This is a genomic window from Rhodococcus marinonascens NBRC 14363, assembly GCF_001894885.1.
Classification (GTDB): Bacteria; Actinomycetota; Actinomycetes; order Mycobacteriales; family Mycobacteriaceae; genus Rhodococcus_F; species Rhodococcus_F marinonascens.
Genome location: NZ_BCXB01000003.1, coordinates 1 through 57,671 on the forward strand (window position 1 = coordinate 1; position 57,671 = coordinate 57,671).

53 protein-coding genes and 2 tRNA genes (1 of these 55 running past the window's edge) are annotated in these 57,671 nt (G+C 64.8%); 38 read left to right on the forward strand and 17 right to left on the reverse strand.

Annotated features, from left to right (window positions below; genetic code table 11):
- Positions 1 to 70 precede the first annotated feature (70 nt).
- Both RM2_RS03655 and RM2_RS23360 read right to left on the reverse strand, forming a co-directional pair.
- Complete coding sequence (locus RM2_RS03655; RefSeq protein ID WP_307718082.1) at positions 71 to 442, reverse strand: DUF6545 domain-containing protein; 372 nt, start codon at positions 440 to 442, stop codon at positions 71 to 73.
- Between the two features lie 29 nt (positions 443 to 471).
- Complete coding sequence (locus RM2_RS23360) at positions 472 to 831, reverse strand: hypothetical protein (protein ID WP_139277661.1); 360 nt, start codon at positions 829 to 831, stop codon at positions 472 to 474.
- Between the two features lie 48 nt (positions 832 to 879).
- Here RM2_RS23360 and RM2_RS03660 point away from each other — a divergent pair, with 48 nt between their 5' ends.
- From RM2_RS03660 to gatB, 4 genes are all read left to right on the forward strand, one after another.
- Positions 880 to 1,362, forward strand: coding sequence for a hypothetical protein (locus RM2_RS03660; RefSeq protein WP_139277662.1), 483 nt, complete (start codon positions 880 to 882; stop codon positions 1,360 to 1,362).
- Positions 1,363 to 1,514: 152 nt separating this feature from the next.
- The gene (locus tag RM2_RS03665; protein WP_072687497.1) at positions 1,515 to 2,177 is read left to right on the forward strand and encodes a response regulator; all 663 of its coding nucleotides are present in this window, start codon (positions 1,515 to 1,517) and stop codon (positions 2,175 to 2,177) included.
- 95 nt (positions 2,178 to 2,272) lie between these two features.
- Positions 2,273 to 3,304 (forward strand): ATP-dependent 6-phosphofructokinase, encoded by a 1,032-nt coding sequence (locus RM2_RS03670; protein WP_072687498.1) that lies wholly within the window; start codon positions 2,273 to 2,275, stop codon positions 3,302 to 3,304.
- Positions 3,305 to 3,346: 42 nt separating this feature from the next.
- A complete protein-coding gene (gene gatB, locus RM2_RS03675; RefSeq protein WP_072687499.1) occupies positions 3,347 to 4,858 on the forward strand; it encodes an Asp-tRNA(Asn)/Glu-tRNA(Gln) amidotransferase subunit GatB in 1,512 nt (503 codons plus the stop codon).
- A 78-nt stretch (positions 4,859 to 4,936) separates the two neighbouring features.
- On the opposite strand, the gene RM2_RS03680 is transcribed toward gatB, so the two are convergent.
- A complete protein-coding gene (locus tag RM2_RS03680) occupies positions 4,937 to 6,088 on the reverse strand; it encodes a PQQ-dependent sugar dehydrogenase (protein ID WP_072687716.1) in 1,152 nt (383 codons plus the stop codon).
- A gap of 98 nt (positions 6,089 to 6,186) precedes the next feature.
- Between RM2_RS03680 and RM2_RS03685 the strand changes: the two genes are divergently transcribed.
- Positions 6,187 to 7,026: a DoxX family protein gene (locus RM2_RS03685; RefSeq protein WP_072687500.1), complete on the forward strand. Its 840-nt coding sequence runs from the start codon at positions 6,187 to 6,189 to the stop codon at positions 7,024 to 7,026.
- Between the two features lie 141 nt (positions 7,027 to 7,167).
- On the opposite strand, the gene RM2_RS03690 is transcribed toward RM2_RS03685, so the two are convergent.
- From RM2_RS03690 to RM2_RS03700, 3 genes are all read right to left on the reverse strand, one after another.
- Positions 7,168 to 8,703 carry an amino acid permease gene (locus RM2_RS03690; protein WP_072687501.1) on the reverse strand — a complete coding sequence of 512 codons (1,536 nt, stop codon included), beginning with the start codon at positions 8,701 to 8,703 and terminating at the stop codon, positions 7,168 to 7,170.
- Between the two features lie 456 nt (positions 8,704 to 9,159).
- The gene (ilvD, locus tag RM2_RS03695; protein WP_072687502.1) at positions 9,160 to 11,004 is read right to left on the reverse strand and encodes a dihydroxy-acid dehydratase; all 1,845 of its coding nucleotides are present in this window, start codon (positions 11,002 to 11,004) and stop codon (positions 9,160 to 9,162) included.
- 52 nt (positions 11,005 to 11,056) lie between these two features.
- Entirely contained in the window at positions 11,057 to 11,548 is a 492-nt protein-coding gene (locus RM2_RS03700) for a PH domain-containing protein (protein ID WP_072687503.1), read from the reverse strand.
- Between the two features lie 268 nt (positions 11,549 to 11,816).
- On the opposite strand from RM2_RS03700, the gene RM2_RS03705 reads away from it, so the two are divergent.
- The 5 genes from RM2_RS03705 to RM2_RS03725 all read left to right on the forward strand — a co-directional run bounded on the left by RM2_RS03705 (position 11,817) and on the right by RM2_RS03725 (position 18,209).
- Positions 11,817 to 13,760: an acetolactate synthase large subunit gene (locus tag RM2_RS03705; RefSeq protein ID WP_072687504.1), complete on the forward strand. Its 1,944-nt coding sequence runs from the start codon at positions 11,817 to 11,819 to the stop codon at positions 13,758 to 13,760.
- The gene (gene ilvN, locus RM2_RS03710; protein ID WP_072687505.1) at positions 13,757 to 14,260 is read left to right on the forward strand and encodes an acetolactate synthase small subunit; all 504 of its coding nucleotides are present in this window, start codon (positions 13,757 to 13,759) and stop codon (positions 14,258 to 14,260) included. Before RM2_RS03705 ends, ilvN begins: the two co-directional genes overlap by 4 nt.
- Before the next feature lie 38 nt (positions 14,261 to 14,298).
- The gene (gene ilvC / locus RM2_RS03715; RefSeq protein WP_072687506.1) at positions 14,299 to 15,312 is read left to right on the forward strand and encodes a ketol-acid reductoisomerase; all 1,014 of its coding nucleotides are present in this window, start codon (positions 14,299 to 14,301) and stop codon (positions 15,310 to 15,312) included.
- 220 nt (positions 15,313 to 15,532) lie between these two features.
- Positions 15,533 to 17,128 carry a phosphoglycerate dehydrogenase gene (gene serA / locus RM2_RS03720; protein ID WP_072687507.1) on the forward strand — a complete coding sequence of 532 codons (1,596 nt, stop codon included), beginning with the start codon at positions 15,533 to 15,535 and terminating at the stop codon, positions 17,126 to 17,128.
- A 70-nt stretch (positions 17,129 to 17,198) separates the two neighbouring features.
- Positions 17,199 to 18,209: a 3-isopropylmalate dehydrogenase gene (locus RM2_RS03725; protein ID WP_072687717.1), complete on the forward strand. Its 1,011-nt coding sequence runs from the start codon at positions 17,199 to 17,201 to the stop codon at positions 18,207 to 18,209.
- A 224-nt stretch (positions 18,210 to 18,433) separates the two neighbouring features.
- On the opposite strand, the gene RM2_RS03730 is transcribed toward RM2_RS03725, so the two are convergent.
- Complete coding sequence (locus tag RM2_RS03730) at positions 18,434 to 19,219, reverse strand: S1 family peptidase (protein WP_072687508.1); 786 nt, start codon at positions 19,217 to 19,219, stop codon at positions 18,434 to 18,436.
- Positions 19,220 to 19,373: 154 nt separating this feature from the next.
- Here RM2_RS03730 and RM2_RS03735 point away from each other — a divergent pair, with 154 nt between their 5' ends.
- From RM2_RS03735 to RM2_RS03750, 4 genes are all read left to right on the forward strand, one after another.
- Positions 19,374 to 20,147: a fumarylacetoacetate hydrolase family protein gene (locus RM2_RS03735; RefSeq protein ID WP_072687509.1), complete on the forward strand. Its 774-nt coding sequence runs from the start codon at positions 19,374 to 19,376 to the stop codon at positions 20,145 to 20,147.
- A gap of 73 nt (positions 20,148 to 20,220) precedes the next feature.
- The gene (gltX, locus tag RM2_RS03740; RefSeq protein ID WP_072687510.1) at positions 20,221 to 21,696 is read left to right on the forward strand and encodes a glutamate--tRNA ligase; all 1,476 of its coding nucleotides are present in this window, start codon (positions 20,221 to 20,223) and stop codon (positions 21,694 to 21,696) included.
- Between the two features lie 142 nt (positions 21,697 to 21,838).
- A tRNA-Gln gene (locus tag RM2_RS03745) sits at positions 21,839 to 21,910 on the forward strand.
- Positions 21,911 to 21,987: 77 nt separating this feature from the next.
- Positions 21,988 to 22,060 (forward strand) — tRNA-Glu (locus RM2_RS03750).
- A gap of 177 nt (positions 22,061 to 22,237) precedes the next feature.
- Here the strand turns inward: RM2_RS03750 and RM2_RS03755 are convergent.
- Together RM2_RS03755 and RM2_RS03760 are read right to left on the reverse strand one after the other, a co-directional pair.
- Positions 22,238 to 22,756, reverse strand: coding sequence for a pyridoxamine 5'-phosphate oxidase family protein (locus RM2_RS03755; RefSeq protein ID WP_072687511.1), 519 nt, complete (start codon positions 22,754 to 22,756; stop codon positions 22,238 to 22,240).
- 34 nt (positions 22,757 to 22,790) lie between these two features.
- Positions 22,791 to 23,492 (reverse strand): IclR family transcriptional regulator, encoded by a 702-nt coding sequence (locus tag RM2_RS03760; protein WP_072687512.1) that lies wholly within the window; start codon positions 23,490 to 23,492, stop codon positions 22,791 to 22,793.
- Between the two features lie 134 nt (positions 23,493 to 23,626).
- Here RM2_RS03760 and leuC point away from each other — a divergent pair, with 134 nt between their 5' ends.
- From leuC to RM2_RS03775, 3 genes are all read left to right on the forward strand, one after another.
- Positions 23,627 to 25,048 (forward strand): 3-isopropylmalate dehydratase large subunit, encoded by a 1,422-nt coding sequence (leuC, locus tag RM2_RS03765; protein WP_072687513.1) that lies wholly within the window; start codon positions 23,627 to 23,629, stop codon positions 25,046 to 25,048.
- A 27-nt stretch (positions 25,049 to 25,075) separates the two neighbouring features.
- Positions 25,076 to 25,684: a 3-isopropylmalate dehydratase small subunit gene (gene leuD / locus RM2_RS03770; protein ID WP_072687514.1), complete on the forward strand. Its 609-nt coding sequence runs from the start codon at positions 25,076 to 25,078 to the stop codon at positions 25,682 to 25,684.
- Positions 25,685 to 25,840: 156 nt separating this feature from the next.
- Complete coding sequence (locus tag RM2_RS03775; protein ID WP_072687515.1) at positions 25,841 to 26,560, forward strand: HU family DNA-binding protein; 720 nt, start codon at positions 25,841 to 25,843, stop codon at positions 26,558 to 26,560.
- A 98-nt stretch (positions 26,561 to 26,658) separates the two neighbouring features.
- On the opposite strand, the gene RM2_RS03780 is transcribed toward RM2_RS03775, so the two are convergent.
- From RM2_RS03780 to cofC, 3 genes are all read right to left on the reverse strand, one after another.
- Entirely contained in the window at positions 26,659 to 27,594 is a 936-nt protein-coding gene (locus RM2_RS03780; RefSeq protein WP_072687516.1) for an NUDIX hydrolase, read from the reverse strand.
- Positions 27,595 to 27,628: 34 nt separating this feature from the next.
- Positions 27,629 to 29,833 (reverse strand): RNA degradosome polyphosphate kinase, encoded by a 2,205-nt coding sequence (locus RM2_RS03785; protein WP_072687718.1) that lies wholly within the window; start codon positions 29,831 to 29,833, stop codon positions 27,629 to 27,631.
- 68 nt (positions 29,834 to 29,901) lie between these two features.
- Positions 29,902 to 30,624, reverse strand: coding sequence for a 2-phospho-L-lactate guanylyltransferase (gene cofC, locus RM2_RS03790; protein ID WP_072687719.1), 723 nt, complete (start codon positions 30,622 to 30,624; stop codon positions 29,902 to 29,904).
- Between the two features lie 156 nt (positions 30,625 to 30,780).
- Here cofC and RM2_RS03795 point away from each other — a divergent pair, with 156 nt between their 5' ends.
- The 3 genes from RM2_RS03795 (at position 30,781) to RM2_RS03805 (ending at position 34,137) form a co-directional block, all read left to right on the forward strand.
- Positions 30,781 to 31,779 carry an NAD(P)H-dependent glycerol-3-phosphate dehydrogenase gene (locus RM2_RS03795; RefSeq protein WP_072687517.1) on the forward strand — a complete coding sequence of 333 codons (999 nt, stop codon included), beginning with the start codon at positions 30,781 to 30,783 and terminating at the stop codon, positions 31,777 to 31,779.
- 4 nt (positions 31,780 to 31,783) lie between these two features.
- Positions 31,784 to 32,908: a cystathionine gamma-lyase gene (locus tag RM2_RS03800; RefSeq protein ID WP_072687518.1), complete on the forward strand. Its 1,125-nt coding sequence runs from the start codon at positions 31,784 to 31,786 to the stop codon at positions 32,906 to 32,908.
- 122 nt (positions 32,909 to 33,030) lie between these two features.
- Complete coding sequence (locus tag RM2_RS03805; protein WP_072687519.1) at positions 33,031 to 34,137, forward strand: D-alanine--D-alanine ligase family protein; 1,107 nt, start codon at positions 33,031 to 33,033, stop codon at positions 34,135 to 34,137.
- Between the two features lie 19 nt (positions 34,138 to 34,156).
- On the opposite strand, the gene RM2_RS03810 is transcribed toward RM2_RS03805, so the two are convergent.
- Positions 34,157 to 34,753 carry a DUF3515 domain-containing protein gene (locus RM2_RS03810; RefSeq protein ID WP_072687520.1) on the reverse strand — a complete coding sequence of 199 codons (597 nt, stop codon included), beginning with the start codon at positions 34,751 to 34,753 and terminating at the stop codon, positions 34,157 to 34,159.
- 2 nt (positions 34,754 to 34,755) lie between these two features.
- Positions 34,756 to 34,992 (reverse strand): AsnC family transcriptional regulator, encoded by a 237-nt coding sequence (locus RM2_RS03815; RefSeq protein ID WP_072687521.1) that lies wholly within the window; start codon positions 34,990 to 34,992, stop codon positions 34,756 to 34,758.
- A 257-nt stretch (positions 34,993 to 35,249) separates the two neighbouring features.
- Here RM2_RS03815 and RM2_RS03820 point away from each other — a divergent pair, with 257 nt between their 5' ends.
- The 3 genes from RM2_RS03820 to RM2_RS03830 are packed head-to-tail and all read left to right on the forward strand — an operon-like array spanning position 35,250 to position 37,366.
- A complete protein-coding gene (locus tag RM2_RS03820; RefSeq protein ID WP_072687522.1) occupies positions 35,250 to 36,161 on the forward strand; it encodes a thiamine-phosphate kinase in 912 nt (303 codons plus the stop codon).
- A 9-nt stretch (positions 36,162 to 36,170) separates the two neighbouring features.
- Positions 36,171 to 36,695, forward strand: coding sequence for a gamma carbonic anhydrase family protein (locus RM2_RS03825; protein ID WP_072687523.1), 525 nt, complete (start codon positions 36,171 to 36,173; stop codon positions 36,693 to 36,695).
- Positions 36,692 to 37,366 (forward strand): uracil-DNA glycosylase, encoded by a 675-nt coding sequence (locus tag RM2_RS03830; protein WP_072687524.1) that lies wholly within the window; start codon positions 36,692 to 36,694, stop codon positions 37,364 to 37,366. The genes RM2_RS03825 and RM2_RS03830 overlap by 4 nt, the downstream gene beginning before the upstream one ends.
- Before the next feature lie 3 nt (positions 37,367 to 37,369).
- Here the strand turns inward: RM2_RS03830 and RM2_RS03835 are convergent, their stop codons facing one another.
- Together RM2_RS03835 and rpmB are read right to left on the reverse strand one after the other, a co-directional pair.
- A complete protein-coding gene (locus tag RM2_RS03835; RefSeq protein WP_072687525.1) occupies positions 37,370 to 38,170 on the reverse strand; it encodes an enoyl-CoA hydratase/isomerase family protein in 801 nt (266 codons plus the stop codon).
- Between the two features lie 143 nt (positions 38,171 to 38,313).
- Positions 38,314 to 38,505, reverse strand: a complete 192-nt coding sequence (rpmB, locus tag RM2_RS03840; protein WP_072687526.1) for a 50S ribosomal protein L28 — start codon at positions 38,503 to 38,505, stop codon at positions 38,314 to 38,316.
- 247 nt (positions 38,506 to 38,752) lie between these two features.
- Between rpmB and fakA the strand changes: the two genes are divergently transcribed.
- The 10 genes from fakA (at position 38,753) to mutM (ending at position 50,874) form a co-directional block, all read left to right on the forward strand.
- Positions 38,753 to 40,438, forward strand: a complete 1,686-nt coding sequence (gene fakA, locus RM2_RS03845) for a DAK2 domain-containing protein (RefSeq protein WP_072687720.1) — start codon at positions 38,753 to 38,755, stop codon at positions 40,436 to 40,438.
- A gap of 8 nt (positions 40,439 to 40,446) precedes the next feature.
- Positions 40,447 to 42,705, forward strand: a complete 2,259-nt coding sequence (gene recG, locus RM2_RS03850; protein ID WP_072687527.1) for an ATP-dependent DNA helicase RecG — start codon at positions 40,447 to 40,449, stop codon at positions 42,703 to 42,705.
- 168 nt (positions 42,706 to 42,873) lie between these two features.
- Positions 42,874 to 46,278, forward strand: a complete 3,405-nt coding sequence (locus RM2_RS03855) for a pyruvate carboxylase (protein ID WP_072687528.1) — start codon at positions 42,874 to 42,876, stop codon at positions 46,276 to 46,278.
- Positions 46,275 to 46,841 carry a 16S rRNA (guanine(966)-N(2))-methyltransferase RsmD gene (gene rsmD, locus RM2_RS03860; protein ID WP_072687529.1) on the forward strand — a complete coding sequence of 189 codons (567 nt, stop codon included), beginning with the start codon at positions 46,275 to 46,277 and terminating at the stop codon, positions 46,839 to 46,841. Before RM2_RS03855 ends, rsmD begins: the two co-directional genes overlap by 4 nt.
- Positions 46,838 to 47,332: a pantetheine-phosphate adenylyltransferase gene (gene coaD / locus RM2_RS03865; RefSeq protein WP_072687530.1), complete on the forward strand. Its 495-nt coding sequence runs from the start codon at positions 46,838 to 46,840 to the stop codon at positions 47,330 to 47,332. Before rsmD ends, coaD begins: the two co-directional genes overlap by 4 nt.
- Before the next feature lie 193 nt (positions 47,333 to 47,525).
- Complete coding sequence (locus tag RM2_RS03870; RefSeq protein ID WP_072687531.1) at positions 47,526 to 48,299, forward strand: DivIVA domain-containing protein; 774 nt, start codon at positions 47,526 to 47,528, stop codon at positions 48,297 to 48,299.
- Between the two features lie 174 nt (positions 48,300 to 48,473).
- Positions 48,474 to 49,049 carry a YceD family protein gene (locus RM2_RS03875; protein ID WP_072687532.1) on the forward strand — a complete coding sequence of 192 codons (576 nt, stop codon included), beginning with the start codon at positions 48,474 to 48,476 and terminating at the stop codon, positions 49,047 to 49,049.
- 2 nt (positions 49,050 to 49,051) lie between these two features.
- Positions 49,052 to 49,234, forward strand: a complete 183-nt coding sequence (rpmF, locus tag RM2_RS03880) for a 50S ribosomal protein L32 (protein WP_072687533.1) — start codon at positions 49,052 to 49,054, stop codon at positions 49,232 to 49,234.
- Positions 49,235 to 49,253: 19 nt separating this feature from the next.
- Positions 49,254 to 50,012, forward strand: coding sequence for a ribonuclease III (gene rnc / locus RM2_RS03885; protein ID WP_072687534.1), 759 nt, complete (start codon positions 49,254 to 49,256; stop codon positions 50,010 to 50,012).
- On the forward strand, positions 50,005 to 50,874 hold the full coding sequence (mutM, locus tag RM2_RS03890; RefSeq protein WP_072687535.1) for a bifunctional DNA-formamidopyrimidine glycosylase/DNA-(apurinic or apyrimidinic site) lyase: 870 nt from the start codon (positions 50,005 to 50,007) through the stop codon (positions 50,872 to 50,874). The genes rnc and mutM overlap by 8 nt, the downstream gene beginning before the upstream one ends.
- On the opposite strand, the gene RM2_RS03895 is transcribed toward mutM, so the two are convergent.
- Positions 50,825 to 51,529 (reverse strand): pyridoxamine 5'-phosphate oxidase family protein, encoded by a 705-nt coding sequence (locus RM2_RS03895; RefSeq protein ID WP_072687536.1) that lies wholly within the window; start codon positions 51,527 to 51,529, stop codon positions 50,825 to 50,827. The two genes, mutM and RM2_RS03895, sit on opposite strands and share 50 nt — an antisense overlap.
- 152 nt (positions 51,530 to 51,681) lie before the next feature.
- On the opposite strand from RM2_RS03895, the gene RM2_RS03900 reads away from it, so the two are divergent.
- The 5 genes from RM2_RS03900 to RM2_RS03920 all read left to right on the forward strand — a co-directional run.
- Positions 51,682 to 52,122: an OsmC family protein gene (locus tag RM2_RS03900; protein WP_072687537.1), complete on the forward strand. Its 441-nt coding sequence runs from the start codon at positions 51,682 to 51,684 to the stop codon at positions 52,120 to 52,122.
- Positions 52,122 to 53,075, forward strand: coding sequence for an NHL repeat-containing protein (locus tag RM2_RS03905; protein ID WP_084721625.1), 954 nt, complete (start codon positions 52,122 to 52,124; stop codon positions 53,073 to 53,075). The genes RM2_RS03900 and RM2_RS03905 overlap by 1 nt, the downstream gene beginning before the upstream one ends.
- 14 nt (positions 53,076 to 53,089) lie before the next feature.
- The gene (locus tag RM2_RS03910; protein ID WP_174553818.1) at positions 53,090 to 53,350 is read left to right on the forward strand and encodes an acylphosphatase; all 261 of its coding nucleotides are present in this window, start codon (positions 53,090 to 53,092) and stop codon (positions 53,348 to 53,350) included.
- A 22-nt stretch (positions 53,351 to 53,372) separates the two neighbouring features.
- Positions 53,373 to 56,978, forward strand: coding sequence for a chromosome segregation protein SMC (gene smc, locus RM2_RS03915; protein ID WP_072687540.1), 3,606 nt, complete (start codon positions 53,373 to 53,375; stop codon positions 56,976 to 56,978).
- 99 nt (positions 56,979 to 57,077) lie between these two features.
- A protein-coding gene (locus tag RM2_RS03920; RefSeq protein WP_072687541.1) for an alanine/glycine:cation symporter family protein crosses the window boundary here: on the forward strand, positions 57,078 to 57,671 show its 5' portion. Its footprint extends 849 nt past the window's final position; the window shows 594 of its 1,443 coding nt (coding positions 1-594); it begins with the start codon at positions 57,078 to 57,080; its stop codon lies off the right edge, out of view.

Consider the following 57,671-nt stretch of genomic DNA (forward strand, 5'->3'; position numbering starts at 1 on the left):
TACGTTTCGGGGGATGCGGGATCGTTGCAGTCGGCACGTTCAGGCTCTCCAATTCAGCTGGCAAGCGGCTTCAGCCGCTGCGGTTCAGGGTTGTCCACGCGTCGGCGACGCGCAGAAATTCGTCCTCATCGGTGAGCCACCGCGGAGGTGCCTGTACCCCACCGTGATTCACCGGGTCAGTGGTCAGCCCGTAGCTTTCCAGGGCATCAGCGATCGCGGCTGCCCTCACGGCAGGTGATTCGTCAGGATCGAGACCGGGGGCCGGCAGCCACGGGAGCAAGCGGAGAAGCGCATCTTCACACTCGATGCGCATCCGATGCTCACGCTCGTTGCCGGCCAGATCCTCTGTCGACCCGAGCATCACGTCGGGAACGGCCGACGTGAGCACTCGCCACATCGGTTGTAGGCGGAGCGTAACACGCGGAATCGATCCGCAACGCACACAATGCAATTCTCCGTGCGGCGTTCGATTCAGGTCGGCTTCCCGACGAACTTGCTGATCCTGCGGGCGAGGGTCCGCTGAACCTGGACGAGATGTCTCGAGACGATCAAGCAGGGGAGGGTTTCGGCGATTTTCTTGTTGAGAATGGTCTCGCGCAGTACGTGACCGACTACGGTCAGTCCTACGCCGTTGATCTCGGCGAGCAAGGTGGTCGGGAGTGAGTTGTCGGCCAGGGATGCTGCGGCGACTGCCGATCTTCCTCCTCGTACTGTCGGCAGCCGTGGCGTGTGGGCAGAATGCGCCTGTCGACTCGGCTTCGCCCACCACGACACCGTTGCCGTCGTTTCCTTACCCGCCGCACCAGGATCGCACCGAGTTGGCAGTTTCACCTCGCGGAGCCGCTTCGGTCCGCGGCCGAGTTCGCATTGGACATGTCGGTGGACAATCTGTTGAAGAATGTTGATGAGAATATCGAGATTCAGAAGCGGTTCCGGTCTCGAATCGCCCGCGAAGAGGACTTCCTCTCCGATCCGGAGATGCCGGCTACCACGGTCGCGACAACGGGCGGATCCCTGTTTCGGGTGGTTGGCGCCGTGCAGCTCGATGACGGTCCGGTCGAGTTTTCGATTTGCACCTATGAGACTCCGGGTCTGTATTCGTTGACCAAGGATGGGCGAACGGTGGGTCCGCAGCCGAGGCAAGTTCCCTACTTTCTCGACAGACCCCGCGTGGAGTGGACGACGCGACCTGCTGCCGATGGGTCGACTCCCGAAGAGCCGCGATGGTTTTGGGTGGATGACGGGATCGATCTGCACCTGACGACGGAGGATGTTCCCTCGGTCTGTGAGCCGTTCAAGCCCGAGCCGTTCATCCAGCAGATTCCTGAGCCGATCACTCCGACTGCCCTACCTCCCAAGTAGGGTCGCTGCCCGCCGATGCGGTGGAACTGTCCTCACCATGCGGATGTTCGACAACCGGATGTTCGACAACCGGATGTTCGACAGCGAGACACGTACGCGGCGGATTCGAGGTACGCACCGAGTTCCCAGCCGCCTCCGCCTAGGCTGGCCGGGTGCCCATCACCGTTTTCATTGCCGACGACCAAGCTATGGTCCGGCAGGGCTTCGGGGCCCTCCTCGCCTCACAGTCCGACATCAGCGTCATCGGTGACGCTTCGAACGGTGCAGTGGCGGTGAGTGAGGTCAAGCGCCTACGCCCTGACGTCGTATTGATGGACGTCCGCATGCCGGAAATGAACGGGCTTGACGCCGCCCGCCTCATTCTGTCCGCGGGATTCGATCCACCGGTGCGTGTGCTGATGCTCACGACCTTCGACGTCGACGACTACGTCTACGAGGCGTTGAGTCTCGGGGCCAGCGGCTTCATGCTCAAGGATGCGCCTGCAGAGGAACTCATTCGCGCGGTTCGAGTGGTCGCGGATGGGGAGGCACTCCTCGCACCGACCGTCACCCGGCGGCTGATTGCCGATGTGACCAGTCGCCGGACTACGGCGCGTCGCAAACCGACCGCGATCTCCGCACTGACGCCACGTGAGCGCGAGGTACTCGAACTCATCGCTCGGGGCATGTCGAACACAGAAATCGCGGAGGCGCTGTTCGTCGCCGAGCAGACCGTCAAGACGCACGTCGGCAAGGTGTTGTCGAAACTGAACCTCCGAGACCGCGCGCAGGCAGTGGTACTTGCCTACGAAAGTGGTCTCGTCACACCCGGCTGACGTGTCGTCTTGCCGCCCAAGGTGCCGGAAACGCTGGGGGGCGGCAAGATGAACAGGACAGCCATCAACATCATCACAAGGCGAGGGGTGTCTGGATGCGGATCGGAATCCTCACTGGCGGCGGCGACTGCCCGGGACTCAACGCGGTTATCAGGGCGGTGGTGCGCACCGCCGAAGGTCGGTATCGCAGCTCGGTGGTGGGATTTCGAGATGGATGGCGGGGTCTGCTCGAAGACCGCAAGGTCGTGCTGTCCAACGACGACCGGATCGACCGAATTCTCACTCGCGGCGGTACCATCCTCGGCACCGCGCGGGTGAACCCGGACAAGCTCCAGGCAGGGCTCGACGACATCCGTCAGACGCTCGACAACAACGGAATCGACGTCCTCATTCCGATCGGGGGCGAGGGCACGCTCACCGCCGCGAGTTGGCTCGCCGAAAGCGGGGTGCCCGTGATCGGCGTACCGAAGACTATAGACAACGACATCGACTGCACCGACGTAACGTTCGGGTTCGACACCGCACTGTCCACCGCCACGGATGCGATAGACCGCCTGCACACCACCGCCGAATCACACCAGCGGGTGATGCTCGTGGAGGTGATGGGCAGGCACGCAGGATGGATTGCACTGAACGCGGGCCTCGCGAGCGGCGCGCATCTCACTCTCGTGCCCGAGGTCCCGTTCGATGTCGCCGAGGTGTGCTCTCTCGTGAAGGCGAGATTCCAGCGGGGCGATGCGCACTTCATCTGCGTCATTGCGGAAGGCGCTACCCCGACCCCCGAATCGATGACGCTACGCGAAGGTGGCATCGACGAGTTCGGTCACAAGCGGTTTACCGGCGTCGCGCAGCAGGTCGGCGATGAGATCGAACGCCGCATCGGCAAGGAGGTGCGGACGACGGTCCTCGGGCATGTCCAGCGCGGTGGCACTCCCACCGCGTTCGACCGAGTACTGGCGACCCGGTTCGGGGTGCATGCCACCGTCGCCGCGCATCGTGGCGACTTCGGTAACATGGTCGCCCTGCACGGCACCTCGGTCGACCTGGTCCCGCTCGCGGACGCCACTCGGCGGCTGAAGACGGTGCCGAGGGAGCGGTACGACGAAGTATCCGCGTTCTTCGGCTGACCGCGTTTTCGGGGTAGAGTCCGGCCGCATAAACTCTCGGGTATGACTGCTGTCGATGCTCCGGACCTCCTCGAGTACAACGATGTGCTGGCCAAGTACGAGCCGGTTCTCGGCATGGAAGTGCACGTGGAACTCGGCACCAGTACCAAGATGTTCTGTCCATGCCCCACGGAGTTCGGCGCTGAGCCGAATTCACAGGTTTGCCCGGTGTGCCTTGGCCTTCCTGGATCGATGCCGGTCGTGAACGTGGCCGCTGTCGAGTCCGCAATCCGCATCGGACTCGCCTTGAACTGCTCGATCACGTCCTGGGGCCGGTTCGCGCGGAAGAACTACTTCTACCCGGATCAGCCCAAGAACTATCAGATCTCCCAGTACGACGAGCCGATCGCCACAAACGGCTACCTCGATGTCGTCCTCGACGACGGCACCACGTGGCGGGTGGAGATCGAGCGCGCGCACATGGAGGAGGACACCGGCAAGTCGCTGCACGTCGGCGGTGCGACCGGACGCATCCACGGCGCCAGCCACTCACTGCTCGACTACAACCGTGCCGGTGTGCCGCTGGTCGAAATCGTGACCAAGACGATCAGCGGTGCCGGTGAGCGCGCTCCCGAGGTGGCTCGCGCCTACGTCACGGCGCTGCGCGATCTGCTGAAGTCGTTGAATGTGTCGGACGTCCGCATGGACCAAGGCTCGATGCGCTGCGACTCCAACGTGTCGCTGATGCCGATCGGTGCCTCCGAACTCGGCACTCGCTCCGAGACCAAGAACGTCAACTCGCTCAAGAGCGTCGAGGTGGCGGTCCGGTATGAGATGCGGCGCCAGGCCGCCGTGCTCGAAGCCGGTGGAGACGTGATTCAGGAGACCCGGCACTTCCAGGAAGCAGACGGCACCACGTCGCCGGGTCGCCGCAAGGAGACCGCCGAGGACTACCGCTACTTCCCCGAGCCCGATCTCGAACCGGTTGCTCCCAGTGCCGAGTGGGTCGAAGAACTACGGGCCACCCTCCCCGAGTTGCCGTGGGTCCGCCGTGCGCGGATTCAGGCCGATTGGGGCGTCTCCGACGAGGCCATGCGTGACCTGGTCAATGCCGGAGCCCTCGACCTGGTGATCGCTACGACCGAGTCCGGCGCCGGCCCCGAGGCCGCACGGTCGTGGTGGGTTTCGTACCTTGCGCAGCAAGCGAACACCCGCGGAGTGGAGTTGGTGGAGCTTCCGATATCGCCTGCTCAGGTTGCACAGGTGATTTCGTTGATCGACAGTGGGAAGCTGAACAACAAGGTTGCTCGACAGGTGGTGGACTACGTCCTCGCCGGAGAGGGTGATCCGCAGCAGGTCGTTGCGAACCGTCCCGAACTGGTCGTCGAGCGCGACGACACGAAGCTCAAAGCGGCCGTCGACGAGGCGCTGGCCGCGAACCCCGACATCGCCGAGAAGATTCGCGGCGGCAAGGTCGCGGCCGCAGGCAAGATCGTCGGCGACGTCATGAAGGCCACCCGAGGCCAGGCCGACCCGGCCCGCGTCAAGGAACTCGTCGTCGAAGCCTGCAGCTAGAAACCCTTCTGGGCCAACGGGGCCGTTCGCTCGGATCAACCCCGGCGAACGGCCCAGTTCGCCAACTTGCCGGTGACGTCAGTCGAATCCGCCGCCACCGGAGGGCAGGGGCATCTTGATGACGCGATCATCGTTGGGTCCAGGCTGGCCGGCGGTCTTGTTGACGGTGCTCACCCAGATGAGGCCGTCGGGTCCGAGAGCGGCGCCCCCGAGTTGGCCGTACCGGTCCTGCGCGATGACGCTGGGTGCGACGGTCACGGCACCCGTGCCCGGATCCGCAGCGAGCACCGACATGGCCTGCCCCGTACTCAAGGACACGGCGACGACGTCGCCTGCAGCCACGCAACCGCCGACGCCGGGGCGTTCGGGCCACGTCCAGGCCGGTGACGGTACCGATCCGTCGGCGCCGACGCGCTGCAACCGGTCTTCGAGTGGGGTGCGGTCGGTGACCCAGACCGCGACACCCGGGTCGACGCACACACCTCCCGCGGTGCCGATGCCCGACAGCATCACCTGCGGTCGCGGTCGCGCCGAGTTCGATGCCGGGGACAGTGCGGTGACCTTCAACAGTTTCCCCGCGAGTGACGCGGGGTCGGCGGCCGCGGCGGGATTGCCCGCGTTGCCGGTGAGGACCATCAAATCGTCTCCCGAGAATTCGAGTGAACCGGCGTTGCCGGTCGCGCCCCGCGGGATCCCGCCGAGTATCTCCTTTGCGGAGTCGCCCGGCGCGACCCGCACGACCCGGTTGTCGGTCGCCGTCGTGACGTAGGCGTAGATCAGGTTATCCTCGATGAAGGTCGGCGACAGCGCGATGTCGAGCAGACCGCCGTCGGAACTGCCGTCGACGTTCACACGCGCGATCTCGATGGGGGTCTGCCCCTCGGCGACCTGCATGATGCGCCCGGTGCGGCGCTCAGCGACCAGTGCGGTGGCCCCGTCGGGGAGGACGACCAGTCCGCCGGTGGTGCCGAGACAGGTGGCAATGACACTGGGGTCCGGATCCTGGCACGGTCCCAGCGGAGTCGGCGGTGGTGTCTGTGTGGTGGACGGCGGCGGGTTCTTCGGTTCGACCTCGCCGCCCACCGTGCCGGTCGGTTCAGGTGTGAACGGAGAGGAAGCGGAGTCGTCGAATGTCGCGCACCCCGCTGCGAGGACCGCGGTGACGCACACAGCGGACATCGCCATCACAGATCTGCCGGAGGTCTTCCGGCGCTGTCCACGCACCATCATGATGGAGACGTTACGGAAGAGTGCCGCCACGCCGCCACGCCGGTTCCGTTTACCCGCGATCTGGTGTTGACCGACCTACGCTGAACGGCGTGACTGACATGCGGAAAGACCCCAAGGAGTCGTCGGACCACGGTGACACGTCCGGCGACGGCAAGGTCGCGAGCCCTTACGACCTTCCCACCGAGCGCATTCCGTCGCCCGCGCCGCCGCACGGGCCTACTGGTCTGGTCATCCCCCGGACTGACGACGAACTCGACCCCGGCGCTTCGTTCGACGCGGACTTCCTCACCGAAGAGATCGCCGCGTACCCACCTGCGGGGACATCCGACCGGTCGGACCAGCCGACGCAGGTGATCGCTGCGCCGCCCGTGGCTGCGACTGATGACACGTCGGCCCGGATCGAACAGGGCGACGTCGAGATAGGGCGCGGCACCCTCGACCTCGGTCTGCTGGCGCTGCGTCTCGCGGTGGGCGGCACGGTTTTGGTACACGGTCTGCAGAAGCTGACAGGGGTGTGGGACGGCCCCGGCCTCGGCGGTTTCGAGGAGATGCTCGCGAACGCGGGTTTCCAACAGGCGAAGCTTCTCTCGATCCTGGGCGCTGTCGGTGAGGTCGCGGGTGGCGCATTGCTGATCCTCGGTTTGGTGACCCCGCTCGCGGCCGCGTCGGTGCTCGCCGTGATGATCAATGCGTGGGCGTTCCGCCAGGTCGGCGACCCGGGGCTCGAGTATTTCGCGCCAGTGGGCACCGAGTACGAGACACTGCTGGGAGTATGTGCCGGCGTGATCATCCTCACCGGTCCGGGCCGCATCTCACTAGACGGCCGGCGGGGTTGGGCGACGCGTCCGTTCATTGGTTCGCTCGTCGCTCTGCTCCTGGGTATCGCGGCCGGAGTGTGCGTATGGATCTTCTTGAACGGTGCCAACCCGCTCATTTGATCGCGTGCAGGCCTCCGCCCACGACTCTGCCCACGACTCCGCCGCACACCTGAAACAGGAGTGCGGCGGAGTCTCATTCTCTTGTGCTCAGTGCTGAACGAGTGCTCAGTGCTGAACGAGTGCTCAGTGCTGAACGAGTGCTCAGTGCTGAGCGAGTTCGGGGACATCCTCCTCTTCGTGCAGTTCGGGCTGAGCGGCCAGCCGCAGGCCGAGGACGGACTTGCGTCGACCGTAGGCGAGGTAGACCACGACACCGAGGGCCATCCAAACCAGGAATCGGATCCACGTCTCGACCGAGAGGTTCAGCATCAGCCATCCGCAGGCCAGCACGGCGAGGATCGGGACCAACGGGACCAGCGGAACCCGGAACCCTCGGGGCAGATCGGGACGCGTGCGGCGGAGAATGACAACGCCGATGCAGACCAGGATGAAGGCGAAGAGCGTGCCGATGTTCACCATCTCCTCCAGCGTCCCCATCGGGAACAGGGCGGCGAGGACGGCAACGACGCCACCGACGATCAGGGTGATGCGGACCGGCGTGCCCTTGTTGCCGGTCTTTGCAAGACCTCGGGGGAGGAGTCCATCTCGGGACATCGCGAACAGGACGCGGGTCTGACCGAGCATCATCACCATGACGACGGTGGTGAGTCCGGCGAGTCCACCGAAGTTGATCGCAGTTTGCGCCCAGGTGATGCCGTGGGCCTCGAAGGCGGTGGCAAGAGTCGCGGTGCTGTCACCCACGAGCGGGCTGCCGGATTTCAGGTCGGTGTACTTCACCATGCCGGTGAGAACGAGCGTCACAGCGACGTACAGAACGGTGACGATGGCAAGTGAGCCGAGAATGCCGCGCGGGAGCGCCTTCTGCGGATTCTTGGTCTCCTCGGCGGTGGTGGCGACGACGTCGAATCCGATGAAGGCGAAGAAGACGAGACTCGCTGCGGCGAGGAGGCCGTACCAGCCGTAGGTGCTGCCCTCGGCGCCGGTCAGGAAGGAGAACAGGCTCTGGTGGATGCCGCTCGCGCTGCTTTCGGAGCCCTCGGCCTGCGGAATGTAGGGGGAGTAGTTCTCCTTGTTGATGTAGAAGGCGCCCACAACGATGACGAGGAGGACGACGGCGATCTTGATGGCTGTGATGACTGCGGACACGCGCGAGGACACCTTGGTTCCGATGGCGAGCACGATGGTAATGCCGCCGACGAGAATCAGTGAGCCCCAGTCGAAGTCGATCGGCCCGAGATGGGCTGTGGTGGATCCGCTGAAGCCGAGCACGTTGCCGAGATAGAGGGACCAGCCCTTCGACACCACGGCCGCGGCGAGCGCGAATTCGAGTATGAGGTCCCAGCCGATGATCCAGGCGATGAACTCGCCAAAGGTGGCGTAGGAGAAAGTGTAAGCACTTCCCGCGACCGGAACGGTGGAGGCGAACTCGGCGTAACAGAGCGCGGCAAGCCCACACGCGATGGCGGCGAGGACGAATGCGAGGGAGATGGCAGGCCCCGCGACGTCGCCGGCGGTTCGGGCGGTGAGCGTGAAGATTCCGGCGCCAATTACGACGGCGACACCGAAGACTGTGAGGTCTTTCGCGGTTAGTTCCCTCCGCAGCCGGGTATCAGGATCGTCGGTGTCCGCTATCGATTGCTCAACGGATTTCGTTCGCCAAATGCCGACTCCGGGCATGTGTCGCTCCTAAGTTGTTTCGCTGTCGGTGGTCTCGCGTGCCGGAGACGCGATTTGTTAACAATGATTGTGATGGGAGTCTCAACGGCATGCTGAGAGAACCACTACCGACCGCCGTGCGCAAGAAGTATTGACTGAACTGATCAATTCGATCAGCTCGACCTGAACGGAAGCGTTGCCACCTGAGCGAGTTGATCAGGCTCCTACGGCTTTTGACACGTCTGACTCCGATCCCAGACGTGGCAGGCATCTGGACGGCAGGCATCTGAACGGCAAGGGTCTGGACGGCAAGGGTCTGGACGCAGAGCGACCACCCAACGGCACATACTCGTGCCTGTACCGCTGGGTGGGAGAAGGGAAACCTGGGTTCCGCGCGCGCGAACCCTCGATCAATCACCGATACGATCTCGATCGATCACACTCGAGGCGGAATCGGTGTGCGTGTGCGGACGCCGGCTACGGGACCTGACGGATCGCGCCCTTGTCGGCGGACGTCGCCAGCGCGGCGTAGGCGCGCAGTGCTGTGGTGACCGTGCGCTCACGATTGTGCGGCTGCCAAGGGCGCTCGGACGCCTCAATCTTGGCCCGGCGCTCGGCGAGTACGGCGTCGTCGACGAGGAGTTCGAGCTTGCGGGTCGCGATGTCGATGAGGATCTGGTCACCGTCCTCCACGAGGCCGATCGCGCCGCCGCTCGCGGCCTCGGGGGAGATATGGCCGATGGACAGGCCTGAGGAACCGCCGGAGAAACGGCCGTCCGTGATCAGTGCGCACTTCTTCCCGAGACCGGAACCCTTCAGGAATGCGGTGGGGTGCAGCATCTCCTGCATGCCGGGGCCGCCGGCGGGGCCCTCGTAGCGCACGACGAGCACGTCGCCGGGCTGAATCTTCTTGCCGAGGATGACGGACACCGCCTCCTCCTGCGACTCCACGACGCGCGCGGGTCCCTGGAAGTGGAACAGTTCCTCGTCGATGCCTGCGGTCTTGATGACCGCGCCGTTGACGGCTATGTTTCCACGGAGCACGGCCAGACCGCCCTCCGCCGTGTGCTTGTGCTCGAAGTCGCGGATGCATCCGTTCGCGGCGTCCGTGTCGAGGGACGACCACCGGTTGTTCGTCGAGAACGGCTCGGTGGTCCGGACACCGCCGGGAGCGGCGTGGAAGAGTTCGACGGCCTCGTCGGATGCCTTGCCGGAGCGAATGTCCCACGTGTCGAGCCACTCGTCCATGCTTTTCGTATGGACGGTGGAGACGTCGCTCTCGAGCAGACCCGCGCGGCGGAGTTCACCGAGGATCGCGGGAATTCCGCCTGCCCGGTGCACGTCCTCCATGTGGTAATCGGAGTTGGGCGAGACCTTCGACAGGCACGGCACCTTTCGGCTGATCTCGTCGATCTTGGCGAGATCGAAGTCGTAGACCTCACCCTCCTGCGCTGCGGCGAGGGTGTGTAGCACCGTATTGGTGGAACCGCCCATCGCGACGTCCAAGGCCATCGCGTTGCGGAACGCGGCAGGGGTGGCGATGTTACGGGGGAGGACCGAGTCGTCGTCGTCCTGGTAATACCGAAGGGCGGCCTCGACGACGGTAGTGCCCGCGCGGGTGAACAGCGCACGCCGGGCCTCGTGGGTGGCGAGCGTGGACCCGTTGCCGGGCAACGCCAGACCGAGCGCCTCGGTGAGGCAGTTCATCGAGTTGGCGGTGAACATGCCCGAGCACGACCCGCACGTCGGGCACGCGCTGCGCTCGACCTCGGAAAGCCCGTCCTCGTCGACCTCATCGTTGGCGCTCGCCGAGATCGCGGTGATGAGGTCGGTCGGTGCCTGCGCGACGCCGCTGACTACGACGGCCTTGCCCGCTTCCATCGGCCCGCCCGAGACGAACACGGTGGGAACATTCAAACGCATTGCAGCATTGAGCATTCCGGGCGTGATCTTGTCGCAGTTCGAGATGCACACGAGGGCGTCAGCGGTGTGCGCGTTGACCATGTACTCGACGGAGTCGGCGATGATCTCGCGGCTGGGAAGGGAATACAGCATGCCCCCGTGTCCCATCGCGATGCCGTCGTCAACCGCGATCGTGTGGAACTCCCGAGGTACACCACCAGCGGCGCTCACGGCGTCGGCGACGATGTCGCCGACGTTCTTGAGATGGACGTGCCCGGGAACGAACTGCGTGTACGAGTTCGCGATCGCGACAATCGGCTTTCCGAAGTCGGAGTCGGTCATTCCGGTGGCGCGCCAAAGTGCGCGGGCGCCTGCGGCATTTCGTCCTACGGTGGTGGTTCGGGACCTCAGCGGGGGCATGAGTGTGTTCCTTAGTCAGCGTTTGGAAGGCCGGACGAACGCTACTCGTGCGCTATTTGCCGTCAGTGTTCGGCTGGTTCCTCGCCGGACGCTCTCCATTAGATTCGGCATCGTGGGCAGCTTCCTCCGCCGCTGCGGCTGCCGCGTAGGGATCGGTGATGCGTCCGCCGCTAGCGGCGGCGATCTGGGGAAGTCTATCGAAGGTAACCACGGGCAGGGAGACTTCGCTGCCGTCGATCAACGTGGCCCGCGCCCAACCGTGTTTGGGGAACCGGAACCCCGTGATCTGAGACCACGACAGTGATCGGCCACCGATCAGTCTGCGCACAGCGAGTCCGTCGGGAGTGATGGTGGTGCGCACCCGCGCGACCCAGCCCACGGCAACGATCGGCGCGATGACGAGCCAGCCGAAGGCGGCAGGCCAACCGAAGATGGGAAACGACACGGCGAACAGGAGAAACGCGCATCCCAGGTATGCCAGCGGAGAAATTCGGATGACCTGACCGGGAGGGTTTGTCGTATGGGATGATGGTTGTGGTGGCACGGGTTGCTGTGAAGTCGACACCTCTACATCTTCGCACTGCAGCCGACATATCTTACATTCTGGGACGGACGACTCACCAAGTTGACTGTTCACGCATCACGCGCCTACCGTCGAGCGCGTGAGACAGAATGAGTTGCTCGTAATCGGCCGGCGCGTCGTCGCCTGAGTCGATTTCTTCAACTCGCCAGATTAACGACGCGCCACCCTCGTACAGCATCAGCTGACGGGGGTTTTTTTGTTGCCCGGAGCCAGAATCAGAGGATTTCCAGTGAGCGCACCAACCGCACGGCCTCAACCCACGCCGCGCAAGTCGGGACCAGCCAACCCGACTGCCGTGGCCGCCGCGACGCAGACCGGTAGCCGCCGGCAACTCGCTCCTGAGCGCGTTACCGGCGCACAGTCCGTAGTTCGAGCCCTCGAGGAACTCGAGGTCGAAACCGTGTTCGGCATTCCGGGTGGGGCAGTTCTTCCTCTTTACGACCCACTCTTCGACTCGACGAGGGTTCGGCACGTCCTCGTTCGTCACGAGCAGGGGGGCGGACACGCTGCCACCGGGTACGCCCAGGCGACGGGCAAGGTCGGCGTTTGCATGGCCACCTCCGGTCCGGGCGCTACCAACCTCGTGACGCCGCTCGCCGATGCGCAGATGGACTCCGTTCCGGTGGTGGCCATTACCGGTCAGGTCGGGCGCCGCCTGATCGGCACAGATGCGTTCCAGGAAGCTGACATCTCCGGCATCACGATGCCGATCACCAAGCACAACTTCCTGATCACCGATGCCATCGACATACCGCGGATCCTTGCGGAGGCTTTCTACCTCGCCTCCAGCGGCCGACCCGGCGCGGTGCTCGTCGACATCCCGAAGGACGTACTCCAGGCACAGACCACGTTCTCGTGGCCGCCGGAGATGCGGCTGCCCGGATACCGCCCCGTCACGAAGCCGCACGGCAAGCAGGTCCGCGAGGCCGCTCGCCTGATCGCCGATTCGCAGCACCCTGTGCTCTACGTCGGTGGTGGCGTGATCAAGTCGGGATCGTCCTCTGAGCTGCTGGAACTGGCTGAGCTCACAGGAATTCCGGTGGTCACCACCCTCATGGCGCGCGGTGCGTTTCCCGACAGCCACACGCTGAACTGCGGGATGCCGGGCATGCACGGCACCGTCGCAGCGGTGGCTGCACTGCAGCGCAGCGATCTGCTGATCACGCTGGGCGCGCGCTTCGATGACCGCGTCACCGGGCAGCTCGATTCGTTCGCGACCGGCGCCAAGGTAATTCACGCCGACATCGACCCCGCGGAGATCGGCAAGAACCGCTATGCGGACGTCCCGATCGTGGGCGACTGCAAAGAGGTCATCGTCGAGTTGATCGAGGCGATCAGGGCCGATCAGGCCACCGGGACCACGCTCGATCTCACCGAGTGGTGGGCCTACCTCGACGGGATCCGCCGGACGTACCCGCTGAGCTACGACCGTCCCTCGGACGGCACGATGTCGCCGGAGTTCGTGATCCAGTCGGTGGGCAGGCTCGCCGGCCCGGACGCGATCTACTGCGCCGGCGTCGGTCAGCACCAGATGTGGGCGGCGCAGTTCATCAACTACGAGAAGCCGCGCACGTGGCTGAACTCCGGCGGTCTCGGCACGATGGGCTACGCCGTGCCCGCCGCCATGGGTGCCAAGATGGGCAAACCAGACATCGAGGTGTGGGCCGTCGACGGCGACGGCTGCTTCCAGATGACCAACCAGGAATTAGCCACCTGCGCCGTCGAGGGCATCCCGATCAAGGTCGCCCTCATCAACAACGGCAACCTTGGCATGGTCCGCCAGTGGCAGACCCTGTTTTACGAGAAGCGTTACTCCAACACCAACCTAGGCACTCATGGTGCGGTGCGCATCCCAGATTTCGTCAAACTGGCAGAGGCGTTGGGCTGTCACGGCATTCGTGTCGAGCGCGAGGAGGACGTCGAGGCGGCCATCCTCGAGGCGCAGTCGATCAACGACAAGCCGGTGGTGATCGACTTCATCGTCGGCGCCGACGCGCAGGTGTGGCCGATGGTCGCCGCGGGCACCAGCAACGACGAGATCATGGCGGCACGGGGCATCCGGCCGCTGTTCGACGACGACGAGGCGGCAGCGGAGCCGGCCGTCATTAACCAAGCGATGGAGCGCGAGCAGCGTTCGGGCGAGGCCGCAGCGGCCGAGGAGGAAGATCAGTGAGCACCAGCCACACCCTCAGTGTTCTCGTCGAGGACAAGCCGGGCGTACTGGCCAGGGTTTCCGCGCTGTTTTCCCGTCGCGGGTTCAACATCGAGTCGCTCGCCGTCGGTGGCACCGAGCTTCCCGAGATCTCACGCATGACGATTGTGGTGACAGTCGACGAGTTCCCACTCGAGCAGGTGACCAAGCAGCTGAACAAGCTCGTGAACGTCATCAAGATCGTCGAGCAGGACGGTGAGGCGTCAGTGGCCCGCGAGTTGCTACTCATCAAGGTGCGTGCCGACGCGAGCGTGCGCACTCAGGTGATAGAGGCAGTGAATCTGTTCCGCGCCAAGGTGATCGACGTCTCCCCGGAGTCGGTCACGATAGAAGCGACTGGAACGCGATCCAAGTTGGATGCGCTGCTGAGAATGCTCGATCCGTACGGTATCCGGGAGATCGTGCAGTCTGGAGTCGTGGCGGTCGGGCGAGGACCGAAGTCCATCACCGCCACTCGCTAGTACTTTGGATGTAGAAGCCCCAAGAAAGAGGTTGAAATATGGCAATAGAAATGTTCTACGACGACGACGCCGATCTGTCGATCATCCAGGGTCGCAAGGTAGCCGTGATCGGTTATGGAAGCCAGGGTCACGCGCATTCGCTGAGCCTGCGTGACTCGGGCGTCGAAGTGCGCGTCGGACTCAAGGAGGGTTCGAAGTCCCGCGCGAAGGCGGAGGAGCAGGGCCTGACCGTCGGTACGCCCGCCGAGGTCTCCGCGTGGGCCGACGTGATCATGTTGCTGGCGCCCGACACCGCCCAGGCGTCGATCTTCACCAATGACATCGAGCCGAACTTGAAGGACGGCGACGCGCTGTTCTTCGGTCACGGCCTCAACATCCACTTCGACCTGATCAAGGCTCCGGCCTTCGTCACCGTCGGTATGGCCGCGCCGAAGGGTCCCGGTCACCTGGTGCGCCGTCAGTTCGTCGACGGCAAGGGTGTTCCCGCGCTGATCGCGATCGATCAGGACCCCAAGGGCGAGGGTGAAGCTCTCGCCCTCTCCTACGCCAAGGGTATCGGCGGCACCCGCGCGGGCGTCATCAAGACCACGTTCAAGGAAGAGACCGAGACCGACCTGTTCGGCGAGCAGGCCGTGCTGTGCGGCGGCACCGAGGAACTGGTCAAGACCGGTTTCGAGGTCATGGTCGAGGCGGGCTATGCCCCCGAGATGGCGTACTTCGAGGTGCTGCACGAGCTCAAGCTCATCGTCGACCTCATGTACGAGGGTGGCATCGCCCGCATGAACTACTCGGTGTCCGACACCGCGGAGTTCGGTGGCTACCTCTCCGGCCCGCGGGTCATCGACGCCGACACCAAGGAGCGCATGAAGGCGATCCTGGCCGACATCCAGTCGGGTGAGTTCACGCGCCGCCTCGTCGCCAATGTCGAGAACGGCAACAGCGAACTCGAGGCTCTGCGCAAGGCCAACGCCGAGCACCCCATCGAGGTCACCGGCAAGAAGCTGCGCGACCTGATGAGCTGGGTCGATCGTCCGATCACCGAAACCGCTTAGGTTTACCGCTTTACAGTTCCGTCACGCTGGCCCAATGTCGCATCGGTCTCTTCGGAGTGTACCGATGCGACGTTGGGCCGACGTTGTTTCGTGTCCTATTCCGATGTCGCGGGTGTTCACTATGTGGTATTGCAGACCAGGATGCGGTTTCGCTGTGAGGGCGGACTAAGCTGGGTGCGGTTGAAACACCCCCACCCCCACCTATTCAGGGAGTTTGCACGTGAGCCAGCCAGGCCGTCCCGTTGTTCTGATCGCCGACAAGCTTGCGGCGTCCACCGTCGAGGCATTGGGCGACGGTGTGGAGGTGCGTTGGGTCGACGGACCTGATCGTGCGGCCCTGCTCGCGGCCGTACCCGAGGCCGACGCGATCCTCGTCCGCTCCGCCACCACCGTCGATGCCGAGGTTTTGGCCGCCGGTACCAAGTTGAAGATCGTCGCCCGAGCCGGAGTCGGCCTCGACAACGTCGACGTCCCTGCCGCCACCGAACGCGGTGTCATGGTCGTCAACGCCCCAACATCCAACATTCACACGGCCGCCGAGCATGCCGTCGCGCTGATGCTCGCCACCGCCCGTCAGATCCCCGCCGCCGACTCCACCCTGCGTGACCGTGAGTGGAAGCGCAGCAAGTTCAACGGTGTCGAGATCTTCGGCAAGACCGTCGGCGTCGTCGGCCTCGGCCGGATCGGCCAGTTGTTCGCCCAGCGCCTCGCCGCGTTCGAGACTCACGTCATCGCGTACGACCCCTACGTGTCGGCCGCGCGCGCTGCGCAACTCGGCATCGAGCTGGTCAGCCTCGACGAACTGCTGGGGCGCGCCGACCTGATCTCGGTCCATCTCCCGAAGACTCCCGAGACCAAGGGGCTGCTCGGTACGGAGAATCTGGCGAAGACGAAGAAGGGTGTCGTCATCGTCAACGCCGCTCGCGGTGGGCTGATCGACGAGGCCGCGCTGGCCGAGTCGATCAAGGCCGGCCACGTGCGCGCTGCGGGTCTCGACGTGTTCGAGACAGAGCCCTGCATCGACAGCCCGCTGTTCGACCTGCCCGAGGTCGTCGTGACGCCGCACCTCGGGGCGTCGACCAGTGAGGCGCAGGACCGCGCCGGAACCGATGTCGCCAAGTCTGTGTTGCTTGCTCTGGCAGGCGATTTCGTTCCCGACGCCGTCAATGTATCCGGCGGCGCCGTGGGTGAGGAAGTTGCTCCGTGGCTCGGGATCGTCCGCAAGCAAGGCCTGCTCATCGGCGCGCTCTCGGGCGAACTGCCCGTCAGCCTCTCGGTGGACGTGCGCGGTGAACTCGCGTCCGAGGACGTCGAGGTGCTCGCGCTCTCGGCGCTGCGCGGGGTGTTCTCGGCCGTCATCGAGGACGCGGTGACGTTCGTCAACGCCCCGGCGCTTGCGGAGGAGCGGGGCATCACTGCCGAGGTTACCAAGGCCGCCGAAAGCCCCAACCATCGGAGTCTGGTCGATCTGCGCGCCGTGTTCGGAGACGGCAGTGTCATCAACGTCGCCGGCACGTTGACCGGCCCCCAGCAGGTCGAGAAGATCGTCAACATCAACGGCCGCAACTTCGAACTGCGCGCCGAGGGCCTCAATCTGGTGGTCAACTACACCGATCAGCCGGGGGCACTGGGCAAGATTGGTACGCAGCTCGGCAACGCCGGTATCGACATCCAGGCAGCACAGCTCAGCCAGGACGCCGAGGGCGAAGGTGCGACCATCCTCCTCCGCGTCGACCGCGATGTGTCGGGCGACGTGCGCGACGCGATTTCCACTGCAGTCGGCGCCACCAAGATCGAACTCGTCAACCTGGCCTAGTCCTCCTGTGCGCGTGCCACGACGTCTCGAAATCGTGGCACGCGCACAGCTCTACTTGAAGTGGGATGTCATGAAACTTGCGGTCATTGCTGGTGACGGCATCGGTGCCGAGGTCACGGCCGAGGCTCTGAAGGTGCTGCGAAAGCTCGTTCCCGATCTCGATACCACCGAGTACGACCTCGGTGCCCGTCGATACAACGCGACCGGGGAATTGCTCCCGGATGCCGATCTCGCGGCGATCCGCGGGCATGACGCGATCCTGTTGGGCGCCATCGGCGACCCGTCGGTCACGCCCGGCGTGCTCGAACGCGGACTGTTGCTGAACATGCGATTTGCGTTGGATCACCATGTGAATCTTCGCCCTTCGCAGCTCTATCCTGGATCGAAGTCGCCGCTGGCGGCTCGGCCCGACATCGACTTCGTGGTCGTCCGTGAGGGGACCGAAGGTCCGTACACCGGCAACGGTGGTGCGATCCGCGTGGGCACCCCGCACGAGATCGCGACCGAGGTGTCGATCAATACTTGGTTCGGGGCCGAACGAGTGGTGCGGTACGCGTTCGCCCTTGCGCAGACCAGGCGGCGGCACGTCACCCTCATCCACAAGACGAACGTCCTCTCCAACGCGGGTGCGATCTGGACGCGTGCGGTCGAGACGGTGTCGGCCGACTACCCCGACGTGGAGACGGCCTACTGCCACATCGACGCTGCCACCATCTACATGGTCACCGACCCTTCGCGTTTCGACGTGATCGTCACCGACAACCTGTTCGGAGATATCATCACTGATCTCGCGGGCGCGGTCACGGGAGGAATCGGACTCGCAGCTTCAGGAAACATCGATGCCTCGGGCATCAACCCGTCGATGTTCGAACCGGTGCACGGTAGCGCCCCGGACATCGCCGGCCAGGGGATCGCGGATCCGACGGCGGCCATTCTGTCTGCGGCGCTGCTCCTGCGCCATCTCGGCCGTGACGGCGACGCAGCGCGCGTCGAAGCTGCCGTCGAGGCAGATCTGGCCTCGCGCGGCGAGTCGAAGATCGTCACCTCGGAGGTTGGTGACCGGATCACCGCGGCTCTCTAGTGCCACGGTCGCGTTCAGGGGGAGCCGAGTAGGGGACAGGACGACCGTGCTGACTCTACGACTTGAGCGAGAGTGCCGAGATCTGATCGAAGCCAGCGAGATCCTGAAGTCTCCCTCACGTATGTCGGGAATTTCCGTATGTCCAGTTAGTTACCAAGCACCCGAGGCGTGAATGCGGGAACACGCTCGGGCGGGTTGCGGGTATCCCGAAGAGGACCGCTGAGTCAGGGCTGAATCTGAGAACGAATCCAGTCGACTTGATTGTCGACGCGTGCGGCGGTGTCGAGCTGGTTGTGCGGGCAGGGCGGCCCATCGTTTTCCACACCGACCAAGACGCCTTCGGACAGGCTCGTCGGAGTGAAGTAGGGGGCGCCGGAGTCGTACGCGCACGCACTTGTCGTCGACAGTGGGAGTAGGCCAGCTACTTGTATGGTCGTATCCGCAACCTCCGCGATGCGAAATCCCCCGAGACGCACATGTTGTGCTGGCATCGGATCGACCGACGTGTTCGCACCCCATCCGTCGATAGCAACCAAGTCCCCGGAGTTGGGCGGGCTGAGAGGTAGCGCGACTGGCGTCAAATCGGTGATCGGTTCCGACAACTTCGCCAATGCGAGGTCGTTCACTTCCGATTGGCGGACGTCTATAACACTCCTTGTGTGCCCGGGGTTGCCGAACAGTGTGGAAGACCCCGTGTCTTGCAGAGTGGTTTTCCCGACGGTTGCTTCTGTCTCGTACCGGGGTGGCCCATCGACACGAATGCCTGTTGTGTCGTGAAAGCAGTGCCCGGCGGTAATGATCCATTGGGGGGCTACGAGAGCGCCCGAGCATGCACTGTCGCGGGTTCCGCCGTCAGGGGTGGGAATTCCCGTCATGGTGAACTGTGTATTGAACCCGAAGGTTCCAGGGGGTGCATCGATGCCGTTCGCGACCGCACCGGCAATCCCAGACATGCTGAGGAGTGACGTGAGCGTCAGCGCGGATACAGTCAATGCCCTGATCGGTTTCATGCTGCGCGAAGTTACCAGAACATTCTGAGTGCACAACTATCGGACAATCCCGGTTTGGTGCTGCTCCTTTTTGCGCACCTACCTCGTCTTCTTCGAACCCGCCTCGTCCGGTGTCGCAGTACGTCCAGGGGCCCGGACCGATAGACTCGGCGGCATGCGTCTTGGTCGAGTGGCAAGTCCCGATGGTGTTGCGTTCGTGAGTATCGAAGGGGAGGGTGACTCGCGGACGGCGAAAGAGATCGCCGAGCATCCCTTCGGCAATCCCACCTTCACCGGGCGCAGTTGGCCGCTCGCCGATGTGCGACTCCTCGCCCCGATTCTTGCGAGCAAGGTTGTCTGCGTGGGAAAGAACTACGCCGCCCATGCGGCCGAGATGGGTGGCGATGCGCCTGTCGATCCGGTGATCTTCATCAAGCCGAACACCTCGATCGTCGGGCCCGATGCCCCGATCGTCCTGCCGAAGTCGTCCGACGAGGTTCACTACGAGGGTGAACTGGCAGTGGTCATCGGACGGCCCTGCAAAGACGTTCCTGCAGCGAAGGCGCTCGACGTCGTGCTCGGGTACACGGCGGCCAACGACGTGTCGGCGCGTGACCAGCAGCGCAAGGATGGGCAGTGGACGCGGGCCAAGGGGCACGACACGTTCTGTCCGCTGGGACCGTGGATCGAAACCCAGCTCGACCCGTCCGACATTGACATCACCACAGAGGTTGACGGGGAAGTGAAACAGCGAAGCAACACCTCGCTTCTGTTGCACGACATTCCGAAGATCATCGAATGGGTGTCCGCCGTCATGACGCTGCTTCCGGGCGATGTCATTCTCACCGGTACCCCCGAAGGAGTCGGTCCAATTGTCGACGGTCAGAGCGTGAGTGTGACCCTTGGGGGCATCGGCACCCTCACCAATCCGGTGACCGCCAAGCGTTGACGGCTGTCGTGCTGTCATCGGGAGCGGACTAGCCTGTAAGGAGTCCGTTTCCCAGCGTCGACCCAAGTGAGCCATGACCACAAGCGAAGTTCGCGTCCGTTTCTGCCCGTCGCCCACCGGAACCCCGCACGTCGGGCTTGTTCGGACGGCCCTGTTCAACTGGGCGTTTGCCCGACACAACGGCGGGTCGTTCGTATTCCGAATCGAAGACACCGACGCTGCTCGTGACAGTGAGGAGTCGTACCAGGCGATCCTGGACGCACTCCGCTGGCTCGGTTTGAACTGGGACGAGGGGCCGGAGGTCGGTGGGCCGCACGAGCCTTACCGGCAGTCGCAGCGACGAGACCTGCACCTGGACGTCGTCGCGAAACTGCTCGCTGCGGACGAGGCGTACGAATCGTTCTCGACGCCAGAGGAGGTCGAGGAACGGCACAAGACGGCTGGCCGCGATCCCAAGCTGGGGTACGACAACTTCGACCGCAATCTGACTCCTGGGCAGCGGCAGGCGTTCCGCGACGAAGGCCGCAAGCCCGTCGTGCGGTTGCGGATGCCCGATCACGACCTCACCTGGGTCGATCTCGTACGCGGCGAGACGATCTTCAAGGCGGGCACCGTCCCCGACTTCGTCCTCACACGGGGAAACGGAATTCCGCTCTACACCTTGGTCAACCCGGTCGACGATGCATTGATGAAGATCACACACGTCCTCCGGGGTGAGGACCTCCTGTCGTCCACGCCGCGGCAACTCGCGCTCTACGAGGCTATGCAGCGAATCGGAGTGGCGGAGTTCACGCCGCAGTTCGGCCATCTGCCGTTCGTAATGGGGCAGGGCAACAAGAAATTGTCCAAGCGCGACCCTGAGTCGAACCTTTTCATCCACCGCGACCGCGGGTTCGTCCCAGAGGGATTGTTGAACTACCTGGCACTGCTCGGCTGGGGGATTTCTGACGACCACGACGTGTTCTCGCTGGACGAGATGGTGGCGGCCTTCGATATCTCCAAGGTCAATTCCAATCCGGCCCGTTTCGACCAGAAGAAGGCCGACGCTATCAACGCCGAGCAGATCCGGATGCTCGAGCCCGCTGATTTCGCGGCGCGCTTGCGCGCCTTCCTGACAGCGCACGGCCATCTCGGGGAGACCTTGGACGAGACCGTCTTCGCGACTGCGGCCGAACTGGTCCAGACCCGCGTCGTGGTCCTGTCAGACGCGTGGGGCCTGCTGAAGTTCCTGTTCGTCGACGAGGCCGACTTCGAGATCGATCCGGCCGCTGCGGCCAAGAACCTCGGTCCTGACGCCGCGCCCGTTCTCGACGCCGCAATTGCCTCGCTGGACGCCGTCGACGTGTGGGACGCAGCCTCGCTGGAGGGGGCTCTCAAGACCGCTCTCGTGGACGTACTGGGCCTCAAGCCGCGTAAGGCATTCGCCCCCGTCCGGGTTGGCATCACGGGCTCGCACATCAGCCCGCCGCTTTACGAATCGATGGAACTGCTCGGGCGGGACGCATCGCTGTCACGGCTGCGTTCTGCACGCGCCGCCATCACGGCCTAGACGCGTGCCTCGGATCGGAGAAGGTGAAAAAACAGCCGTTGACCACACGATTTGGTGAATCCTGGCAGTAGGCTGGTAATCTCTTCTTCGGCCCGAGGCGGGCCGCGGAGCCTGAGAAGCTCGGCGGTTCGAGAACGGTCATTGGGGTATGGTGTAATTGGCAACACAGCGGTTTCTGGTACCGCCATTCTAGGTTCGAGTCCTGGTACCCCAGCGGAAGTTCGGTCGATTTTGACTCCGGACTTCGGCAAGCTATGCTTGCCGAGCTTCCATAGCAAAACTAAAGTTCCTGGCCCCGTCGTCTAGCGGCCTAGGACGCCGCCCTCTCAAGGCGGTAGCGCGGGTTCGAATCCCGTCGGGGCTACAACAAAGAAACACCCTCCAGCAAGTTGGAGGGTGTTTCTTTCATTGCCAGTTCCTTTGATTATCGGGACATTGATTAGTGGGATATCGTGTCGCTCATTCGCTCTTGCGGGCGCTACGCCGAGGACTCCGGCAATGCTTCCAGTCTATTTCGAGCCAGGGTCACAACGAGTTCGGGTCAGGCCCGTCGGTCTGCCGACGCCAGGAACTCCGCCGTGGTTCCGCCCACCGGCATGGCGGGCAGGCCGAGCTTCGCGTGATCCCAACTCCTGGTGCGCTGCGGAACGATCCGTACGACCACCCGATTGTGCAGCAACTGATCGATTGCGGGACGGAGATCGTCGGAGTAGGGGCCGGTATAGCGTTCCCAGACACTGACTCCGGCGGCGAACATTGTGTCCCGGTCTTCCACGATCTCCGCGCGGCCCTCGATCGAGATGCCGCGCAGGGTGTCGTAAGTGTCACCGTCCTCGATCAGGACGGTGACCCGGTCGTCGCGACGCAGGTTGACAGCCTTCTGCGATTTGGCCTTGGTTTCGAACCAGATCTTGCCGTCGATCACGGCGTACCACATGGCGACCAGGTGGGGTCTGCCGTCAGAGCCCACCGTTGCCAGGGTGGCGATCCGACTCCTGTCCACGAATTCGGTGATCTCCGAATCTGTCATCGTGATCTGTGCCCGCTGGTTCGTCCCCATCCGATTCTCCCTCTCGCAGTGTGCTGGTCGCGCGTCAGAGTCTCTTGTGTAGCGCTTCTGCCGCGGCGAGGAGATCGGCCGCCCACCGGGAACCAGGTCGTCTTCCCATTCTGTCGATGGGCCCGGATACCGAGATCGCCGCGAGGACAGCGCCGGCTGCATCGCGGACGGGTGCGGCCACGCTGGCGACACCGGGTTCGCGCTCGGCAGCGCTCTGCGCCCAACCGCGTCGGCGAACCTCGAGCAGCGCACGTTCGCCGAACGCGGCCTCGGGGAGCACCGCTCGCTGAGTCTGTGGGTCGGCCCAGGCGAGCAGAACCTTGGCGCCCGAACCGGCACTCATGGTCAGCCGTGCCCCGACGAGGACAGTATCGCGAAGTCCTGTGGGAGGTTCCATCGCGGCCACGCAGACGCGATGGATGCCTTCCCTGCGGTACAACTGCACGCTCTCGCCGGTGATTTCGCGCAGTCGTGGCAGTACGAGCGCCGCCGCCGAGACGAGTGGATCGCTGGCTGTCGCTGCGAGTTCGGCGAGTCCGGGGCCGGGGCACCACAGGCCATCAGGGTCGCGCGTGAGAAGGCGATGGACCTCGAGCCCGACGGCCAGTCGGTGGGCAGTGGCCCGGGGGAGTCCGGTCCGCGAGCACAGTTCGGCGAGGCTGCAGGGCTTCTCGGCCACGGCCCGTAGCACGCCTACCGCCTTGTCAAGGACGCCGATGCCGCTATGCTGTCTCATGGACCGATATCAGTTTCTCGCATCGTGAGATCATAGCATCTACGTCCAACGTCTAATGCGAGTCCGAAAACAAGGTACCGACGTCGAGCGCACGGCGGCCCGAAGAGCCCACGGTGCGAGGCTGACACACAGAGGTGGAGAAAATGGCGGAGAAAGCACGCACCTTGGCAGAGAAGGTGTGGGACGACCACGTCGTGGTCCGGGGAGAGGGAGACAATCCAGACCTCATCTACATCGATCTGCATCTCGTCCACGAAGTGACGAGTCCGCAGGCATTCGACGGACTTCGGCTGGCAGGGCGTGCTCTGCGCCGTCCGGATCTGACGATCGCCACCGAGGACCACAACGTTCCCACCGTCGACATCGACCAACCGATCGCGGACCCTGTTTCCAGGACCCAGGTGGACACGCTGCGGCGCAATTGTGAGGAATTCGGTGTGCGGTTGCACCGGATGGGAAACATAGATCAGGGCATCGTTCACGTCGTGGGTCCGCAGTTGGGGCTCACTCAGCCCGGCATGACGGTGGTGTGCGGAGACAGTCACACCTCCACGCACGGTGCCTTCGGTGCGCTTGCGATGGGCATCGGCACGAGTGAGGTCGAGCACGTCATGGCGACGCAGACACTTTCGTTGCGTCCGTTCAAGACTATGGCGGTCACGGTCGACGGTGAACTGCCCGAAGGCGTGACGAGCAAGGACCTCATTTTGGCGGTAATCGCCGAGATCGGTACGGGCGGCGGTCAGGGTTACGTTCTGGAGTACCGCGGCGAGGCGATCCGGAAGATGTCGATGGAAGGGCGGATGACTATCTGCAACATGTCCATCGAGGCGGGTGCCCGAGCCGGAATGATCGCTCCCGACGAGATCACCTACCAATTCATCAAGGGGCGTCCCCATGCGCCGAAGGACACGGACTGGGATGCCGCAGTGGCGGCGTGGGAGCGGTTGCAGACCGATGAATGTGCGGTATTCGACAACGAAGTCCACATCGATGCGAGTGCGCTGACGCCATTCGTTACGTGGGGCACGAACCCGGGGCAGGGACTGCCGCTCGGTGGATCGGTACCGAATCCAGTGGATATCGTCGACGAGAGCGAACGGCACAGCGCGGAGAAGGCGTTGGCCTACATGGGCCTCGAAGCCGGAACTCCGTTGCGTGAGGTGGCTATCGACACGGTCTTCGTGGGTTCGTGCACCAACGGCCGGATAGAGGATCTGAGAGCGGTAGCCGACGTGTTGCGCGACCGCCACGTCGCCGACGGGGTACGGATGCTGATTGTCCCGGGCTCGATGCGTGTTCGCGCAGAGGCCGAAAGGGAGGGCCTGGGAGAGATCTTCACCACTGCCGGTGCCGAATGGCGGCAGGCGGGGTGCTCGATGTGTCTCGGCATGAACCCGGACCAGCTCGCGCCCGGTGAACGCTCGGCCTCCACGTCCAACCGCAATTTTGAAGGCCGTCAAGGCAAGGGTGGCAGGACTCACCTGGTTTCGCCGCTCGTTGCCGCCGCGACCGCAGTCCGGGGAACACTGTCCGCACCGACAGATCTGGCCTAGGAATCAAGGAATTTGGGAGAATTTTCGATGGAATCCTTTAGCACGCACAAAGGTATCGGCGTTCCGCTGCGGCGGTCCAACGTGGACACGGACCAGATCATTCCGGCGGTGTATCTGAAACGAGTGACCCGCACCGGATTCGAGGACGGTCTGTTTGCCGCGTGGCGAGGCGATCCGAAATTCGTTCTCAACGCTGCCCCGTACGGCAACGGCAGCGTTCTGGTCGCCGGGCCCGACTTCGGCACCGGTAGTTCCCGGGAGCACGCGGTATGGGCGCTATCGGACTTCGGTTTTCGGGTCGTGATCGCGTCCCGGTTCGCGGACATCTTTCGGGGCAACGCAGGCAAGGCCGGTCTGCTGGCCGCTCAGGTTGATCAGCCTGAAGTCGAACTGCTCTGGAAACTGCTCGACGAGCAACCGGGTCTCGAACTGGTTGTCGACCTCCAGAACAAGACGGTGACGGCTGGAACCACCGTGGTGCCCTTCAACATTGATGACTACACAAGGTGGCGCCTACTCAAGGGTCTCGACGACATTGGATTGACATTGCGCCAGGTAGAAGCCATTTCCGAGTTCGAAAAGTCAAGGCAGTCTTGGAAACCTGTGACTCTTCCGGAGCCCGTTTCGACCGAGTAACGGAGGAGTCCGAGCCCACTCCGCCAGATAACGAGTTCCTGAGAATAGTGCCGCGTTGTTTGAGAATTGGCGTGGCACATAGACTCTTGCGGTATTCAGGTTTACCGTAGTTCTTAGTCGGTCCGATGGCGGACCATAATCCGCGGAGGAAATTCAATGAATAAGGCAGAGCTCATCGATGTTCTGACCGAGAAACTGGGTTCGGACAGGCGCACGGCAACAGAAGCTGTCGAGCATGTCGTGGACACGATCGTCCGGGCGGTGTACCGCGGCGACAGCGTGACCATTACCGGTTTCGGTGTCTTCGAGCAGCGTCGTCGCGCGGCACGTGTCGCACGTAATCCCCGTACCGGCGAGACAGTGAAGGTCAAGCCGACGTCGGTGCCTGCGTTCCGCCCAGGTGCGCAATTCAAGGCGGTTATCGCTGGTGGCCAGAAGCTTCCGGCCAGCGGTCCCGCAGTCAAGCGGGGTGCTTCGGCCCCGGCCACCAAGGCTGCGGCAAAGAAGGCTGCGGCCAAGAAGACCGTGGCCAAGAAGGCTGCGGCCAAGAAGGCTCCGGCGAAGACCGTGGCCGCCAAGAAGACCGTGGCCAAGAAGACCGTGGCCAAGAAGACCGTGGCCAAGAAGGCTCCGGCGAAGACCGTGGCCGCCAAGAAGACCGTGGCCAAGAAGGCTCCGGCGAAGACCGTGGCCGCCAAGAAGACCGTGGCCAAGAAGGCTCCGGCGAAGACCGTGGCCGCCAAGAAGACCGTGGCCAAGAAGGCTCCGGCGAAGACCGTGGCCGCAAAGAAGACCGTGGCCAAGAAGGCTCCGGCGAAGACCGTGGCCGCAAAGAAGACCGTGGCCAAGAAGGCTCCGGCGAAGCGCGGCAAGTAATACCAGCGCAAGCGGGTCTGCTCGAATACGGAGGGGTGCCGACCTAGAGGTCGGCACCCCTCCGTATGTCGATCCGGGCGAATTCGGTCCGAGTCCTCTCAGCCCTTGCGAGTGGGAGGTAGCGGACTGTCGATGTGATCGGCTTGCACGAGTTTGCCTCCCGACAGAGACAGTACCCACATGCTCGCTTTTCTGTTTCGCGCCGCCGGCAGTGGTATTCCGTCGCTATCGGCCCACAACTGGAGCAAGTCGGGAATGACGCCGCCCTGACTGCAGACCACCTGGACTCCACCGAGAGCGGCGATCTTGCGGGCTCGGGTACGGGTGCCTACGGGATCGGCTTTGTAGCTCTCTTCGGACATCAAGGGTTCTAACCGGATGTCCGTGTCCATTGCGAGCGCCAGTGGTTCGACAGTCTGCGTGCACCGTGTTCGATCGGCCGACGAAACCTCGGTAGCCCCGAACGCTTCGAGTTGCGCGACCAGTGCGTCCGCCTGTAGTCGACCGTTCGCGTCGAGTGGGCGGGTGTTGTCCTCGCCCGGGTAGCGTTTCCTGCTTCCAGCCTTTGCGTGGCGAACCAACAGCACCGTGGCGGTGTCAGGTGGTAGTGCGGTGAAGCGCCGGAGGATTCTGCGGTCCATCGGATACGACAGTTGATCAGCCACTTGGGGCACAGGCAGCCACAACAATTCGTCCACCTCATTGTTCGAGACGAATTTCCCGGTGCAGACCTCCGCGGCCCAGTATTCGACCCGTTTCAACCGTCGATGACCTGGAATGGGGTACGTCAATGCGCCGAGGTGCCGACCGAGGCGCCCTCGAAAGCCGGTCTCCTCCTCTACCTCGCGCAACGCGGCGACGACGGCGGTCTCGCCTGGGTCGAGTTTTCCTTTCGGGAATGACCAGTCCTCGTACTTGGGTCGGTGAATGAGCGCAATCTCGATCTCATCGGGATTGCGGGGAGACTTTCGCCATAGGAGTGCGCCCGCCGCAAAAATATTGGCTTTGACCGGCTTATCGGTTGAAGTGTTCAACGAGTTCCTTCCGTCTGCCGCGTATTCGCCGCGTTCAGGATCCGTTGCCCATTCGAGTTCGCATCATTGCCTCCTGGTGCTCGCGAACGTCTTCGCCGTGCGCCGGCGCGGCGGCCCATCGGCCGTCGGGTTGGAGCATCCAGCACCGTGTGGTCGGATCGAGCGCCGAATCCAGGATGTCGCTCATCTGGCCGGTGAGTCGCGGGTCCTTGACCTGCGCCATGACCTCCACGCGGCGGTCGAGATTGCGGTGCATCATGTCGGCGCTGCCGATCCAGTATTCGTCGGCACCGCGGAAGTGGAACACACGCGAATGTTCGAGGAACCGTCCGAGAATCGATCGCACAGCGATGTTCTCGCTCAGACCGGGCACACCCGGCTTCAGCGCGCAGATCCCGCGAACGACGATCTCGATGGAGACACCGGCCTTGGATGCGCGGTACAGGGCGTCGATCACCTGTTCGTCCACCAAGGCGTTGGCCTTCAAGCGGATCCCGGCATCGTGGCCCCGCAGGTGATGTGCCATCTCTGCGTCGATGCGCTCGATTATTCCCCTGCGAACCCCGTGCGGGGCCACGAGAAGGTTGCGGTAGTGCGTTTTCCGCGAGTAGCCGGTGAGGGAATTGAACAGATCCGTGAGGTCGGCGCCGATCTCGGGGGCAGCGGTCAGCAAGCCGATGTCTTCGTACAGCCGGGCCGTTTTCGGATTGTAGTTGCCGGTGCCGATATGGCAGTAGCGCCTGATCGTGGATCCTTCGCGGCGGACGACGAGGCAGGTCTTGCAGTGTGTCTTGAGACCGACGAGTCCGTAAACAACGTGGACGCCTGCATGTTCGAGTTTGCGGGCCCATTTGATGTTGGCCTGCTCGTCGAACCGGGCTTTGATCTCGACCAGGGCGACGACCTGCTTGCCTGCCTCGGCAGCGGCAATCAGTGCGTTGACTATGGGCGAGTCGCCCGAAGTGCGGTAGAGGGTTTGCTTGATCGCGAGAACCTGGGGATCGGCAGCGGCTTGTTCGATGAAACGCTGAACGCTGGTCGAGAACGAATCGTAGGGATGGTGGACGAGGATGTCGCCGTCGCGGAGAGTGGAGAAGACACTCTTGGGTGTTTCCCTCTCGCCGAACGCGGGGTGCGTTGCAGGAACGAATGGTGCGTCTTTGAGTGAGGGTCGGTCGACGGTGTACACCTGCCAGAGGCAGGACAGATCCAGAAGTCCCGGCACCTGGATGACGTCACTGGGATCGACGTCCATTTCGCGCAGGAGAAGTTCGAGCATGTGATCGGTCATGTCGTCCGCGACCTCGAGACGAACCGGGGAACCGAAGCGGCGGCGCGCGAGTTCCCGTTCCAACGCCTGCAGGAGATCCTCGTCGCGGTCTTCCTCGACCTCGAAATCGGCGTTGCGCGTGATCCGGAACGCGTGGTGCTCGACGATCTCCATGCCGGGGAACAACACGTCGAGGTGAGCGGAGATCAGGTCTTCCATCGGCAGAAACGCGTCGATCGAGAGCGGAGTCTCGTCGCGGCGGACGCGGACGAACCGTCCGACGTTGTCCGGAACCTTGACCCGCGCGAAGTGTTCTCCGCCAGTAGCCGCATCTTTGACCGTGACCGCGAGATTGAGGCTGAGGCCACTGATATACGGGAACGGATGCGCGTGGTCGACAGCGAGGGGAGTGAGAACCGGAAAGACCTGTTCCTGGAAGTGAACCGACAGTCGCGCGCGGTCCTCGTCGCTGAGATCGGACCATCCGATGATGGAGATACCTTCGGCGGCAAGAGCAGGGTGCACCGCGTCGAGGAACACACGAGCGTGCTTGTCCGAGATCTCCTGGGTGCGGGTCGCGATGAGTGCGAGTTGTTCACGAGGCGAGAGGCCGTCGGCAGACCGTACAGACAGTCCGGTCTCGTCGCGACGCTTGAGGCCCGCAACTCGGACCATGAAGAACTCGTCGAGGTTGGAGGCGAAGATCGCAAGGAACTTGGCCCGCTCGAGCAGTGGCAGCGACGGATCCTCGGCGAGCGCGAGGACACGCGAATTGAAATCCAGCCAACTGAGTTCGCGGTTGAGGTAGCGGTCGTCGGCCAGCCCGTCGGTGAGTGCCTTCGCGAAAGCACTCGTTGCGGCGGGCGGTGCCATCGGAATGGTCGTCGGACTCCGCGCTACATTGCCATCGCGCGCTCCGTTCCCGCCGTCGACGTCGGTCTGCTGATCGAGTGCTTCACCTTGGCTCACCACACGATCATCCCTCGAGAATTCCGTCGCAGACAATTGATGGGAAAAATTTCGCATTCCCGGATCGCCTAGCCGTTTCCGTAATGTGAGTGGGGAGTGGGTGTGAGGGCCTCGAGCGCTGCTCGAGTGGCCGGTCCGACACCGAGAGAGCGCGCCGCATCGAGGTCGTCGGCTGTGTCGACATCGGTCCGAAGCCCCGGCCAGTGCCCGTCGAGAGGGCGTGCCCCCGATTCGAGATGTCGCCTCGCCGAACCGGGTCCGAACCTCGGATCGAGTGGAATCGCCGGGTCGCAGGAGAACAACGCCGCAGTTCCGGTGCCGTGATGATCGATGACAACGGATCTGCCGCCCGATCGCGCAGCGGCGAGTGCCTCGTCGAATTCGACTCCGCGCAGCGAGGGGAGGTCGGCTTGCAAGGCGACGACGTCCACTCCCCGCTCTGCCCGACGGACGTATTCTGCTGCGGCCGACAGCGCCGTGTTCAGGCTCTCCTCGGCCTCGGTGACCTCAGGTCTGCGACCCACGAACTCCCGTGCTGGGTCGGCGTAGACGTCCGCGCCCACACTGCGTGCGAGGCGGGCCACCGCAAGATCCGGAGTGACTACCGTGACGCCGACAACTGTGTCCACGTTTCTCACCACGGCCAGGGTGTCGCGCAGCATCGACAGCACTAGATCGCTTCGGTCGGCGGCGTCGAAGACCCCGGACAGGCGAGTCTTGGCTGCATGGAGTTCCTTCACGGCGACCAGAATGTGTGCGCGCGATGCCCGGGAACGGATCGCTGTGCTCATGAGGACATCTTGCCAGTCCGCTCGTGACAGTGCCGCGATCGCCATTGCAGGGTGGACTGTCGCGCCGCCGCACGGCGCTTTGCCTCGGTGTCGACAAGCCTTTGGTGTCGATAATACTGTGGGGCGACTGTTGGGTGATGAACATGAGGGGGCTGTGTGAGTAAGGCTGCGGTATTGGGAGCGGGTTCGTGGGGGACGGCATTTGCGAAGGTTCTGGCGGATGCCGGGACCGATGTCACCGTGTGGGCGCGCCGCGCTGAAGTCGCCGAGTCCATCGGGTTGCGACACGAGAACGCCGACTACCTCCGTGGCATTACTCTGCCGCCGTCGTTGACGGCTACCGACGATGCCCGGGTTGCTCTCGACGGCGCCGGAATCGTCGTCCTGGCGATTCCGTCCCAGTCGCTGCGCGACAACCTCCAGGTGTGGAGCCCGATGATCTCCGAGGATGCGACGATGCTCAGCCTCGCGAAGGGAATCGAGACCGGCACCCTGATGCGGATGAGTCAGGTGATCGGTCAGGTCACAGGTGCCGACCCGGGCCGTGTAGCTGCCCTGTCGGGGCCCAATCTCGCCCGGGAGATCGCCCTCGGTCAGCCGGCGGCTACGGTCATTGCCTGCACGGATTCGACGCGAGCACTCGAACTGCAGAAGGCTTCGGCCACCGGGTACTTCCGTCCGTACACCAATTCGGACGTCATAGGCTGCGAAATCGGCGGCGCCTGCAAGAACGTGATCGCACTCGCGTGCGGGATGGCGTCGGGAACAGGATTGGGCGAGAACACTATTGCGAGCATAATCACCCGCGGGCTCGCCGAGATCATCCGTCTGGGAGTGGCACTGGGAGCCAATCCGGCCACTCTCTCAGGCCTCGCCGGAGTGGGTGATCTCGTGGCCACCTGCACGTCGCCCCTCTCGCGTAATCGATCGTTCGGTGAACGTCTCGGTCAGGGCGGTTCGATCGAGAGCGCTCAGGCAGCTGCCAACGGCCAGGTCGCCGAGGGCGTCAAGTCCTGCTCCTCGGTCCGGGCCCTCGCAGCCAGTTACGATGTCGAGATGCCACTGACCGACGCTGTGCACCGCGTGTGCCACGAAGGTCTTGCGGTGCAAGACGCAATCGGTCAGCTACTCGGCCGCCGCACGAAGCCGGAGTGAGATCGTGAATGGTGATTCGACTCGCTGTGTAAGAGCGGTTGCGGCAGAAAAGATTCCCGGTTCTCCGATGCAGAGGGGCCCGGTCTTCGCTGCGCCCTACCAGTTGAGTGCAGAAGAGGGGACAGAGACCGACACGTATGCGCGGGCCTCGAATCCGGGTTGGCGAGACCTCGAATCGGCGCTGGCGTCGCTCGAAGGCGCCTCGGGTGCGCTCGCGGTCGGCTCCGGGATGTCGGCCGTCACCGTGGCATTGCGGAGCCTGCTTACCGCAGGGGACACCGTGGTGGTGCCCTCGGACGGTTATTACCAGGTGCGCGCCTACGCGCGCGAACGTCTTGAGCCGATGGGCATCACCGTGCACGAACTGAAGACCACGGAAATGGCGAGTGAGGTGGCCGCCGGATTGCTGGCCACCGCAGCAGGTACCACCGTCGTCGTGGCAGAAACGCCGGCCAACCCCTCGCTCGACGTGGTGGATTTGCGCGCCGTGTCGGAGCGGTGCCGGAGCGTGGGCGCCGTTCTGGTGGTGGACAACACCACGGCCACGCCGCTCGGGCAGCAGCCGCTCGAATTGGGCGCGGACGTGGTAGTAGCAAGTGGAACAAAGACTTTGAGTGGTCACAGTGACCTCCTCATGGGATACATCGCCGCGTCGGACGCTGACCTCCTGGCCAGAATGGGGCGGGAGAGGGCGTTGTCCGGGACGGTCTTGGGTCCGTTCGAGACATGGCTGGCGCATCGGAGCCTCGGCACGGCGGGTCTCCGATTCGAGCGCCAGTGCGCCAACGCCCTGGCCCTGGCGGCCCTGCTCGAGTCGCATCCGGCCGCGGAACATGTGCGGTATCCGGGTCTGCCCGGTGATCCTGCGCACGATGTCGCCTCCGCTCAGATGCGCAGTTTCGGCGGTCTGGTGAGCTTCGAGTTCGGCTCGGCCGACCGGTTCCATCGATTCGTCGCGGGGAGTGAACTGCTTGTATCCGCGACCAGTTTCGGCGGTATCCACACCACGGCCGACCGCCGGGCGCGGTGGGGCGACCCGGTTCCCGACGGGTTCGTGCGGATCTCGTGCGGAATCGAGGACACCGACGACCTGATCGTCGATGTCGAACGGGCGCTGTCGGCGTTGTGAGGGCCGCGGATTGTGAGGGGTGCAGGGCTGTGAAAGGCCACGACGCAACCTGTGGCGCGGCGAGGTAGCCCGCGATGAGGCGGATGCGGTGAGAAGATCGCGGCGGCGGTACGGTTGGTCTCGTGAATAGACCACGCACCCGAGTGGCCGTCATTTTCGGCGGCCGCAGCAGCGAACACTCCGTGTCATGTGTGTCGGCGGGAAGTGTATTGCGGCACCTCGATCCGGAGAGGTACGAGGTGGTGCCGGTCGGCATCACCACCGAAGGCTCATGGGTACTCGGCTCGACCGATCTGGAGGCGCTGTCCATCCGTGGCCGTGTGCTGCCCAGCGTCGACCCGCATGGGTCCCGGCTGGCCCTCACGGCTGATCCGATGCGGTCCGGCGACCTCGTCGCCCTCGACAACGACATGGCAGGCAAGGTCCTGGCCTCGGTCGACGTTGTCTTTCCCGCCCTCCACGGCCCATATGGTGAGGACGGCACGATACAGGGCCTACTCGAACTCGCCGAAATTCCGTACGTCGGGTCCTCCGTGTTCGCGAGCGCGGCGAGTATGGACAAGGAATTCACCAAGAAGCTGCTCGCCGCGGAAGGCCTGCCCATCGGGTTCCAGGTGGTCCTGCGTCCGGGAACCGACACACTCACTGAGGAGCAGAGGTCGCAGCTGCGGTTACCAGTGTTCGTGAAGCCGGCTCGCGGCGGATCGTCGATCGGCATCACCCGGGTTGCCGATTGGGATGGCCTCGACGACGCCATCGCACAGGCCCGTCTGCATGATCCGAAGGTAATCGTCGAATCGGGGATCGCCGGGCGCGAAGCCGAATGCGGGGTCCTCGAGTTCCCGGACGGCGAGGTGCGAGCCAGCGTCATCGGCGAGATCCTCATGCCGAAAGCATCCGCCGACGACGAGGCATTCTTCGATTTCGAAAGCAAATACCTCGACGATGGGTGCGAATTCGACGTCCCCGCGAAACTTGACGATTCGGTCAGCGAGGAGATCCGCGCCCTCGCAGTGCGCACGTTCGCCGCTCTCGGCTGCCAGGGCCTCGCACGCGTCGACTTCTTCGTGACGGACGACGGCCCGGTCATAAATGAGATCAACACGATGCCGGGGTTCACGTCGGTCTCGATGTACCCGCTCCTGTGGAGAGAGTCGGGCCTTGGTTACGGCACGCTCCTGTCGACCCTGGTCGACACGGCCCTCGCGCGCGGTACGGGCCTCCGCTAGAGAACTGGCTGTTCCGCGCTCAGGGAACTGCCACCGGCGCCGGATCCAGAGGTTGCTCGGGTAGCGCCGCCGCCACCGCGTCGGATATGTCTTGGAGCGGCGTGGGGCCCACCCCGGTGGGCACCGTGAGGGCCACGTACACGCCGCGGTCGACGGCGAACCAACTGCTCGCTTCGATTCCGGCGCTCTCACCGGAGATCTCGAACCACTGCACTCCATTGATCACCTGCAGCGCCGCCGCCTGATCGAATTCCGCGGGGCGGTCCAGACCGCACCGCAGGACGAGCGGTTCCCCCTCAGCGGGTTGCCAGGCTGCCGTGGCTTCGGGTGCGGGCTCGGTGAGCTCGGCTCTGGTGTAGTCGCCCAGTGCGTCGGGCAGCCCTGCCATCAAGGTGGCGCAGTCCGCTGAGCCGGCAGACGGGGCGGGCACCGGGCCCAGCGACACCGATTCCTTCGCCGGACTCCGCCCGGCGATCATCGCGGCAACGATGATGCCGATCACCAGGGCCACGGGAAGTGCCACGGCGGTCGCGATGAGTGCCGGATTCTTACGTTCCGCAGGTGTCGTGTCGGACATCTCGGCGGACGTGTTCTGTTCGGGTTCGAAGTCGGGCATGCTCAGTTCTTGTTCGCAGACTCTTCGGGGATGTCACAGGTGAGGGTTCGGGTGATGCCGGAGACTCGGCGGATCCCCTGGACTACAGGATGAACCTCGCCGGCGGAGACCCGCACGACGACGACGTCGTACGGTCCGACAACGTCTTCCGCGGTGCGGACTCCGGCGATCGTCATGATCTCGGATGCGATCGCCGCAGCCTTGCCGACTTCGGTCTGGATCAGGATGAACGCTTGCACTCTCGTTCCGGCCCTTCCCTGCTCCGCGCAGCCCGGACCTCGGTAGAATTGCGGGTGCTCCGGCGTGCTGAACTCTCACGTGCCGGGCAGTCCCGGCAACAGCTAGAAGGTACCGCAGTCGCAGATTCCGTCGACCGGGCCCACAGGCGCTGTGCGGGTGACCCGACACTACGGCCCCGTGGAGGCACACCATCACACCGACGGATTCCCCGGACCCGAACGTCCCCGCCACGGTCGCCGAGGTCGGCGAATTTGCGATGATCGACCGGGCCGTGGCGGGTCGCGTGCAGCCGGAGACCACCGTGATCGGCCCAGGCGACGACGCGGCGCTTGTCCGGACCGTCGATGGCCGGGTTGCGGTATCGACCGACATGCTCGTGCAAGGCAGGCACTTTCGGCTCGACTGGTCGTCGCCCCGGGACGTGGGCCGAAAGGCGGTGGCGCAGAATACGGCCGACATCGCTGCGATGGGAGCGTGGCCCACGGCTTTTCTGGTATCCGTCGGTCTGCCGCCGGACACGCCGGCCGAGGTGGCGGACGGTATTTCCGCGGGGATCTGGGAGGCAGCCGAGGAACTAGGGGCCGGTGTGGTCGGCGGGGATCTGGTACAGGCCGGGCAGATCGTGATTTCCGTCACTGTCCTCGGGGATCTGGGCGGCAGGAATCCGATTCGGCGTTCGGGGGCACGGCCGGGTGACGTCGTCGCTGTGGCAGGTGCCCTCGGTCGATCGGCCGCCGGTCTCGCTCTACTGCTTGCCGGATCCTCGGACTTCCCGGACCTTCTCGCCGCTCATCGGGTCCCGGGCCCGCCGTATCATGCCGCGCGGGCTGCCGCCGACGGAGGTGCCCACTCGATGATCGACATTTCCGACGGACTCCTCGCCGATCTCGGTCACATCTGTGAGAGTTCCGGAGTCGGAATGTCCCTCGCCAGAGCCGACCTGACCGTTCCACCCGACCTCGTGGCTGCGGCGGCCGCAATCGGTGCAGACCACTGGGACTGGGTGCTCACCGGGGGTGAGGATCACAGCTTCGCCGCGACGTTCCCCGCCGGAGAGACGCTCCCGGCGGGGTGGACGGAGATCGGAACGGTTGACGACGGGTCAGGCGTTTCGGTCGACGGTGAGACCTGGCCGGGCGCCGGAGGCTGGCAGAGTTTCTCGGTATAGGTTGCAGGCATGGCCATCTACGCGCTCGGTGACCGCGAGCCTGACATTCATCCGGACGCCTACGTCCATCCCGACGCAGTGGTGATCGGCAGCGTCATACTGGCGGCAGGCGCCTCGGTGTGGCCTCAAGCCGTGCTTCGCGCCGACTACGGCACCATCACTATCGGCGCCGATACGAACATCCAAGACGGCACCGTGATCCATTGCACGCCGCTGGATCCGACGGTGATCGGCTCGGGTTGCGTGGTGGGGCACGCCGCGCACGTCGAGGGTGCCACGATCGGCGACCACTGCCTGATTGCCTCTGGTTCGGTCGTGCTCAACGGTTCGGTCGTCGGCGCGGGCTCGGTGGTCGGGGCGGGCGCCGTCGTGCCGTTCAAGTTTCAGGTGCCGCCGCGCAGAATGGCGCTCGGCGTTCCTGCCAAGATCAGGGAAGGCTACGAGGTCCCCGAGGGACATATCGAGATGAATGTGAAAATGTACGCGGCGAACGCGGGCTACTACCGCGAGGCTCTGCGCAGGCTCGACCGATGAAGGCGCCGTTGCAGGATCTTGTTGAAACAGGATGGGCCGACGCGCTCGCGCCGGTGTCCGGACATATCACGGAAATGGGTGCCTTCCTGCGCGCCGAAATCGCGGACGGGCGCGATTATCTGCCTGCCGGTGACAACATTCTGCGGGCGTTCACCCAGCCGTTCTCTGAGGTCAAGGTCCTGATCGTTGGGCAAGACCCGTATCCGACGTCGGGGCATGCCGTTGGTCTCAGTTTCTCGGTGGCTCCCCAAGTGCGTCCGGTGCCGCGCAGCCTGGGCAACATTTTCACCGAGTACAGCAAGGACCTCGGCTACCAGACGCCGTCCACCGGAGATCTCACAGCCTGGTCGCGGCAGGGTGTGTTGCTGTTGAACAGAGTCCTCACGGTGCAGCCGGGGCTCCCGGCTTCGCATCGGAAGAAGGGGTGGGAGGCGGTGACCGAGCAGGCTATTCGCGCGCTCGTGGCGCGCCCCGAACCCCTCGTCGCAATTCTGTGGGGCCGGGACGCGTCCACGTTGAAGCCGATGCTCGGCGATGTGCCGACTATCGAGTCGGCGCATCCGTCGCCACTGTCCGCCGGCCGGGGCTTTTTCGGTTCTCGCCCGTTCAGTCGAGCGAACGAACTCCTCGGCACCTTGGGCGCAGAACCGGTGAACTGGCAGTTACCGTAGCGCTTACGCCCCGGTTCCCTTCGTGAAAGAGAAATCGGCTCGCCGCTTCTCGACAAACGCGTTGACGCCTTCCCTGCCGGCCGGACTGTCGGCGGCGGCGGCGATCGACGCGGCCTCCGCGTCCAGTTGTTCGGTGAGCGTGCGCGACCTCGACGCGCGCAACAGCGACTTGGTCCGTGAGTACGGCGCCGTCGGTCCTGCTGCGAGGATTCGGGCAAGTCGAAAAGCCTCGTCTTGAATTACGTCGTCGCCGACGAGGCGACTGAGGATGCCCAACCGCACTGCCTCGTCGCCGCTCAGAACGGAATCGGTGAGCAGGATCTCGCGGGCACGGGCGTCGCCGACGATGCGGGGGAGGGTCCAGGAGATGCCGCCGTCCGGAGTGAAGCCGATGGACGGGTATGCCGGGCGCATCTTGGTGCCGGGGCCACCTAGCGCCACGTCTGCCAGGCAGACGAGGCTCATGCCTGCGCCCGCCGCCCACCCCTGCACACCGGCTATCACCGGAAGGTTGACGGCGTCGAGCGCACGGACGAAGCCGTGTAACACGCGGGCCACTCCGGCGACGTACTCACTGCGCACCGGGGCGGACGCGAAGGCGTGCACGTTGCCGCCTGCGCAGAAGTTCGGGCCGTCGCCGACGAGTAGCACACTGCCGATTCGATCCCCCACCGCCGCGAGTGCATGCGTGCCCTGCTCCAGGCCCTCGTCGTCGAGGGAGCTTCCATTCTCCGCAGTGGCGATCGTGACGCGGAGAACGTTGTCTTCTATCCGTACTTTGCTGAGTTGTTCGAGAGAGGTCACCGTTGCACCTTACGCGGGCCTGTCCGCAGCGATCGCACCCTGATGCGCTGCACTTGTGCCGACTCGGATGTGGTCGGTGAGACAAGACCAGGCCCCCGACACCGAAGTGTCGGGGGCCTGGTGACATCGCACGCAGCGTCGGGTCAGCCCCGAGCAACCTTTCCAGCTTTCAGGCAGGAGGTGCAGACGTTGACCTTCCGGGTGTTTCCGGGGGCAACCTCGGCACGAACAGACTGAATGTTCGGGTTCCAGCGACGGTTGGTACGCCGGTGCGAGTGCGAGACCGACTTACCGAAACCGGGCCCCTTGGCGCATACGTCGCAGACGGCAGCCATAGTCGCGAACTCCTTCAAAATAGTGACTTCAAGATAGTGAACTGTGAAATTTGCTGGCCTCGTGAAGACAGGACACAACAACCGCGCCCTGTAGGAGGCAACCGTGCAAGAGTAACCGCTCGAATGCGGATTGGCCAAACCCGGCCGCGAAAGGTCCGGAGGGCGGGTCCCGTCAGCCCCCCGACTATTCTGGCGACACCTTCACATTCCGCGGGCGGAGAGGATGACAGTGGCCACTGAGCTCCTGATGGACGGTCGAGTTCTCGAGTCGTGGGCGCGGACAGCTGTCGCGGGACTCGAAGCGCGCTGCGAGGAGATCAACAGCCTCAACGTGTTTCCGATTCCGGACGCCGACACGGGCACCAATCTGTTGTTCACGATGCGCGAGGCGCTGGCCGCGATCGACCAGTATGCGGGTCACGACCGCGGCACTCGGGAAGTTCGGCAGGTGGCGGTGGCGCTGGCGCGGGGCGCGGTCGTCGGCGCGCGCGGGAATTCCGGCGCGATCCTGTCCCAGGTCCTGCGTGGAGTCGCCGACGCGGCCGTCACCGGTGCGGTTGACACCCGGACCGTCCGCACCGGGTTGCTGATGGCCATCAACCTGGTGACCGATGCAATGAGCTGTGTGGTGGAGGGGACCATTGTCACTGTGCTGCGCTGCGCGGCGGTCGCGGTTGCGGAGTTCCCGGACGACGCCCCGATCGCGGATACGGCTCGCGCTGCGGCCGACGCTGCGGCCGCAGCGCTTGCCCGGACACCGTCGCAACTCGATGCGCTGGGCGCCGCCGGGGTCGTGGACGCCGGCGGCCTCGGTCTCGTGGTGATCCTCGACGCTTTCGTCACAGCCGTGACCGGTTCGCCGCCGGATCGTGCCCCGATCGCCCTGCACGTTCCGCGGCGGACACCGCCCGTACATGGAGGGGAACTCGTCGGCGTCGTCCGGCAGCGGCCTGCAGCTTGGGACGTGAGCATGCATCAGCCGAACGGAGCCCACTCCGACCAGGACTTCGAGGTGATGTACCTGGTGACCGATTCCGACGAGTCTCGACTATCGGTACTGCGTTCCAGCCTCGACGAGTTGGGCGATTCCGTCGTGATCGTCGGTGACGGCGACGGGGGCTGGTCGGTGCACGTGCACTGCATGAATGCCGGGGCCGCCGTGGAGGCCGGTCTCGCGGCGGGCGGCATCCACGGAATCAGGATCAGTAGCTTCCTGGTGGACGCTCGGGATCAGAGACTGCGCGCTTCGCGGGTCAGCATTCTGCCGGATCAAGTGAAGCGTGGAATCGTCGCAGTCGTGGCCGGCGACGGAGCCGCAGAACTGTTCGCGAGTGAGGGCGCCACCGTTCTGCGATGTGACGACGCCCCCGTGACCCGCGCCCAGTTGCTCGGCGTCATCAGACAGATGGGGCGAAGGGAGGTTCTCGTCCTCCCCAACGGCGCGCTGTCGGCGCAGGAACTCGTCGCTGTCAGTGCCGCTGCGAGGGACGCTGAGCACGAGGTTCTTTTGCTGGCAACATCCACGATGGTCCAGGGACTTGCGTCCCTGGCCGTGCACGATCCCGACCGCGAAGCGGCAGACGATGCGTTCGCGATGTCGGAGGCGGCCGCTGCCACCAGGTGGGGATCCCTGCGGATCGCTCACGAGCGCGCGCTCACGTACGTGGGTACCTGTGAACCGGGAGACGGCATCGGACTCATGGGCCATGAGGTGATCGTGATCGAACCGGACGTTGGAGCGGCCGGACGAAGACTCGCCGACCTGGTCCTCGGTACAGGCGGAGATCTGGTGACTCTCCTGATGGGTGCGGAGGCGCCGGCGGGGTTCGACACCGACCTGACCGATCACATCTCGCGGCGGCACCCCGGCGTCGAAGTGATGATCTACCAGGGCGGACAGCCTGGAGACCTGTTGCAACTCGGGGTGGAATGAGGGATTCGATGGCCATACTCACGGACCGGCTCGACCATCTGCTGGGGCGCAAGACTGCCGACGCGCTCGAGGCGGCGTTCGGCATCCGCACCGCCGAGGATCTGCTGCGGCACTACCCGCACCGGTACGCCTCACAGGGTCGCGAGCTGGCGGAGAAGGACCCGCCGGAGGGTGAGCACATCACGATCGTCGCCCGCGTAGCGTCCGCGGCAGTCGTGAAGATGAAGAACCGGCCGGGCAGCATGCTCAAAGTCGTTCTCTCGACCGACACTCAGAACGTCGACGTCACATTTTTCACTCCGCACAAGGTCAAGCACGCGATCAAGCCCGGTGTGCGCGCGATGTTCTCGGGGACGGTCAAGTACTTCCGGGGCAAGTGGAGTCTCACCCATCCCAGCTACCTGATCCTCCCCGCGCCGAGCGCGGGCAGCGAGGACCCCGTAGTGAACGTCGGTCGGATTCAAGGAGCCGGTGATCTCGCGGGCATCGCCCGGGCTTCGCAGGAAGGCGGTGACGGAGTCGACATGTCCGTCTTCGACCGCGCCCTGATCCCTCTGTATCCCGCCACTCGCGAGGTCGAAAGTTGGACGATCATGAGGTGCGTCCGCCAGGTTCTGGACCAACTCGGCCACGTCGACGACCCACTGCCTGAGAACATCCGTCGCGAACGGGCACTGATCGGTCTCGACGAAGCACTCCGGTCGGTCCATCTGCCCGACACTCGCGACGACGTCGAGAGCGCCCGAGACCGTCTGCGGTTCGACGAGGCGACGGCGCTGCAACTGGTGCTCGCTTGCCGCCGCCGCGACAACGCCGAGCGAGTTGCGCCGCAATGCCCGCCGGTGCCGGGTGGAATCGCGGACGTCTTCGAAAGCATGCTCCCGTTCCAGTTGACCGACGGCCAGCGCGCCGTCGCCGGCGAGATCTCCGCAGATCTCGCCCAGCCGCATCCGATGAGCAGGCTTCTGCAGGGTGAGGTGGGTTCGGGCAAGACGATCGTGGCCCTGCGAGCCATGCTCCAGGTGGTCGACGCGGGTTATCAGTGCGTGCTGCTCGCTCCGACCGAGGTGCTTGCGACGCAGCACGCACGGTCGCTGCGGGCGATGCTCGGCCCGCTCGCGACCGCGGGCGAACTCGGCGCGCACGAGAAGGCGACGCGGGTGGCCCTGCTGACGGGGTCGATGCCGGTCGCCGCGAAGCGGACGGCCCTGAACGAGGCGATCACCGGAGATGCCGGCATCGTCATCGGTACGCACGCGCTCATCCAGGACAACGTCGAATTCTTCAACCTCGGGATGGTGGTCGTCGACGAACAGCACCGCTTCGGTGTCGAGCAGCGCGACCGGTTGCGGTCAAGGGCGCGGGAGGGTCTGAGCCCGCATCTGCTTGTGATGACAGCGACGCCGATTCCCCGCACCATCGCGATGACCGTGCTCGGCGACCTCGAGGTGTCGACCCTGCGCCAGCTGCCCGACGGTCGCTCACCGATCAAGAGCAGTGTGGTGCCTGCGTCCCAGAAACCGCAATGGGTGAGGCGTGCGTGGGATCGGATTCGGGAGGACGTGGCCGAGGGGAGGCAGGCCTTCGTCGTGTGCTCACGCATCGGTGACGGCGATAACGGGGACGGTCAGGGCGCCTTCGACGAGAAACAGCCCGAGACGAAGTCTGCCGTCGAGGTGTTCGAGGAACTGAGCGGCAGCATCATGCCCGACCTTCGCGTCGGACTGCTGCACGGCAGGCTTCCTGCGGACGAGAAGGATGCGGTGATGCGCGACTTCACGGCGGGAGACGTCGACGTCCTCGTGTGCACCACCGTCGTGGAGGTCGGTGTCGATGTGCCGAACGCGACGATCATGGTGATCGTCGACGCGGATCGCTTCGGCGTGAGTCAACTGCACCAGTTGCGCGGCCGCGTCGGCCGCGGCAAGCACCAGGGACTGTGCATTCTGGTCACCGAGATGAATCCGGGCAGCCCTGCCCACGAAAGACTGTCGAATGTGGCCTCGACCAACGACGGCTTCGAACTCGCGCTACTCGACCTGGCCACCCGGCGAGAGGGTGACATCCTCGGGGCGGCGCAGTCGGGCACGACGTCCACGCTGCGGCTTTTGTCGCTTCTCGGTCACGAGGACGTCATCGCTTCGGCATCCGAGTTCGCTCGCTGCGTGATTGCGGACGATCCGTCTCTCGAGAACCACCCGGGACTTTCGGCCCTGATGACGTCGGCTCTGGACGCCGACCGCATCGAGTACCTGGAGAAGACGTGACGGTCGCGGATCCGAATGGAATTCGGCCATGTCGGCCAAATGGAATTCGGCCATGTCGGCCAAATGGAATTCGCACATTTCATTGACTGCTTCGTGACGGTTGCGGAAGTTCTTGAATCGTGGGATTCCATTTTTCCGTGGCCCTTTGAGACGGGGTAGTTTGCTTCAATGTTCTCCAAAGTTCTGGTCGCCAACCGTGGCGAAATTGCGATCCGCGCTTTCCGAGCCGCGTATGAACTGGGCGCTGGCACGGTCGCGGTGTTTCCGTACGAGGATCGGAACTCGGTCCACCGACTGAAGGCCGACGAGAGCTATCAGATTGGGGAGGAGGGGCACCCGGTTCGGGCTTATCTCTCCATCGACGAGATCGTTTCCGCGGCGCAGCAGTCCGGTGCCGACGCTATTTACCCCGGTTACGGCTTCCTCTCGGAAAACCCGGACCTGTCCGCGGCGTGTGCCGCGGCCGGCATCACCTTCGTGGGCCCGTCCCCCGAGGTGCTCGAGCTCACAGGCAACAAGGCGCGCGCGATTGCTGCTGCGAAAGCTGCCGGTCTTCCGGTACTGGCGTCGTCGCAGCCGTCCGCCGATGTGGGCGAATTGCTCGCGTCGGCCGAGGACATGGAGTTCCCGCTCTTCGTCAAGGCCGTCGCCGGCGGTGGTGGTCGGGGCATGCGCCGCGTCGCTGAGCGGGCTCAACTCGAGGAATCCATCCAGGCTGCTGCCCGCGAGGCGGAGTCGGCGTTCGGTGATCCGACGGTGTTCCTCGAGCAGGCCGTCGTCGATCCGCGTCACATCGAGGTACAGATCCTGGCAGACGGCCAGGGCAACGTCATCCACCTGTTCGAACGTGACTGCTCCCTGCAGCGCCGACACCAGAAGGTCATCGAACTCGCGCCGGCGCCGAACCTTCCGGAAGAGTTGCGAGCCAGGATCTGCGCCGATGCGGTGGCGTTCGCGAAGAAGATCAAATACTCCTGCGCCGGCACGGTCGAGTTTCTGCTCGACGCGGGCGGGAACCACGTCTTCATCGAGATGAACCCGCGCATCCAGGTCGAGCACACCGTGACCGAAGAGGTCACTGATGTCGACCTGGTGCAGTCCCAGCTGCGAATCGCGTCGGGGGAAAGCCTCGAAGATCTCGGCCTGAGCCAGGAGAAGATCACCCTGCGCGGGGCGGCTCTGCAGTGCCGCATCACCACTGAGGACGCGGCCAACGGGTTCCGTCCGGACACCGGTCGTATTACGGCGTACCGCTCCCCGGGTGGTGCCGGAATCCGCCTCGACGGGGGTGCCACCCTGGGGGCCGAGGTAGGTGCGTACTTCGACTCGATGCTGGTCAAACTCACCTGCCGTGGCCACGACCTCGAGACGGCCATCGGGAGGGCGCGCCGCGCGGTCACCGAGTTCCGTATCCGCGGCGTGTCGACGAACATCCCGTTCCTGCAAGCGGTACTCGACGACCCGGACTTCCGGGCAGGCCGCGTCACCACCTCGTTCATCGAGGAACGTCCCCAGCTGCTCACGCTGCGCAGTTCCGCAGACCGTGGCACGAAGATCTTGAACTACCTCGCCGATGTCACGATCAACAAGCCCCACGGTGAGCGGCCGTCCGCGGTGTACCCGCAGGACAAGCTGCCCCAGATCGACCTGTCCAACCCCCCGCCAGACGGCAGCCGTCAGAAACTCCTCGCTCTCGGACCGGAAGGATTTGCCGCGGCACTTCGTGGGCAGAAAGCCGTTGCGGTCACCGATACGACCTTCCGCGACGCCCACCAGTCGCTGCTCGCGACGCGGGTGCGTACCAGCGGACTGCTTGCGGTCGCCGGACACGTCGCGCGGATGACTCCCGAACTGCTCTCGATCGAGGCGTGGGGCGGTGCCACCTATGACGTCGCCCTGCGATTCCTACACGAGGACCCGTGGTACCGCTTGGACGCTCTGCGGGAGGCCGTGCCGAACATCTGCCTGCAGATGCTGCTGCGCGGACGCAACACCGTCGGGTACACGCCCTACCCGGAGAAGGTGACGCGGGCGTTCGTCGAGGAGGCCACGAACAGTGGTGTCGACATATTCCGCATCTTCGACGCCCTCAACAACGTCGACCAGATGCGGCCGGCCATCGACGCCGTCCGCGAGACCGGCACCGCCCTGGCCGAGGTCGCGCTGTCCTACACCGGTGACCTGTCGAACCCGAAGGAAGACCTCTACACCCTCGACTACTACCTGCGCCTGGCAGAGGAGATCGTGGAGGCGGGTGCGCACATCATCGCGATCAAGGACATGGCCGGGCTGCTGCGAGCCCCGGCCGCGACCACCCTGGTGACCGCGCTTCGGCAAAACTTCGACCTGCCGGTGCACGTGCACACCCACGACACACCTGGCGGACAGTTGGCGACGTACCTGGCTGCGTGGCAGGCCGGTGCGGACGCCGTCGACGGTGCCTCCGCTGCATTGGCCGGCACCACCAGCCAACCGGCTTTGTCGGCGATCGTGGCAGCGACCGCCCATTCTCCCCACGACACCGGGCTCGATCTGCAAGCGGTCTGCGACCTCGAGCCGTACTGGGAAGCGTTGCGCAAGGTCTACAAGCCGTTCGAGTCCGGGTTGCCCGCCCCAACCGGTCGCGTCTACACCCACGAAATTCCGGGCGGTCAGCTGTCGAACTTGCGCACCCAGGCCGTCGCTCTCGGACTGGGCGACCGTTTCGAGGACGTCGAGGCCAAGTACGCCGCCGCCGATCGCATGCTCGGCCGGTTGGTCAAGGTCACGCCGTCGTCGAAGGTGGTCGGCGACCTCGCCCTGCACCTCGTCGGATCCGGGGTGTCCGCCGAAGAGTTCGCCGAGGACCCGTCGACGTTCGACATCCCCGATTCGGTGGTCGGATTCCTGCGCGGCGAACTCGGCACCCCGCCCGGCGGCTGGCCGGAGCCGTTCCGCTCCAAGGCACTCGAAGGTCGAGGCGCCGCGAAGCCCGAGGTGCCGCTGTCGGGAACGGACGACAGTGCACTGTCCGGAGCGTCGGCGGAACGTCGCGCGACGTTGAACCGGCTGCTGTTCCCCGGACCGACGAGGGAGTATCTCGGGCACAGGAACAAGTTCGGCGACACCTCGCAACTCTCCGCCAACCAGTTCTTCTATGGCCTGCGCCGCGGCGACGAGCACCGCGTTCGGCTGGCACCGGGCGTCGAGTTGATCATCGGGCTCGAGGCCATCTCCGAAGCCGACGAGCGCGGATACCGCACTGTCATGTGCATTCTCAACGGACAGTTGCGTCCGGTGTCGGTGCGCGACCGGTCCGTGTCCAGTGAGGTACCCGCCGCTGAGAAGGCCGATAAGAACAACCCTGGCCACGTGCCGGCGCCATTCGCCGGCGTGGTGACGCTCGCCGTCGCCGAGGGCCAGAAAATCGATGCGGGTGACACTCTCGCCACGATCGAAGCCATGAAGATGGAAGCGGCGATTACGGCACCCCGTGGGGGTACCGTTTCCCGCCTGGCCATCGGGAACGTCGAGCAGGTCGAAGGCGGCGATCTCCTCGCCGTCGTATCCACCGGCGAATCAGCGGGCGAGTGACCCGGATCATTGCGGGACTGGCCGGCGGCCGGCGTCTGGCAGTCCCGCCGAGCGGGACCAGACCCACTTCGGACCGGGTTCGTGAGGCGTTGTTCAGTGCGCTCGGTAGCCGGATGGACCTCGACGGCGCTGCCGTACTCGATCTGTACGCGGGATCGGGTGCCCTGGGGCTCGAGGCGCTCTCACGCGGTGCCGACCGCGTCGTGCTCGTCGAGTCCGATTCCAAGGCCGCAGGCATCATCAGACACAACGTGACAACGGTCGGCCTGCCGGGTGCCCAGGTGCGGAGCGCCCCGGTCGCCGCAGTACTGGCCGCCGCCGCCGACCGTCCGTACGACTTGGTGATGGCGGATCCGCCGTACGAGGTAGGCGACGAAGCGGTGCAGATGGTGCTCGAGCACCTGAGGGCGCACGGTTGGGTCGCGGACGGCTCGATTGTGGTGCTCGAGCGCTCGTCCCGGTCGCCGGAGACATCGTGGCCCGAGGGCTTTGCACCCGTCAAGGCCAAGAAGTACGGTGAGGCCCGGATCGAGCTGGCAACCTGCTACGGTCTCAACTCATGACTGGTGCCGTCTGCCCCGGATCCTTCGACCCCGTGACCAACGGTCACCTCGACGTGATCGGCAGGGCTGCCGCACAGTTCGACGAGGTCGTCGTGACCGTCATGGTGAACCCGGGCAAGCGCGGCCTGTTCACCGTCGACGAACGCATCGAGATGCTCGAAGACTCGGTCAGCGAACTGCCGAACGTGCGGGTCTCCTCGTGGTACGGCCTGTTGGTGGATTACGCCAAGCAGCAGGGAATCACGGCGATCGTCAAGGGCCTGCGCGGTGCGAACGACTTCGACTACGAACTGCAGATGGCGCAGATGAACCAGAAGCTCAGTGGCGTCGACACACTCTTCATTCCCACCAACCCCGTCTACAGCTACCTGTCGAGTTCGCTCGTCAAGGAAGTGGCAACGTTCGGGGGAGATGTCTCGGACATGCTGCCCGGCAAGGTGCACTCGCGGCTTCTCGCCAGGATTGCCGAGCACGCTGCGGAAAGTAGCTGATCGCCGACACACCGGCCGCCGCGACACACCCGCGGCGTCCGATCCGGCAGACTTGAACGGGAGGCTGCGCCGACCCACCGAGGGTCGGGGAGGCTGCGCCGACCCACCGAGGGTCGGGGAGGCTGCGCCGACCCACCGAGGGTCGGGGAGGCTGCGCCGACCCACCGAGGGTCATGGATGATTGGGGTTGCGTGTGTACCGGGTATTCGAGGCGCTCGACGAACTTGTCGCAATTGTCGAAGAGGCACGCGGCGTACCGATGACCGCCGGCTGTGTGGTTCCACGCGGTGACGTTCTGGAACTGCTCGACGACGTGCGCGATGCGATCCCCGGTGAACTCGACGATGCCCAAGACGTCCTGGACCACAGGGACAAACTGGTGGGGGATGCGCGCTCCAATGCGGAGCAGACAGTCACCAGTGCGAACGCCGAGGCGAACTCCACGATCGAGAACGCCCGCGACGACGCGGACCGTATTCTCGCGGACGCGAAGGCCCAGGCCGATCGGATGGTCTCCGAAGCACGTGCACACGCCGGGCAGTTGGTGACCGAAGCCAGCGCGGAGGCGGAGTCCTCCATCTCGGAGGGGCAGCGCGAGTACGACTCGCTGACCGGCCGTGCCCGGTCGGAGGCCGATCGTATGATCGAGTCGGGTAAGACGTCCTACGAGCGGTCGGTAGCAGAGGGGGTCGCAGAGCAGGAACGACTCGTCTCCCAGACCGAGGTCGTCCAGACCGCGCATTCCGAATCGGCCCGGGTGATCGACTCGGCGCATGCCGAATCGGACCGTCTCCGCTCGGACTGCGACCTGTACGTCGACACCAAACTCGGGGAGTTCGAGGACTTCCTCAACGGCACCATCCGGTCAGTGGGACGGGGACGTCAGCAATTGCGGACGGGCTCGGGCATACCCGACTACGCCTCCGGCTACGGCGCGGACGATCACCGTGCCGAGCGTCGCCGCTGAGAGATCAGCCCGACGAGCATCCACCCCACCGGGCGCAGCTGATCCAATTTGGATCGGTCGCGCAGATTGCGTACCGTTGAGTGGTTGCCCCTTGTCGTTCCCTTTTCTCGAGAGTGAAGCCTGTTGTCTTCCCATCGCCACCGCTCATCGCGTTCCCGTCGGGACACGGATTTCGTGCTGGATACGGTCAAGCTCGGTCGTCGCCCCGGTTCGATGCGCACGGTGGAACGGGTGCTGAAGGCGCCACAGCGTCTCGGCCTCGACCTGATCGCCATCGAGGAAGGATCGGAGATCGACCTCGATCTCCGATTGGAGGCCGTATCCGAGGGGGTCCTGGTCACCGGTTCGCTACGAGCCGACACCGTCGGGGAGTGCTCGAGATGTCTCGAGCCGTTCTCCGACTCGGTGGAACTCACGCTCACGGAGCTGTTCGCCTACCCGGACAGCGCTACGGAGGAGACCACTGAGGAGGGCGAGGTGTATCACGTCGTGGACGACGAGATCGACCTCGAACCCGTCGTGATCGACGCGGTCGGCCTTGCCCTGCCGCTGCGGCCGCTCTGTAGTGACGACTGCCAAGGATTGTGCCCAGAATGCGGCGTTCGCCTGGCGATTGCTGAATCTGGCCATGGGCATGACATACTTGATCCTCGCTGGGCTGGTCTTGCGGCCAAATTTGCCGTGGATTCAGAGCCCCGCAAGAATCTTGTGAACACCAATCTTGTGAACACCGAAGCCGAGGAGAAGTAGAAGTGGCTGTCCCCAAGCGCAAAATGTCGCGATCCAACACGAGGTCGCGTCGCAGCCAGTGGAAGACCACTGTGCCCACCCTCGTGACCTGCCCCAACCGTGGCTGCGGTGAGAAGACGCTGCCCCACATCGCGTGCCCGTCGTGCGGCACGTACAAGGGCCGCCAGGTCACTGCCGCCGTCTAGTTCTCCGTAGAGAGACGTGATGACGAGCGACATCAGTAATACACCCGCCGGCGGCGGGGAGGATCATGCTTCCCTCCTCGCCGCTCTCGGCGTTGATATGGAGCCTTCGCTGTTGACTCTGGCGCTGACTCACCGCTCGTATGCATACGAGAACGGTGGTCTGCCGACCAACGAGCGCCTCGAGTTCCTCGGCGACTCGGTGCTCGGAGTCACCATTACCGAGACGCTCTACCTCGCGCACCCCGACAGACCGGAGGGTGACCTCGCGAAGATTCGGGCCAGCATCGTCAATATGCATGCGCTTGCAGGGGTGGCCCGCACACTCGGTGAGGGCGGCCTCGGTGCCCATCTCCTGCTCGGCAAGGGCGAGGAGATGACCGGTGGTCGCGACAAGTCGAGCATCCTGGCCGACGGTATGGAGTCGATTCTCGGCGCCATCCATGTGGAGCACGGCATCGAGACCGCGCGTCGCGTCGTGCTCGACCTCTTCAGCGACCTCCTCCACCGCGCGCCGAGCCTCGGTGCGGGTCTGGATTGGAAGACGAGCCTGCAGGAGTTGACCGCCGAGCGTGGCATCGGCGTCCCGGCGTACCAGATCACCGCGACCGGGCCGGACCACGACAAAGAGTTCACCGCCACCGTCATCGTGGCAGGAAAGCCTCTCGGCGTCGGCGTCGGCCGGTCCAAGAAAGATGCGGAGCAGAAGGCCGCGAGCACGGCGTGGACCGCGCTGTCCGATTCCGGACCAGACGTGGCCGACGACGACGTCAGTGCCTGAACTACCAGAAGTCGAGGTGGTCCGGCGCGGACTCGAACGCCACATCGTGGGGGCTTCGATCGATTCCGTCGAAATCTTGCACCCGCGCGCGATCCGGCGCCATCTGTCCGGCGCGGCCGATCTCAGCGGTCAGGTCACCGGTGAACGCATCACGAGAGCGGACCGTCGGGGGAAATACTTGTGGCTGGTTCTCGAACCCAGCACGGTGGCCCTCGTCGTGCATCTCGGAATGAGCGGGCAGATGCTGGTGCAGCAACCGGAAATCCCGACGGAGAAGCACCTGCGCATCCGGGCCCGACTTGATTCCGGGCTCGACCTACGGTTCGTCGACCAACGCACCTTCGGCGGTTGGGCGGTGGCGCCTCTCGTCGAGATTGACGGTTCGCTCGTCCCGGACTCCATAGCCCACATCGCGCTGGATCCGCTGGATCCGCGCTTCGACCTCCCGGCGACCGCCAAGGTGATGCGCGGCAAGCACACCGAGATCAAGCGCGCGCTCTTGGATCAGACCGTTGTCTCCGGGATCGGCAACATCTACGCAGACGAGGCGCTGTGGCGCGCACGAATACACGGAAACCGCAGGACCGACCGGGTCGGTGGCCCCAAGATTCGTGAATTGCTCACGTCTGCAGAGCATGTCATGCGAGAGGCGCTGACTCAGGGCGGCACGTCGTTCGATGCGCTGTACGTGAACGTTAACGGCGAATCAGGCTACTTCGATCGTTCGCTGTCCGCCTATGGGCAGGAGGATCGTCCGTGCCCACGGTGTGGCACCGCGATCCGACGGGAGAAGTTCATGAACCGATCGTCGTTCAGTTGCCCGAAATGCCAACCGGCCCAGCGGCGAGGTCCGGCGAACTGATCCGTGCGCGCTCGGCTGCCGCGGTCTCTTCGGTGAGCGGATTCTCTGGGGTGGCGGCATGGCGCGCTGTCGTCTTGGCGTCGAAGTAGTCGCCGCCCTTACGCTTGACGTCGTCGGTGCCCCATTCGCGATCCAGCGGCGCCGGCACCATCCTCGGAATATGTTTGCGGCAGTGAATGTATGCTTCCTCCACCTCGACGACCACCCACCGTTCCGGGGTTCGGCCTTTCGCGTGATTCGCCGGGAGATCCGGGACATCGGAGCGCATGACGTCGTCCTCCACGATCCGGGCGGAGCCATTGATGTGCAGTCCGATGAGGTCTTGGACGAAATCCACCAGAATGATGCCGACGTGCGGGTTCTCCAGGATGTTGCCGAGACTCGCCATGACACCGTTGCCGCGGTACTCCGGGTAGGCGAGGGTCTTCGAATCGATGACGTAAATGAATCCAGGCACTCCGGCGCGCAGACTGTTGTCGCACTCGCCGGACGAGTCGGAGGTGGCGATGAAGGCGATCTCTTGGAGGCCGACGAACTTGATCATTGCCGGATTGAGGTGGTCCAGCATTTGATCCGAGTAGAACTTTTCGGCGCGATCCGCGGTGCCGCGCTCGAGTTGAAGTCGACGCTCTCCCTCGCTACCCATCTGGCCCATCTACATTCCCCGCTATGTCTCGGCGTTATTGGTCGGTTCACCCTACGGCCCATCTCTGCCCGAAGCGAGAATCGGCGTGCACCATTCGACGGAGGTCGCTGCCGCCAACCCACCTGCCTGGCGTCGCGCTGTCCGGTGGCAGGATTGCGCTCATGGCGGAACAAGCTTCTGATGCGACGGCGGCCACCTCACTATGGGTCGAGCGAACGGGAACCCGGCTCTATACCGGCCGAAGTTCACGAGGTGCCGAGGTCCTGATCGGTTCCGAAGGGGTGGCAGGGGTGTTCACACCCGGGGAGCTCCTGAAGATCGCGCTCGCCGCCTGCAGTGGGATGAGTTCGGACTTCCCGCTGTCTCGGCGCCTCGGCGACAACTACGAGGCCACGATCCGGGTATCGGGTGCCGCGGACCGCGAGGAGGAGGTATACCCGCAGTTGGACGAGGTGCTGTCGCTGGATCTGAGCGAGTTGGACGCGGACGCGCGGGAGCGTCTGGTGGCGCTGGTGGAACGGTCGGTGGACAAGGTCTGCACGGTGGGACGAACTTTGAAGGCGGGCACGAAGGTGACGTTGACCGTGGAGGCGGACGTATGATGCGGCGTGAGCTTGCCGTGCTCGTCATAAGTGTGGCGCTCGGCGGGGGTTTGCTGGTGGCCGCGCCCGCGGTGGCGGTGCCGCCATTCCCGCAAGCGGCGGTGCCGCCATTCCCGCAAGCGGCCGGTTCGTGCACGCCCTGGGCGGTGTCGGAGGTGACATCTGGGGTGGGGGTTCTCGAGAACCTGGCGTTCGACGGCATGGGCACCATGCTGGTCGCACGGACGGACCTGGTGGGGGGTGGAGCGCTCGACGGAGTCAGCCCCGACGGAACCGTGACCCCGATCGTCCCTGAGGTCGTGGCACCGGGCGGAATCGCCGTGGACGGCGACGACGTCTACTTCGCGACGGGCAACTCGTTCACCGCCGGCATCATGGGTACGGACAACGGGACGGTGGAGGTGGTGAGTCTCGGCACGGGTGATGCACGCACTGTGGCAGAGGGGCTGGTCATGCCGAACGGTCTCGTCCGGCTGACAAACGGCGACATCCTTACCTCCCGAAATCTGGGCTCGGGGGCGGGAATCACCCGGCTCCCGGCGGCGGAACCCCACACCCCCGAGGTCGTGCGTACCGATCTGGGCACGGTCGACGGATTGGCCGTCCACGACGGGAACGTCTACACGGTGACGACTTTCGACGCAACGACCACGCTGCACATCCTGCGCGAGGACGACCTGGGCGGCACCGTCGTGTCGATCGAGTTGCCCGGCTTCGGCCCCCTCAACGCAGCCGACGACCTCACCGTCGGACCGGACGGGATCGTCTACGTCGCGTACAACGGCGCCGGCAAGGTGGTGCGCGTCGATCCCACGACGGGGGAGAGTTGCGACATCGCGTGGGGTCTGCCCCTGGTGTCCTCGGTAAGGTTCGGCGCCGGTCCGGGCTGGAACCCGGACGCGCTCTACGCCACGAGTTTCACCGGCACGATTTATCAGCTCGAACGGTCGTGACGGACCCGGAAAGAATGACCGCATGGGTGCACGGGTTCGTGCAGGGTGTGGGATTCCGGTGGTGGACTCGTGCGCGCGCACTCGAACTCGGACTCGTCGGGTACGCGGCCAACCAAAGGGACGGCCGGGTGCTGGTGATCGCAGAGGGACCGCGCGACAAGCTGGACACCTTGCTGGCGCTCTTGCGTTCCGGCGACACGCCGGGGGCTGTCGATCTCGTCGTCGAGCAGTGGGATCCGGCGCGCGGGGGCTTGTCTGGGTTCGTCGAACGGTGAACCGACGGTAAGGTCGTTCTTCATGCATCTGAAGAGTCTGACGCTGAAGGGATTCAAATCTTTTGCGTCGGCAACGACTCTACGATTCGAACCGGGGATCACCTGTGTGGTCGGGCCGAACGGGTCGGGCAAGTCCAACGTGGTCGACGCGCTCACCTGGGTCATGGGTGAGCAGGGTGCGAAGGCGCTACGCGGGGGCAAGATGGAGGACGTCATCTTCGCCGGCACCGCGGGACGGGCGCCCCTCGGCCGCGCCGAGGTGACGCTGACTATCGACAATTCCGACGGCGCCCTGCCGATCGACTATTCCGAGGTGTCCATCACCCGGCGGATGTTCCGTGACGGCGCCGGTGAATACGAGATCAACGGCAGTTCGTGTCGACTGATGGACGTGCAGGAGTTGCTCAGCGATTCCGGCATAGGTCGGGAGATGCACGTGATCGTGGGGCAGGGCCGATTGGCTGCCATTCTCGAATCGCGGCCGGAGGATCGGCGTGCGTTCATCGAGGAAGCCGCGGGTGTCCTCAAACATCGCAAACGCAAGGAAAAGGCGGTCCGCAAACTTGACGCGATGCAGGCCAACCTGGCACGCCTGAACGATCTGACTGCTGAACTGCGACGCCAGCTCAAACCGCTCGGTCGTCAGGCCGAGGTGGCGCGTCGCGCCCAGACCGTGCAGGCCGACCTCCGCGATGCGAAACTGCGGCTCGCCGCGGACGACCTGGTCACCCGGCGCGAGGAGTTCGCGACCCAGGCGCAGGACGAGAAGCTGGCCCGCGAGCAACACGATTACGTGACCGAGGCACTCGACGAGGCCAATCTCGAACTCGGCCGTCACGAGCAGGAACTGTCGAGGCTCACTCCGGGAGCCGAGGCCGCCGCGCAGACGTGGTTCCAGTTGTCCGCACTTGCGGAACGCGTCAACGCGACGATCCGCATCGCCCGCGAACGGGCACGCCATCTCGACTCCGAGCCCGCCGCGAACCGCGGTCAAGACCCTGACGAGATGGAGGCTCGCGCCGACCGGATAGCGGCGGAGGAAAGCGAACTCGTCGAAGCCGTCGAGATTGCGCGTGCGGCACTCGACGCAGCCAAGGAAGAGTTGGTGCAGGGAGAGCAGACCGCAGCAGAGGCGGAGCGGGCTCACATGGCGGCCGTGCGGGCGATCGCCGACCGCAGAGAGGGCCTCGCTCGATTGTCGGGACAGGTCGACACCTTGCGGAGCCGTGGCGATTCGGTTGACGCCGAGGTCGCCCGGTTGACCGCGGCGATCGAAGAGGCGCGCCATCGCGGCAACGCGGCCCAGTCCGAATTCGAGGTGGTCCAGGAAGAGATCGGTGACCTCGATGCCGGAGAACTCGGACTCGACTCCCACCATGAGCGCGCTGTCGAGGCACTGCGCCTGATCACCGAACGGGTGACCGAACTCCAGACCGACGAGCGGGCAGCCGGCCAGGAGGTGGCGTCGCTGCGAGCTCGAATCGACGCCCTGTCCATGGGACTCGAACGCAGGGACGGCGCAGGTTGGCTCGTCGAGAACCGCAGCGCGGACGGGATCCGAGGACCGATCGGTGGACTCATCACTGTCGAAAAGGGTTACGAGGCCGCCGTCGCGGCAGCCATGGGACCTGCCGCCGAGGCCGTCGTCGCGGAATCACTCGACGCCGCCCGCGGGGCGGTCAGTGCGTTGAAGGAGACCGACAGTGGCCGGGCGTCTCTGGTCATCGGGACCGATCAGCTACCGCCCGCCACGGGGCACCTGGACCCCGGCGCCCGGTGGGTCGTCGACGTGATCGACTGCTCGCCCGAACTACGGACCGGGCTGTCCGCACTTCTCGGCGGTGTCGTCGTGGTCGACTCCCTCGACGACGCCGTGGAGGCGGTCCGGCGCAGGCCGGACGTGCGCGCAGTCACCCGCGCCGGAGACCTTCTCGGTGCGGGCTGGATGAGTGGTGGCTCGGACCGTCAGCCCAGCACCCTCGAAGTCCAGGCGGCGGTCGACAATTCGGTGCAAGACCTGGCCCGTGCCGAACGCCGTGCCGAAGAGTTGTCTGCGGCATTGTCCGGCGCCGTAGCGGAACAGGCTGCCCGGCAGGAGAACGCCGAGCAGGCACTGGCCGCGCTGAACGAGTCGGACGCCGCGATGTCAGCCATCTACGAGCGACTGGGCCGCCTCGGCCAGGCAGCGCGGGCCGCACATGCCGAGTCGGAGCGTCTCATGGCCCAACGGGAGAGGGCCGAGAGTGGTCGCGAGGAGACGCTGACCGCGCTGGCCGAACTCGAAGAGCGGCTTCGCGTCGCAGAACAGGACGGGTCGTCGACCGGCGCCGAATCGGGTGGCTCCGATTCGACGAGTATCGATCGTGAAGTGGCCGCGGCAGCGCTTGCGGAAGTCCGTGCCGTGGAGATGGAAGCCCGACTGTCCGTACGCACGGCGGAGGAACGAGCCGAGTCGGTTCGCGGCAAGGCCGACTCGCTGCGCCGCGCCGCTCAGGTGGAACGCGATGCCCGCGTCCGGGCGGAGCGTGCGATGGCGGCCCGCCAGAACGCGGCCGCGGTCGGGGCGGCTGTGGCCGAATCAGGACAGCGGGTGGCCGAGCACCTCGGCGAGGTCGTCGATGCCGCAATGACCCACCGTGACGAACTCGCTCGCACCCGTACTGAACGGACGACCCAACTCGACCAAGTCAAGGAGCGGGTGCGTCAGCTGACCGGACAACTGGCATCGCTCACCGACGCCGTGCACCGCGACGAGTTGGTCCGAGCCCAGGCCGCGTTGCGCATCGAACAGCTCGAAGAGTCGATTCTCGGGCAGCACGGGATCGGCCTGGACGACCTCATCGCCGAATACGGTCCGGATGTTGCGCTGCCACCGTCTCCGCTGGAACTGGAGGAATACGAGCAGGCCAAGGAACGCGGTGAACAGGTCACAATGCCCGCGCCGATTCCCTACGACCGCGCAACCCAGGAACGTCGCGCGAAGCGCGCCGAGAAGGACTTGGCGACGCTCGGCAGGGTCAACCCGCTCGCTCTCGAGGAGTTTGCCGCACTCGAGGAACGCTACAACTTCCTCTCGACCCAACTCGAGGACGTGAAGACGGCACGCAAGGACCTACTCGGCGTCGTGGCGGACGTCGATGCCCGCATCCTGCAGGTATTCGCCGAGGCGTACTCCGACGTCGAACGCGAATTCGTGCAGGTGTTCGCGAAACTGTTTCCCGGCGGCGAGGGCAGACTGGTGCTGACCGACCCGTCCGACATGCTCACGACCGGCATCGAGGTGGAGGCCCGGCCACCGGGAAAGAAGATCAAACGATTGTCGCTGCTTTCCGGCGGCGAGAAGTCGCTGACGGCGGTGGCGATGCTGGTCGCGATCTTCCGCGCCAGGCCTTCCCCGTTCTATGTGATGGACGAGGTGGAGGCCGCACTCGACGACACGAACCTGCGGCGTCTCATCGGCTTGTTCGAGCAGTTGCGGGAGAAGTCGCAGCTGATCGTCATCACCCACCAGAAGCCGACGATGGAGGTCGCTGACGCCTTGTACGGCGTCAGCATGCGCGGTGATGGCATCACGACAGTCATTTCGCAGCGGCTTCGTGGTCAGGACATGGCGGCCGCGGAAGCCTGAGAGGCCGCCACTTCCAGGCGGTTGCCGGCCGCGTGTAACTTCCTCTGTCCGAGTGGTCGTTCTCAACACCTGGCCGAGTGAGCAGTTCATGATCGACTAATGGATGTGGCTGTCGATGCTGTAGCGAAGGTCAACGACATCTACTGGTACGGCGTCATCGTGCTGCTCGTAGGTTTGGGCCTGTATATCACCGTGTGGTCAGGGTTCGTGCAGATCCGGTTGCTGCCCGACATGCTGCGCTCGATCACCGAGCGCGCGGAGACACTCCCAGACGGCACCAAGGGGATCTCGGCGTTCCGGGCCTTCTCCATCTCGGCCGGCTCGCGTGTCGGTACCGGAAACATCGTCGGGGTCGGCATCGCCATCAGTATGGGCGGGCCGGGTGCCGTGTTCTGGATGTGGGCGATGGCAATCATCGGTGCGGCAACCGCGTTTGTGGAGTCCACCCTCGCGCAGGTGTACAAGGTGCGTGACCGGGACGGATTCCGCGGTGGCCCCGCGTACTACATGCAGTACGGATTGCGGCGACGCTGGATGGGTGTGATCTTCGCTGTCGTCATCACGCTCACCTACGGGTTCGTTTTCAACGCGGTGCAGACCAACTCGATCGTCGACGCGGCGTCGACGTCGATCGGGTTCGAGGGGCCCGGCCCGGCGGCACTCGTCGGGGTTGTGGTCGCGGTGCTGACCGCC

Bases quoted from the DNA above. Each gene is read 5' to 3' on its own strand.
- RM2_RS03670 (WP_072687498.1), top strand. From the start codon at position 2,273: ATGCGGATCGGAATCCTCACTGGCGGCGGCGACTGCCCGGGACTCAAC.
- gatB (WP_072687499.1), top strand. From the start codon at position 3,347: ATGACTGCTGTCGATGCTCCGGACCTCCTCGAGTACAACGATGTGCTG.
- RM2_RS03680 (WP_072687716.1), bottom strand. From the start codon at position 6,088: ATGATGGTGCGTGGACAGCGCCGGAAGACCTCCGGCAGATCTGTGATG.
- RM2_RS03685 (WP_072687500.1), top strand. From the start codon at position 6,187: ATGCGGAAAGACCCCAAGGAGTCGTCGGACCACGGTGACACGTCCGGC.
- RM2_RS03690 (WP_072687501.1), bottom strand. From the start codon at position 8,703: ATGCCCGGAGTCGGCATTTGGCGAACGAAATCCGTTGAGCAATCGATA.
- ilvD (WP_072687502.1), bottom strand. From the start codon at position 11,004: ATGCCCCCGCTGAGGTCCCGAACCACCACCGTAGGACGAAATGCCGCA.
- ilvC (WP_072687506.1), top strand. From the start codon at position 14,299: ATGGCAATAGAAATGTTCTACGACGACGACGCCGATCTGTCGATCATC.
- RM2_RS03725 (WP_072687717.1), top strand. From the start codon at position 17,199: ATGAAACTTGCGGTCATTGCTGGTGACGGCATCGGTGCCGAGGTCACG.
- RM2_RS03730 (WP_072687508.1), bottom strand. From the start codon at position 19,219: ATGAAACCGATCAGGGCATTGACTGTATCCGCGCTGACGCTCACGTCA.
- RM2_RS03735 (WP_072687509.1), top strand. From the start codon at position 19,374: ATGCGTCTTGGTCGAGTGGCAAGTCCCGATGGTGTTGCGTTCGTGAGT.
- gltX (WP_072687510.1), top strand. From the start codon at position 20,221: ATGACCACAAGCGAAGTTCGCGTCCGTTTCTGCCCGTCGCCCACCGGA.
- RM2_RS03755 (WP_072687511.1), bottom strand. From the start codon at position 22,756: ATGGGGACGAACCAGCGGGCACAGATCACGATGACAGATTCGGAGATC.
- RM2_RS03760 (WP_072687512.1), bottom strand. From the start codon at position 23,492: ATGAGACAGCATAGCGGCATCGGCGTCCTTGACAAGGCGGTAGGCGTG.
- leuD (WP_072687514.1), top strand. From the start codon at position 25,076: ATGGAATCCTTTAGCACGCACAAAGGTATCGGCGTTCCGCTGCGGCGG.
- RM2_RS03775 (WP_072687515.1), top strand. From the start codon at position 25,841: ATGAATAAGGCAGAGCTCATCGATGTTCTGACCGAGAAACTGGGTTCG.
- cofC (WP_072687719.1), bottom strand. From the start codon at position 30,624: ATGAGCACAGCGATCCGTTCCCGGGCATCGCGCGCACACATTCTGGTC.
- RM2_RS03810 (WP_072687520.1), bottom strand. From the start codon at position 34,753: ATGCCCGACTTCGAACCCGAACAGAACACGTCCGCCGAGATGTCCGAC.
- RM2_RS03820 (WP_072687522.1), top strand. From the start codon at position 35,250: ATGATCGACCGGGCCGTGGCGGGTCGCGTGCAGCCGGAGACCACCGTG.
- RM2_RS03825 (WP_072687523.1), top strand. From the start codon at position 36,171: ATGGCCATCTACGCGCTCGGTGACCGCGAGCCTGACATTCATCCGGAC.
- RM2_RS03830 (WP_072687524.1), top strand. From the start codon at position 36,692: ATGAAGGCGCCGTTGCAGGATCTTGTTGAAACAGGATGGGCCGACGCG.
- rpmB (WP_072687526.1), bottom strand. From the start codon at position 38,505: ATGGCTGCCGTCTGCGACGTATGCGCCAAGGGGCCCGGTTTCGGTAAG.
- fakA (WP_072687720.1), top strand. From the start codon at position 38,753: ATGGACGGTCGAGTTCTCGAGTCGTGGGCGCGGACAGCTGTCGCGGGA.
- recG (WP_072687527.1), top strand. From the start codon at position 40,447: ATGGCCATACTCACGGACCGGCTCGACCATCTGCTGGGGCGCAAGACT.
- RM2_RS03855 (WP_072687528.1), top strand. From the start codon at position 42,874: ATGTTCTCCAAAGTTCTGGTCGCCAACCGTGGCGAAATTGCGATCCGC.
- coaD (WP_072687530.1), top strand. From the start codon at position 46,838: ATGACTGGTGCCGTCTGCCCCGGATCCTTCGACCCCGTGACCAACGGT.
- rnc (WP_072687534.1), top strand. From the start codon at position 49,254: ATGACGAGCGACATCAGTAATACACCCGCCGGCGGCGGGGAGGATCAT.
- RM2_RS03895 (WP_072687536.1), bottom strand. From the start codon at position 51,529: ATGGGCCAGATGGGTAGCGAGGGAGAGCGTCGACTTCAACTCGAGCGC.
- RM2_RS03900 (WP_072687537.1), top strand. From the start codon at position 51,682: ATGGCGGAACAAGCTTCTGATGCGACGGCGGCCACCTCACTATGGGTC.
- RM2_RS03905 (WP_084721625.1), top strand. From the start codon at position 52,122: ATGCGGCGTGAGCTTGCCGTGCTCGTCATAAGTGTGGCGCTCGGCGGG.
- RM2_RS03910 (WP_174553818.1), top strand. From the start codon at position 53,090: ATGACCGCATGGGTGCACGGGTTCGTGCAGGGTGTGGGATTCCGGTGG.
- smc (WP_072687540.1), top strand. From the start codon at position 53,373: ATGCATCTGAAGAGTCTGACGCTGAAGGGATTCAAATCTTTTGCGTCG.